General features: G+C 73.6%; 46 protein-coding genes and 1 pseudogene (1 of these 47 running past the window's edge). 19 read left to right on the top strand and 28 right to left on the bottom strand.

Annotated features, from left to right (window positions below):
- On the bottom strand, positions 1-608 hold the 5' portion of the coding sequence (locus tag HT134_RS28465) for a M50 family metallopeptidase (RefSeq protein WP_175603549.1). Its footprint begins 91 nt before the window's first position; the window shows 608 of its 699 coding nt (coding positions 1-608); it begins with the start codon at positions 606-608; the stop codon falls past the left edge of the window.
- A gap of 258 nt (positions 609-866) precedes the next feature.
- On the opposite strand from HT134_RS28465, the gene HT134_RS28460 reads away from it, so the two are divergent.
- Positions 867-1,976: a magnesium and cobalt transport protein CorA gene (locus HT134_RS28460; RefSeq protein WP_175603548.1), complete on the top strand. Its 1,110-nt coding sequence runs from the start codon at positions 867-869 to the stop codon at positions 1,974-1,976.
- Between the two features lie 9 nt (positions 1,977-1,985).
- Here the strand turns inward: HT134_RS28460 and HT134_RS28455 are convergent, their stop codons facing one another.
- The 3 genes from HT134_RS28455 to HT134_RS28445 form a co-directional block, all read right to left on the bottom strand.
- On the bottom strand, positions 1,986-2,897 hold the full coding sequence (locus HT134_RS28455) for a CU044_5270 family protein (RefSeq protein ID WP_175603547.1): 912 nt from the start codon (positions 2,895-2,897) through the stop codon (positions 1,986-1,988).
- Positions 2,890-3,498: an RNA polymerase sigma factor gene (locus HT134_RS28450; RefSeq protein ID WP_175603800.1), complete on the bottom strand. Its 609-nt coding sequence runs from the start codon at positions 3,496-3,498 to the stop codon at positions 2,890-2,892. Before HT134_RS28450 ends, HT134_RS28455 begins: the two co-directional genes overlap by 8 nt.
- 183 nt (positions 3,499-3,681) lie before the next feature.
- Entirely contained in the window at positions 3,682-5,688 is a 2,007-nt protein-coding gene (locus HT134_RS28445) for a glycoside hydrolase family 6 protein (RefSeq protein WP_281387699.1), read from the bottom strand.
- A gap of 290 nt (positions 5,689-5,978) precedes the next feature.
- Here HT134_RS28445 and HT134_RS28440 point away from each other — a divergent pair, with 290 nt between their 5' ends.
- The 3 genes and pseudogenes from HT134_RS28440 (at position 5,979) to HT134_RS44875 (ending at position 10,088) form a co-directional block, all read left to right on the top strand.
- Positions 5,979-8,660 carry a glycoside hydrolase family 48 protein gene (locus HT134_RS28440; protein ID WP_175603546.1) on the top strand — a complete coding sequence of 894 codons (2,682 nt, stop codon included), beginning with the start codon at positions 5,979-5,981 and terminating at the stop codon, positions 8,658-8,660.
- Between the two features lie 7 nt (positions 8,661-8,667).
- Positions 8,668-9,756: pseudogene (locus HT134_RS48165) on the top strand (glycoside hydrolase family 5 protein).
- Complete coding sequence (locus HT134_RS44875; RefSeq protein ID WP_217708501.1) at positions 9,741-10,088, top strand: cellulose binding domain-containing protein; 348 nt, start codon at positions 9,741-9,743, stop codon at positions 10,086-10,088. The pseudogene HT134_RS48165 and the gene HT134_RS44875 overlap by 16 nt, the downstream one beginning before the upstream one ends.
- A gap of 12 nt (positions 10,089-10,100) precedes the next feature.
- On the opposite strand, the gene HT134_RS28430 is transcribed toward HT134_RS44875, so the two are convergent.
- From HT134_RS28430 to HT134_RS28420, 3 genes are all read right to left on the bottom strand, one after another.
- The gene (locus HT134_RS28430; RefSeq protein WP_175603545.1) at positions 10,101-11,381 is read right to left on the bottom strand and encodes a serine/threonine-protein kinase; all 1,281 of its coding nucleotides are present in this window, start codon (positions 11,379-11,381) and stop codon (positions 10,101-10,103) included.
- Positions 11,368-12,351 (bottom strand): LacI family DNA-binding transcriptional regulator, encoded by a 984-nt coding sequence (locus HT134_RS28425; RefSeq protein WP_175603544.1) that lies wholly within the window; start codon positions 12,349-12,351, stop codon positions 11,368-11,370. Before HT134_RS28425 ends, HT134_RS28430 begins: the two co-directional genes overlap by 14 nt.
- Before the next feature lie 218 nt (positions 12,352-12,569).
- The gene (locus tag HT134_RS28420; RefSeq protein WP_175603543.1) at positions 12,570-14,789 is read right to left on the bottom strand and encodes a thiamine pyrophosphate-dependent enzyme; all 2,220 of its coding nucleotides are present in this window, start codon (positions 14,787-14,789) and stop codon (positions 12,570-12,572) included.
- Between the two features lie 196 nt (positions 14,790-14,985).
- Here HT134_RS28420 and HT134_RS28415 point away from each other — a divergent pair, with 196 nt between their 5' ends.
- Positions 14,986-16,338, top strand: a complete 1,353-nt coding sequence (locus HT134_RS28415) for a hypothetical protein (protein ID WP_175603542.1) — start codon at positions 14,986-14,988, stop codon at positions 16,336-16,338.
- A gap of 55 nt (positions 16,339-16,393) precedes the next feature.
- Here HT134_RS28415 and HT134_RS28410 read toward each other — a convergent pair whose 3' ends face one another.
- The 5 genes from HT134_RS28410 to HT134_RS28390 form a co-directional block, all read right to left on the bottom strand.
- Positions 16,394-16,873, bottom strand: a complete 480-nt coding sequence (locus HT134_RS28410; protein WP_175603541.1) for a hypothetical protein — start codon at positions 16,871-16,873, stop codon at positions 16,394-16,396.
- A 93-nt stretch (positions 16,874-16,966) separates the two neighbouring features.
- Positions 16,967-17,827, bottom strand: a complete 861-nt coding sequence (locus HT134_RS28405; protein ID WP_175603540.1) for an ABC transporter permease — start codon at positions 17,825-17,827, stop codon at positions 16,967-16,969.
- A 30-nt stretch (positions 17,828-17,857) separates the two neighbouring features.
- Positions 17,858-18,835 (bottom strand): ATP-binding cassette domain-containing protein, encoded by a 978-nt coding sequence (locus HT134_RS28400; protein ID WP_175603539.1) that lies wholly within the window; start codon positions 18,833-18,835, stop codon positions 17,858-17,860.
- A complete protein-coding gene (locus HT134_RS47160; RefSeq protein ID WP_175603538.1) occupies positions 18,836-19,474 on the bottom strand; it encodes a PadR family transcriptional regulator in 639 nt (212 codons plus the stop codon).
- Positions 19,475-19,569: 95 nt separating this feature from the next.
- Positions 19,570-20,178, bottom strand: a complete 609-nt coding sequence (locus HT134_RS28390; RefSeq protein ID WP_175603537.1) for a TetR/AcrR family transcriptional regulator — start codon at positions 20,176-20,178, stop codon at positions 19,570-19,572.
- Between the two features lie 64 nt (positions 20,179-20,242).
- Here HT134_RS28390 and HT134_RS28385 point away from each other — a divergent pair, with 64 nt between their 5' ends.
- Genes HT134_RS28385 through HT134_RS28370 form a run of 4 tightly spaced genes read left to right on the top strand, consistent with a single transcriptional unit; the run spans position 20,243 to position 25,889 of the window.
- Positions 20,243-21,811, top strand: coding sequence for a carboxyl transferase domain-containing protein (locus HT134_RS28385; RefSeq protein ID WP_175603536.1), 1,569 nt, complete (start codon positions 20,243-20,245; stop codon positions 21,809-21,811).
- Between the two features lie 8 nt (positions 21,812-21,819).
- Positions 21,820-23,835 carry an acetyl/propionyl/methylcrotonyl-CoA carboxylase subunit alpha gene (locus HT134_RS28380; RefSeq protein ID WP_175603535.1) on the top strand — a complete coding sequence of 672 codons (2,016 nt, stop codon included), beginning with the start codon at positions 21,820-21,822 and terminating at the stop codon, positions 23,833-23,835.
- Positions 23,835-24,746, top strand: a complete 912-nt coding sequence (locus HT134_RS28375) for a hydroxymethylglutaryl-CoA lyase (RefSeq protein ID WP_175603534.1) — start codon at positions 23,835-23,837, stop codon at positions 24,744-24,746. Before HT134_RS28380 ends, HT134_RS28375 begins: the two co-directional genes overlap by 1 nt.
- Before the next feature lie 6 nt (positions 24,747-24,752).
- A complete protein-coding gene (locus HT134_RS28370) occupies positions 24,753-25,889 on the top strand; it encodes an acyl-CoA dehydrogenase family protein (protein ID WP_175603533.1) in 1,137 nt (378 codons plus the stop codon).
- Positions 25,890-25,915: 26 nt separating this feature from the next.
- Here HT134_RS28370 and HT134_RS28365 read toward each other — a convergent pair whose 3' ends face one another.
- Positions 25,916-26,431 carry a DUF402 domain-containing protein gene (locus tag HT134_RS28365; protein WP_312888503.1) on the bottom strand — a complete coding sequence of 172 codons (516 nt, stop codon included), beginning with the start codon at positions 26,429-26,431 and terminating at the stop codon, positions 25,916-25,918.
- Between the two features lie 63 nt (positions 26,432-26,494).
- Between HT134_RS28365 and HT134_RS28360 the strand changes: the two genes are divergently transcribed.
- Both HT134_RS28360 and HT134_RS28355 read left to right on the top strand, forming a co-directional pair.
- Positions 26,495-26,950: a GNAT family N-acetyltransferase gene (locus HT134_RS28360; RefSeq protein ID WP_175603532.1), complete on the top strand. Its 456-nt coding sequence runs from the start codon at positions 26,495-26,497 to the stop codon at positions 26,948-26,950.
- 52 nt (positions 26,951-27,002) lie between these two features.
- Positions 27,003-30,134, top strand: coding sequence for a helix-turn-helix transcriptional regulator (locus HT134_RS28355; RefSeq protein ID WP_312888502.1), 3,132 nt, complete (start codon positions 27,003-27,005; stop codon positions 30,132-30,134).
- Between the two features lie 90 nt (positions 30,135-30,224).
- Here the strand turns inward: HT134_RS28355 and HT134_RS28345 are convergent, their stop codons facing one another.
- The 4 genes from HT134_RS28345 to HT134_RS28330 form a co-directional block, all read right to left on the bottom strand.
- Positions 30,225-31,169: a hypothetical protein gene (locus tag HT134_RS28345; protein ID WP_175603531.1), complete on the bottom strand. Its 945-nt coding sequence runs from the start codon at positions 31,167-31,169 to the stop codon at positions 30,225-30,227.
- Positions 31,170-31,316: 147 nt separating this feature from the next.
- A complete protein-coding gene (locus HT134_RS28340; protein WP_175603530.1) occupies positions 31,317-33,803 on the bottom strand; it encodes a hypothetical protein in 2,487 nt (828 codons plus the stop codon).
- An 83-nt stretch (positions 33,804-33,886) separates the two neighbouring features.
- Positions 33,887-35,050, bottom strand: coding sequence for a carbohydrate kinase family protein (locus HT134_RS28335; protein WP_281387698.1), 1,164 nt, complete (start codon positions 35,048-35,050; stop codon positions 33,887-33,889).
- A gap of 248 nt (positions 35,051-35,298) precedes the next feature.
- A complete protein-coding gene (locus HT134_RS28330; protein WP_175603529.1) occupies positions 35,299-36,225 on the bottom strand; it encodes a pseudouridine-5'-phosphate glycosidase in 927 nt (308 codons plus the stop codon).
- Positions 36,226-36,437: 212 nt separating this feature from the next.
- Here HT134_RS28330 and HT134_RS28325 point away from each other — a divergent pair, with 212 nt between their 5' ends.
- From HT134_RS28325 to HT134_RS28295, 7 genes are all read left to right on the top strand, one after another.
- Positions 36,438-37,964, top strand: coding sequence for a phytoene desaturase family protein (locus HT134_RS28325; RefSeq protein ID WP_175603528.1), 1,527 nt, complete (start codon positions 36,438-36,440; stop codon positions 37,962-37,964).
- An 80-nt stretch (positions 37,965-38,044) separates the two neighbouring features.
- The gene (locus HT134_RS28320; RefSeq protein WP_175603527.1) at positions 38,045-38,740 is read left to right on the top strand and encodes a response regulator transcription factor; all 696 of its coding nucleotides are present in this window, start codon (positions 38,045-38,047) and stop codon (positions 38,738-38,740) included.
- On the top strand, positions 38,737-40,074 hold the full coding sequence (locus HT134_RS28315; RefSeq protein WP_175603526.1) for a HAMP domain-containing sensor histidine kinase: 1,338 nt from the start codon (positions 38,737-38,739) through the stop codon (positions 40,072-40,074). Before HT134_RS28320 ends, HT134_RS28315 begins: the two co-directional genes overlap by 4 nt.
- Before the next feature lie 40 nt (positions 40,075-40,114).
- Positions 40,115-41,284, top strand: coding sequence for a bifunctional glycosyltransferase family 2/GtrA family protein (locus tag HT134_RS28310; protein ID WP_246365684.1), 1,170 nt, complete (start codon positions 40,115-40,117; stop codon positions 41,282-41,284).
- Positions 41,281-43,422 carry a glycosyltransferase family 39 protein gene (locus HT134_RS28305; protein WP_175603524.1) on the top strand — a complete coding sequence of 714 codons (2,142 nt, stop codon included), beginning with the start codon at positions 41,281-41,283 and terminating at the stop codon, positions 43,420-43,422. Before HT134_RS28310 ends, HT134_RS28305 begins: the two co-directional genes overlap by 4 nt.
- Positions 43,423-43,438: 16 nt before the next feature.
- Positions 43,439-44,056 carry a TetR/AcrR family transcriptional regulator gene (locus HT134_RS28300; RefSeq protein ID WP_175603523.1) on the top strand — a complete coding sequence of 206 codons (618 nt, stop codon included), beginning with the start codon at positions 43,439-43,441 and terminating at the stop codon, positions 44,054-44,056.
- Positions 44,053-44,475, top strand: coding sequence for a helix-turn-helix domain-containing protein (locus HT134_RS28295; protein WP_312888501.1), 423 nt, complete (start codon positions 44,053-44,055; stop codon positions 44,473-44,475). The genes HT134_RS28300 and HT134_RS28295 overlap by 4 nt, the downstream gene beginning before the upstream one ends.
- A 22-nt stretch (positions 44,476-44,497) precedes the next feature.
- Here HT134_RS28295 and HT134_RS28290 read toward each other — a convergent pair whose 3' ends face one another.
- The 5 genes from HT134_RS28290 to HT134_RS28270 form a co-directional block, all read right to left on the bottom strand.
- On the bottom strand, positions 44,498-44,764 hold the full coding sequence (locus HT134_RS28290) for a hypothetical protein (protein ID WP_175603522.1): 267 nt from the start codon (positions 44,762-44,764) through the stop codon (positions 44,498-44,500).
- Between the two features lie 71 nt (positions 44,765-44,835).
- The gene (locus HT134_RS28285) at positions 44,836-45,687 is read right to left on the bottom strand and encodes a helix-turn-helix domain-containing protein (protein WP_175603521.1); all 852 of its coding nucleotides are present in this window, start codon (positions 45,685-45,687) and stop codon (positions 44,836-44,838) included.
- A 106-nt stretch (positions 45,688-45,793) separates the two neighbouring features.
- On the bottom strand, positions 45,794-46,015 hold the full coding sequence (locus HT134_RS28280; RefSeq protein WP_175593566.1) for a hypothetical protein: 222 nt from the start codon (positions 46,013-46,015) through the stop codon (positions 45,794-45,796).
- Positions 46,016-46,373: 358 nt separating this feature from the next.
- Positions 46,374-47,180, bottom strand: coding sequence for a GNAT family N-acetyltransferase (locus HT134_RS28275; RefSeq protein WP_175603794.1), 807 nt, complete (start codon positions 47,178-47,180; stop codon positions 46,374-46,376).
- Positions 47,181-47,371: 191 nt separating this feature from the next.
- Positions 47,372-48,211, bottom strand: a complete 840-nt coding sequence (locus tag HT134_RS28270) for a helix-turn-helix transcriptional regulator (RefSeq protein WP_175603520.1) — start codon at positions 48,209-48,211, stop codon at positions 47,372-47,374.
- A gap of 136 nt (positions 48,212-48,347) precedes the next feature.
- Here HT134_RS28270 and HT134_RS28265 point away from each other — a divergent pair, with 136 nt between their 5' ends.
- Positions 48,348-49,205 carry an NAD(P)-dependent oxidoreductase gene (locus HT134_RS28265; RefSeq protein ID WP_175603519.1) on the top strand — a complete coding sequence of 286 codons (858 nt, stop codon included), beginning with the start codon at positions 48,348-48,350 and terminating at the stop codon, positions 49,203-49,205.
- 109 nt (positions 49,206-49,314) lie between these two features.
- On the opposite strand, the gene HT134_RS28260 is transcribed toward HT134_RS28265, so the two are convergent.
- The 6 genes from HT134_RS28260 to HT134_RS44870 form a co-directional block, all read right to left on the bottom strand.
- Positions 49,315-51,240: an acyclic terpene utilization AtuA family protein gene (locus HT134_RS28260; protein ID WP_175603518.1), complete on the bottom strand. Its 1,926-nt coding sequence runs from the start codon at positions 51,238-51,240 to the stop codon at positions 49,315-49,317.
- A gap of 28 nt (positions 51,241-51,268) precedes the next feature.
- Positions 51,269-52,114, bottom strand: coding sequence for an enoyl-CoA hydratase-related protein (locus HT134_RS28255; protein WP_175603517.1), 846 nt, complete (start codon positions 52,112-52,114; stop codon positions 51,269-51,271).
- Positions 52,111-54,015, bottom strand: coding sequence for an ATP-binding protein (locus HT134_RS28250; protein ID WP_175603516.1), 1,905 nt, complete (start codon positions 54,013-54,015; stop codon positions 52,111-52,113). The genes HT134_RS28255 and HT134_RS28250 overlap by 4 nt, the downstream gene beginning before the upstream one ends.
- On the bottom strand, positions 54,012-55,547 hold the full coding sequence (locus HT134_RS28245) for an acyl-CoA carboxylase subunit beta (RefSeq protein ID WP_175603793.1): 1,536 nt from the start codon (positions 55,545-55,547) through the stop codon (positions 54,012-54,014). Before HT134_RS28245 ends, HT134_RS28250 begins: the two co-directional genes overlap by 4 nt.
- Before the next feature lie 53 nt (positions 55,548-55,600).
- Complete coding sequence (locus tag HT134_RS28240) at positions 55,601-56,233, bottom strand: TetR/AcrR family transcriptional regulator (protein ID WP_175603515.1); 633 nt, start codon at positions 56,231-56,233, stop codon at positions 55,601-55,603.
- Between the two features lie 146 nt (positions 56,234-56,379).
- The coding region (locus tag HT134_RS44870) for a GNAT family N-acetyltransferase (protein WP_512698718.1) at positions 56,380-57,671 on the bottom strand (1,292 nt) is incomplete at its 5' end.

Genomic DNA, 57,671 nt, shown 5'->3' with positions numbered 1-57,671 from the left:
GTCAGCCGGGCGAGCTGGTCGGCGTCGGAGTCGCGGGCCTGCCGCAGCCGCCGCTTGCGCTGTAACTCGATGATCGGCCGCACCCCGCCGAACAGCAGGAACCACACCGCCACCATGGCCACCGCCTGCTGCACCTGGCTGGGCGCGTACATCGACAGGGCGAACACCGCGCCGCCGGTCGCCAGCAGGATCAGCGCGCCGTACAGGTTGCGGATCAGCAGCAGCATGCACACGAGGAAGAGCAGCACGCTCCACATGAGCAGCGTGATGCGCCCCTGCTCGGTCAGCCACGCGGCGGCCAGCCCGAGCAGCGACGGCGCGAGGTAGCCGGCGAGCGCGGTCAGCACCATGCCGGGCCCGTTGGGCCGGCCCCGGGTCAGCGTCACGCCCGAGGTGTCGGAGTGCAGCCGGATGCCTTCGAGCTTGCGCCGGGTGAGCAGCGCCATCAGCGCGTGGCCCCCTTCGTGCGCGATCGTGACCAGGCCCCGGCTGAGCTGCCAGGACGTCCTGAACGACACGATCGCGAGCGCCGCCAGAGCGGTGGCCGGCACGACCCAGGGGGCGGGATCGGGTTGTGCCTTGATGAGGTGGGCCCAGAGCTCGTCCATCAAGACGAGACCCTATCCGGGCCGCGGCCCTCGTGCGGAGGCCGCTTGACGGCGGGCTCGCTGGGCAGGTGGGGGACGCCGGCGTTTTCGCGTGCGGGCGCGTTCTCGCGCTGGTCACAGGCTGTTCGCCGGGACGACGGGACGAACGTGATCTGATACAAAAGTGAAGGATCGGCTGGATACATGGCACGACACCACCCGGGACCGGGACAGACGGTCACCCGATCAGCCGGCGGGAAGAGGAACGGCGTGGCACGCATGAGGAGTTTCAGGCGCGGCGAGGCGACCCGCCAGGAGGCGCCCGAGCACGAGATGGACCCGCGTGCCGTCGAGGAGGCGCCGTACCGGCCGACCGTCATCGACAACGCCGTCTACCAGGACGGCCACCGGGTCGACAACCCCGGCTCGCTCGCCGACGCGTTCGAACGGCTCAAGAAGACCCCCGAGAGCCTCGCCTGGATCGGCCTGTACCGGCCGAAGGAGTGGGAGCTGGTCAAGCTCGCCGAGGAGTTCGAGCTGCACGAGCTGGCGCTGGAGGACGCCATCGTCGGCTCCCAGCGCCCGAAGGCCGACCGCTACGGCGACACGCTGTTCGTGGTGCTGCGCGCCGCGCGCTACCTCGACGACGTCGAGGAGGTCGCGTTCGGCGAGGTGCACGTGTTCGTCGGCCCCAACTTCGTCATCACCGTACGCCACGCCGAGGCGCCCGACCTGCACGCCGTGCGCAAACGCATGGAGTCCGACCCCGACCTCCTCCGGCAGGGACCCCAGGCGGTGCTGTACGCGATCCTCGACGCCGTGGTCGACGGCTACGCCCCGGTCGTCGCCGGGCTGCAGAAGGACCTGGAGGAGATCGAGGCCCAGGTGTTCAGCGGCGACCCGTCGGTGTCGCGGCGCGTGTACGAGCTGTCCGGCGAGGTCATCGAGTTCCAGCGGGCCACCGCGCCGCTGGTGCGGCTGATCGACGGCTTCATCGCCGGGGCCGCCAAGTACGGGGTCAACGAGGAGCTGCAGAGCTACCTGCGTGACGTGGCCGACCACGCCATCACGGTCAACGAGCGGGTCGCCGCCTTCCGCCAGATGCTCCAGGACATCCTGGTGATCAACTCCACGCTGGTCACCCAGGCGCAGAACGCCGAGATGGCCAAGATGACCGAGGCGAGCATCCAGCAGGGCGAGGAGGTCAAGAAGATCTCCGCGTGGGCGGCCATCCTGTTCGCGCCGACGCTGGTCGGCACCATCTACGGCATGAACTTCGACCACATGCCCGAGACCCACTGGCTGTTCGGCTACCCGTTCGCGATCGTGCTCATGGGCGTGGTCTGCGTGACCCTCTACCTGGTCTTCAAACGGCGCGACTGGCTGTGACGCGGCGGCTCACCCCGAGGAGGGGCCCTCGTCGGTCCAGCCGGCCGCCAGCACGATCCGCGTCTCCCGGCCGTCGCCCGTGCCGGGGCTGTCGCTGCTGGAGAGCACCTGCGAGCTGGCCGGGTCGAGGACCAGCGTCCGCCGCACGCCCGTGGCGGGGTCCAGCGTGAACGCGAACGCCTCGCCCGGCCGGCCCTTCGGGTCGGCCGAGCGGCCCAGGTAGCGCACGTTCGGCAGGTCCGCGAGCAGCCGGTACGCGGCGGCGCGCACGGCGGGCGGCGACGGCTTGCTCCACAGCAGCCCGCTCACCGCGTCGGCCAGCACCCCGTCGCCGGAGCCGGGGGGCAGCAGCGCCACCACCCGCCGCCGGAGCGCGCCCGCGTCGGCCGGCAGCCCCTCGATCTCCGCGACCGACAGGGGGCGGCCCGCCATGGTGAACGGCCTGGCGACCGGCCGCACGCCGCTCCCCGCCCCGGGCCCCGAGATCCAGGCGCGGCCGTCGCGGGCCGCCCACAGGGTGGTCACCTCGGCGCCGGTCTGCCGCGTGACGCGCCAGTACGCGCCCCGCGCCGGCGGCTCGGAGGCCGCCGTGGTCGCCGCCGCCAGCAGCACGGCCCGGCCCGTGGCCGCCGCGTCGATCCGCACGGGCGCGGGAGGGCCGCCCAGGGCGCCCGAGGCGCCGAAGGCGACGACCACGGCCGCCAGCGCCGCCGCCGCGCCCGCCAGCGCCCCTCCCCACGAGAGCCGCCGCCGCTGGGAAGACGGCCGGGAAGGCCGCCGCTCCTGCCGCGCCGCCCACGGCAACACCCGCCACCGCCGGGTACGCCGCCGCTCCAGGCGGGCCCGCACCCGGGCCCGCGCCGCCGGGTCCGGCCGCGGCGGCTCGCCGTACAGGTCGCGGACCAGCTCCAGCTCATCCACGGCCGGCCTCCTCCATCTCCACCATGGGATTGCTGCCGCCGAGCGCCGCGCGCAGCTTGCGCCGGGCCCGGCTCAGCCGCGACCCGACCGTGCCGTACGGGATGTCCAGGGCCGTGGCGATCTCCTCGTGGCTCAGCCCGGCCAGCGCCACGAGCAGCACCACGTCCCTGTCGCGGCGGTGCAGCGCCGCCAGGGCGGCGGCCAGCTCCGGCCGCAGGCTCTGCGCGCTCACCTGCGCGCTGACCCGGTCCTCGTGCCCGGGGGCGCTGTCCGCCTCGGCCCCGTGGCGGCCCAGCGCGCGCAGCGCCCGCGCCTCCTGGCGGCGGTGCCGGCCCACGAGCTTGGTGGCGATGCCGAACAGCCACGCCCGCGCCGTCGCCCGCGACGGGTCGTACTGGCCGCGCTTGCGGAAGGCGATGAGGAACGTGTCCGAGGCGACGTCCTCGGCGTGGTCCGGGCCGAGCCGCTGCGCGACGTAGGCGTGGATCTCGCCGAAGCAGGCGTCGAAGACGGCCGCGAACGCGTCGGCGTCCGTCAGGGGCGCCCCCTCCAGCCGTTCACGCGCGTGCGCGTCGCCCGCCCGCGCGCCGAGCCACGGCATCGCCGTCACGATGCTCTCCCCGTCATGTGCCACCCTCCGGACGCGATCAGCCGACATGGTTGTTCTCCCGATCCGCCCGATCGCTTTCACGCCCGGTTCCACGCGGGCACCCGCGCAAGGGTACGGCCCCGGGCCCGCCGACGGGAGCGGGACCGGGGCCGTACCGGATCTTGCGGAGTGGCCCTACTGGACGGGCGGGTTCGCGTTCTGCAGGAGCTGGCGGAACTGGGCGGAGAACCAGTGGCCGGACAGCGGCGCGTTGGGCAGCGCCCCGGTCAGGTTGTTGCCGTTGCGGTCGTTGCCGGTGTACGTCGGGTCGCACATCCGGTCGAAGCCCTTGCCCTCGTCGTTGTCGATCGCGGTGCTGGAGCCGTCGGACTCACCCGGCGGCTTGATCCACACGTACGCGTCGAGACCGGGCGCCGGGTTGGGCCGCGGCCGCTCGCCGAGGCCGGCGCCGCTCTGGTTGCACCAGTTGCCGGCGTGGATGCGCCGGTCGACGCGCGACTGGTTGACGAACTCGTCCACGTTGGTGGAGGTGCTGGGGCCGGTGGGCCGGGCCGAGCCGCCCCAGCCGTTGCGCGAGGTGTCGATGAGCATGCCGATCGTCGACGGGAAGCCCTTGGACACCAGCGCGTTGCGGAACGCCTGCGCGAAGGTCAGCTCGTCCACGTAGTCGTTCCAGTCCAGCCACTTCGACTGGCGCACGGACGTGCCGTTCACGGTGGTGCTCACCGTGAAGTACGGCTCGGTCAGGGCGGAGTAGTTGGCGGTGTTGGTGATGAAGCCGTCCACGCTGGCGTAGCCGGCCGTGGTGCCGCGGGCGGTGGAGGCCATGAGGTCGGCGGTCGGGCCGAAGTTGCTGGACCAGCCGATCCAGCCGTGGTGGGCGGCGTCGAGGTAGGTGTAGACGTTCGGGATGGCGTGCAGCTTGTTCAGCGCGTACTGGATGCCCTGCACGTACGCGCCGGACGACTGCGCCTCGGCGCACTTGGCCAGGTTGGTGTTGGTGACCAGGTTGGGCAGCGAGTCGATTTCGACGACGGTGACGATCCGCAGGGCCGCGTACTTCGGGTCGGCCATGATCTCGGCGATCGGGTCGATGTACTCGGTCTTGTAGCGGGCCAGGCCGTTCTGGGAGATGAGCAGCTCGCCGTTGGAGGCCAGCGCGGAGCAGTCGCGGTTGGGCAGGTTGTAGATGACGAACTGGATGGTCAGCGGCGCGCTGCCGTTGGCCGCGTCCTGGGTGAGGGCGGCGTCGAGGTGGGCGCGGACGCCCTTGGCGCCGCCGGTGCCGGCGATGGCGGCGATGCGGTCGATCCACACGCCGGTGGAGGTGTTGGCGACCGCCGAGCCGCCGGGCTCGGCCGCGGCCTTGGCCGACCAGTCGCTGTTGACGTAGCCGGTGGCCCCGGCGTACGGGTTGTCGACGTGGCCGGGCCCGCCGCCGCCGGTGTCGTTGTCGGCCTCGGTCGCGGTGACGGTCACGCTGGTCAGGCCGCTGGAGGCGACGGTGATCGGGCGGGTGCCGTTGGTGGTGTCGCTGTCCTCGGCGGCCGAGACGGTGACGTTCTGCGCGGTGTTCCAGTTGGCCGAGGTGAACGTGAGGCTGGCTCCGCCGGTGACGGTGAGGTTGCTGTCGCCGGTGCCCGCGGTCGAGGTGACGGTCACGTTCGAGGTGGGCTGGACGGCCAGGCGCACCGCGTACGTGGCGCTGCCACCCTCGGGCACGCTCAGGGAGGTCGGCGTCACCTGGAGGGCCTGCTGGCCGGGGTTGCCGGGGCCGCCTCCGCCGCCGCAGGTCACGCCGTTGAGGGCGAAGCCGGTGGGGTTGGTGTTGGTGCCGCTGTAGGAGCCGTTGAAGCCGATCGTCCACTGCGCGCCACTGGCCTGGGTGCCGTTGTAGCCGAGGCTGGCCGCGGTGACGTTCTGGCCGGACTGGCTCCAGTCGGCCGACCACCCGTTGGTCACCTGCTGGTTGCCCGGCCAGGTGTAGGTGAGCCGCCAGGACGTGAGGGCGTCGCCCGTGTTGGTGATGGTGACGTTGGCCCCGAAGCCGCCGCCGCTGTCCCAGGTCTTGCTGTACGCGACCGAGCAGGCGACGGCGGCCTGCGCCGAGGGCGCCGACATCAGCGCCGTGGCGAGCCCTGCGAGCAGGGCGCACACCGCGACGAGAAGGCGGTTTCTCATGTGGGGGGTCCTCTCAGAAGTGGGAGCGCTCCCATCCATAGCCCGGAATCACACCGGTGTACAGACTCCGGTGAGCCGGAGTCCCGAAGCCGCACCAGAGCCGTGAAACTTTCATCCAGCGCCGTGATCCCGCACGCCGCGCGGTGAAACTTTCACCTCGCCGCCCGTCCCGACCTGGAAACCGCCGTCCCGGCGCCGCCGTCCCCTGGGCGCGGCACCGGCACGCGCTTAACATCCGCGTAACCCCAGCGTGTTGGGAGCGCTCCCATTCGGAAGTCGAGAGGACCTTCATGAGACACCGCCTCCTCGCCGCGCTCGCCGTCCTCGTCCTGTCCGTCTCCACGGCGCTGGCCGGCGCGGGCACCGCCATGGCCGCGGTGGCCTGCTCGGTCACGTACGTGAAGTCCTGGGACAGCGGCGGCGGCTTCGGCGCCAACATCACCATCACCAACACCGGCGACCCGCTGACCAGCTGGCGGCTGACCTACGGCTGGCCCGGCAACCAGCAGGTCACCAACGGCTGGTCGGCCGCCTGGAGCCAGTCCGGCCAGAACGTCACCGCCACCAACCTCAGCTACAACGGCACCCAGGCCAAGGGCGCCCAGTGGACCATCGGCTTCAACGGCTCCTACAGCGGCACCAACACCAACCCCACCGGCTTCGCCCTCAACGGCGTGACCTGCGGCGGCAACGGACCCGGCCCCGACCCCGGCGAGCAGGCCATCCAGGTCAGCCCCACGGCGGTGACCGTGCCCGAGGGCGGCACCGCCACCTACGGCGTCCGCCTGGCCACGCAGCCCACCTCGAACGTGACCGTCACCTCCACCGCCGGCAGCGGCGACGCCGACCTGACCGTCACCGGCGGCGCCAGCCTCACCTTCACCTCCGCCAACTGGAACACGGTCCAGAACGTCACCGTCTCGGCCGCCCAGGACAGCGACACCACCAACGGCAGCCGGTCCCTCACCGTCGCCTCCAGCGGCCTGGCCGGCGTGACCGTCACCGCCACCGAGGCCGACGACGACGCGCCGCCGGCCAACAACTACGTGGCCGAGTTCACCACCCAGTACAACAAGCTCAAGGACCCGGCCAACGGCTACTTCTCGCCCGAGGGCATCCCGTACCACTCGATCGAGACCCTCATCGTCGAGGCCCCCGACCACGGCCACGAGACGACCTCCGAGGCGTTCAGCTTCTGGCTGTGGCTGGAGGCGCAGTACGGCAGGGTCACCGGCAACTGGGCGCCGTTCAACAACGCCTGGAACGTGATGGAGCAGTACATCATCCCGTCGGCCGCCGCCCAGCCGGGCGGCTCCTCCACCTACAACCCCAACGACCCCGCCGACTACGCGCCCGAGAAGCCGCAGCCCAGCGGCTACCCGGTGGCGCTCGACTCGAGCGTCGTCGCCGGCCAGGACCCGCTCGCCAACGAGCTGCAGAGCACGTACGGCAACCGCAACGTCTACGGCATGCACTGGCTGCTCGACGTGGACGACGTCTACGGCTACGGCACCGGCCGCGGCGCCAACCTCAGCGAGTGCGGCGACAACACCAAGCGCGTCACCTACATCAACACCTTCCAGCGCGGCCCGCAGGAGTCCACCTGGGAGACCGTCGCCCACCCGTCGTGCGAGACCGGCCGCTTCGGCAAGTCCGGCGCCGGCTACCCGCCGCTGTTCATCCAGGGCGGCGGCGCCAACCAGTGGCGCTACACCGACGCCCCCGACGCCGACGCGCGCGCCGTCCAGGCCGCGTACTGGGCGCTGACCTGGGCCACCGCGCAGGGCAAGCAGTCGCAGATCTCCACCACCCTGACCAAGGCCGCCAAGATGGGCGACTTCCTGCGCTACGCCTTCTACGACAAGTACTTCAAGAACCCCGGCTGCACCTCCAAGTCCTGCACCCCGGGCAGCGGCAAGAGCAGCTCGTCGTACATGATGACCTGGTACTACGCCTGGGGTGGCGACACCGGCGGCGCCTGGGCGTGGCGCGTCGGCTCCAGCTCCTGGCACCAGGGCTACCAGAACCCGCTGGCCGCCTGGGTACTGTCGTCCGCCGGCCCGGCCTCGCTGCGCCCGCAGTCGCCGACCGCCGCCTCCGACTGGCAGACCAGCCTGAACCGGCAGCTCGACTCGTACCTGTGGCTGCAGTCCGCCGAGGGCGGCATCGCCGGCGGCGCCACCAACAGCTGGAACGGCGACTACCAGGCGCCGCCCGCCGGCACGCCCACCTTCTACGGCTGGGCCTACGACTGGCAGCCCGTCTACCACGACCCGCCGAGCAACCGGTGGTTCGGCTTCCAGGCGTGGTCGCTGGAGCGCGTGGCTGAGTACTACTACGTCACCGGTGACGCCAAGGCCAAGGCCATCCTCGACAAGTGGGTGCCGTGGGCGCTGGCCAACACCACGTTCGGCGCCGGCGGCGACTACCGCATCCCCAACGACATGACCTGGACCGGCGCGCCCGCGGCCAGCTACAGCGGCGGCGGCACCCCGGGCCCCAACCCCGGCCTGCACGTCACCGTGGTCAACACCACCAACGACGTCGGCGTGGCCGCCGCCTACGCCCGCACGCTCACCTGGTACGCGGCCAAGTCCGGCAACGCGGCGGCCAAGACCGGCGCCAAGAACCTCATCGACGGCATCCTCGCCCACAAGGACGCCAAGGGCGCCGTGGTGAGCGAGACCCGCGAGGACTACAACCGCTTCGACGACCCGAACGACGACTCCACGAACACCGGCCTGTACATCCCGCCGGGCTACACCGGGACCATGCCCAACGGCGACCAGATCGCCCCCGGCAAGACGTTCCTCGACATCCGCTCCTTCTACAAGAGCGACCCCGACTGGCCCAAGGTCCAGAGCTACCTGAACGGCGGCTCCGCGCCGACGTTCACCTACCACCGCTTCTGGGCGCAGGCCGACATCGCCATGGCCGCGGCCGACTACGGCACCCTCTTCCCGAACGGATGACCGCTCGATGACGCGACCGATCATCACGAGCCTCCTCGCGCTGCTCGCGCTGGTCGGCGCGATCCTGCTGACCCCCAGGCCCGCCGCCGCGGCGACCGGCCTGCGGGTCAGCGGGACCCGCGTCGTCGAGGCGAACGGCAACGCGTTCGTCATGCGCGGCACCAGCCACGCGCACACCTGGTACCCGGACCGGACGGGCTCGTTCGCCGGCATCAAGTCGCTCGGCGCCAACACCGTCCGGGTGGTGCTGAGCGGCGGCCGGTGGAGCGCGAACTCGGCCTCCGACGTGGCGAACGTCATCTCCCTGTGCAAGCAGAACCGGCTGATCTGCGTGCTGGAGAACCACGACACCACCGGCTACGGCGAGCAGAGCGGCGCGTACCCGCTCGACCAGGCCGTCACCTACTGAATCGGCCTGCGGAGCGTGCTGGCCGGCCAGGAGAGCTACGTCGTCGTCAACCTCGGCAACGAGCCGGTCGGCAACAACGCCGTCACCCCCGCCTGGACGCAGGCCACCTCCGCGGCGATCACCCGGATGCGCGCCGCCGGGTTCCAGCACCTGCTCATGGTCGACGCCCCCAACTGGGGCCAGGACTGGAAGGGGGAGATGCGCGACAACGCGGCCACCGTGTTCGACGCCGACCCGCAGAAGAACACGGTGTTCTCCCTCCACATGTACGGGGTCTACGACACGGCCGCCGAGATCAACGCCTACCTGGACGCCTTCCGGACCGCCGGCCTGCCGCTGGTGATCGGGGAGTTCGGGAACATGCACTCCGACGGCGACCCCGACGAGGACACCATCATGGCCCAGGCTGTGGCCCGGGGCATCGGCTACCTCGGCTGGTCGTGGAGCGGCAACGGCGGCGGCGTGGAGTACCTCGACCAGGTCACGGCGTTCGACGCCACCCGTCTCACCCCGTGGGGCGAGCGGCTGCTCAACGGCGCCGACGGCATCCGGGCCACCGCCCGCGAGGCCACGGTCTACGGCGGCTCCACCGACACGAGCCCGCCGACGGCGCCGGCGAACCTCGCGGCGTCCGGCGTGACGTCCGGCCAGGCCGCCCTGTCGTGGTCGCGGTGTCCGGCACGGTGACGGTCACCACCACCGGCGGCCCGGGCGGCGGCGGCTGCACGGCCACCTACAGCCAGGTCGGCAGCTGGCCGGGCGGCTTCCAGGGCCAGGTCAGCGTCGCCAACGGCACCACGCCGACCACCGGCTGGAGCGTCACCCTGACCTTCGCGGGCGGCCAGCGGATCACCCAGATCTGGAACGCCCGCACCACCCAGACGGCCGGTCCGTACACGATCGTGAACGAGTCGCACAACGGCGCGATCCCGGTCGGCGGGACGGCCACCTTCGGATTCCTGGGCAGCTGGAGCGGCACCAACGCCGCGCCCACGCTGACCTGCGCCCGCACCCCCTGACCTCGGGGGCGCTCACCCCAGGGCCGCGGCGATCTCGGCGAGCAGGGCGTCGAGGTCGCCGCGCAGGCCCGGCTCGACCGCGCCCTCGCGCAGCCGGTCGCCGAGCTTGCGCCGCACCTCCGCCACCCCGCCGCGCGAGGTGACGTGCGCCATCGTCTGGCGCAGGTCCAGCGCCGCGTCGGCCCGGATCCGGCCGGCCGCGGCGCCGGCGCTGAGCTCGTCGTGGAAGCGGTCCAGGGCGTGGGGGAGGGGGCGCGCCGCGAACGAGTATCGCGGCGATGAGGAGACCAGGGGCGCCGCCGCCGGGAGGCCGGCGGCCGTCTCCTGGGGCTGCGGCTCGGCCACCGCCGACGACGGGCCGACCGGCACGTGGGGCGCCTGCTCGGCGGCTCCCGGATCGAGGGGCGGCTGCTCGGCGGCCCGCGGGCCGAGCCACAGCGCCGTCCCCGCGACCGGCGCCAGCGCCAGCACCGCCAGCCCGTAGCGCAGCCTGCGGCGGACCGCCGCGCGGCGCAGCGCCGCGGCGAGCCGCAGCGCCACGTCACCGGCGGTGGGCCGCCGCGCGGGCGACGGGTCGAGGCAGCGCTGACAGAGCGCCGCCAGCTCGCCCGGCACACCCGCCGCGCGCGGGCACGGCCGCGTCCTGCGCGCCCCCTCCAGCTCCTCCCAGGTGGTCTCCGGGTACGGCGGGGCGCCGGTGACCATCTCGAACAGCAGCACCCCGAGCGCGTACACGTCCACGGCCGGATGGACCGGCGCGCCCGCCAGCCGCTCCGGCGAGACGTACGGCGGCGTGCCCCGCTGGTCGTCCGGGTCGCCGATCGGCGCGGCGATGCCGAAGTCCAGCAGCTTCGGCCCGGACCCGGTCAGCAGCACGTTCTCGGCCGACACGTCGCGGTGGACGATGCCCTGCCGGTGCGCCGCCTCCAGCACCCGGGCGATCCGCGCTGCCGTGGCCGCCGCCTCCCGCCACGGCAGCGGCCCCGCCGACAGCCGTTCGGCCAGGGGCACGCCGTCGAGCAGCCGCATCACCACGTACGCCGCGACCCGGCCGCGCGCCGTGACCGTCTCGCCGTAGTCGTAGACCTCGATGGCGTCCGGGTGCTCCAGCCGGGCGGTGGTCCTGGCCTCCCTGCGGGCCAGCTCCCGCTCCTCCTGCAGCACCTTCACCGCGACGAGCCGCTCCAGCGCGGTGTCACGCGCCCGCCACAGCACCGACGTGCCGCCGGAGGCGATGCGCTCCAGCAGCACGTACCGGCGGGCCAGGACGTCCCCCGGCTCATGCTGATGCACGGACGACCAGCTCCGCGGGCAGGATCGGGTTGACCGAGACGGTTCCGGACAGCAGCAGCCGGGTGGCCAGGATGGCCAGCTCCTCCACCGGCTGGCGCACCGTCGTCAGCGCCGGGACCGCCCGCCGCGCCAGCGGTGAGTCGTCGAACCCGATCACCGCGACGTCGTCCGGGACCCTGCGGCCGGCCCGGGCCAGCGCGTTGAGCGCCCCGGCGGCCATGAGGTCGGAGGCGGCGAACACCGCGTCCAGGCCGGGGCAGCGGCGCAGCAGCCACTGCATGGCGTGCGTGCCCGACGGCAGCCCGAAGTCGCCGTACGCGACCGGGACGTCGTCCATCCCGGCCTGGCGCAGCGTCGTGACGAAGCCCTCCAGCCGGTCCTGCGCGGCCGGCAGGGTCGGCGGGCCGGCGATCACGCCGATGGACCGGCGTCCGCCGAGCAGCAGGTGCTCGGCCGCCTGCCGGGCCCCGTCGCGGTTGTCCACGTCGGCGTACGGCACCTTCACGTCGTCGGGCGGCCGGCCGATCCCGCGCACCGGGATGCCGGAGGTGGACAGCGTGATCGCCAGCGGGTGCTGCTTGCGGGCCGCGATCAGCAGCACCCCGTCGGCTCCGGCCGCGAGCGCGGGCAGCGTGCCCGGATCGGCGGGCGGCACGGTCATCACCATCATCGGCAGGCCGAGCTCGGCCAGGACGTCGCCGCTCGCCGACAGGAACCGCGCGTAGTACGGGTCCGAGAACAACCGGTGGAGGTGGTCGCAGACCACCACCGCCACCCCACCGGCCGCCCGCCGCGCGGGAGCGCCGCGCGGCGCCCGATGGCGCACGTACCCCAGACGCGACATCGCGTCGTAGACCTGACGGCGGGTCGACGTGCTGACCCTGACCGTGCCAGTCAATACGCGAGAAGCCGTCGCCTGGGAGACCCCGGCTTCGGCCGCTACCTGTGCGAGCGTGGGCAAATCGGTCACGGCGCACCTCGCCCAAGATCTATTGGGAGCGCTCCCTAAACTACCAGTGTTTCGGGGCTGTTAACAGATGCAGTCACGCTCGCGGTCAGGAAGTGCACGTCAGGGCACACGGGAGAAATCGCGCGCGGTGGCCTCCCCGTGCGCGCCGCTTTTCCGCGCGGGCCGCCTGCTTTTCCGCGAAGGCCGCCCGGCTCTGGCGAGGGCCGTCCGTCCGATCCTCAGCCGAGCAGCTTGCGGGCCGCCTGCTCGATCTCCTCTTCCGACAGCAGCACGTGATCGGCGGCGGCGCCGAGCGGCACGAAGCTGTCGGAGGACGTGACCCGGGCGATCTGCCCCGAGAACCCCGCGTCGACCAGCTCGGCCACGATGCCCTCCGACACCGCGCCGGTGTGGCGGGTCTCGTCGGCGATGAGCACCTTGCCGGTCAGCTCGGCCGAGCGCAGCAGGTCGTCGATGGGCAGCGGCGCGAGCCAGCGCAGGTCCAGCACCCGGCAGCTGTAGCCCTCCTGGGTCAGCCGCACGGCGGCGCGCAGACTCATCCGCACGCCGTTGCCGAAGGTCGCGATCGTCAGGTCGCGCCCGTCGCCGTAGGAGCGCGCCCGGCCGATCGGCACGTGCGTCTCGCTCCAGCGCGAGGGCGGCGTGTACGGCGCCAGCCAGCCGCCGTCGCCGTCCTCGAACAGGTCCTTGGTGTGGTAGAGCGCGATCGGCTCCAGGAACACGCACACCGATCCCTCGGTGCGGGCCGCCGCGAGGCAGGTGCGCAGCATCGCCGAGGCGTCGTCGGGCCGCGACGGCGAGGCGATCACCAGGCCCGGGATGTCGCGCAGCGCGGCCACCGCGTTGTCGTTGTGGAAGTGGCCGCCGAACCCCTTCTGGTAGGCGTAGCCCGCCACCCGCACCACGAGCGGGTTGCGGTAGGCGCCCTTGGAGAAGAACGACAGGGTGGCCGCCTCGCCGCGGATCTGGTCCAGCGCGTTGTGCAGATAGGCGAGGTACTGGATCTCCGGTACGGGCAGCAGCCGCGACACGCCCGACCCGAGCGCCAGGCCGAGGATGGCCTGCTCGTCGAGGTGGGTGTCGAAGACCCGGCCCGCGCCGAACCGCTTCTGCAGGCCGCGGGTCACGCCGTACACGCCGCCCTTCTTGGCGACGTCCTCGCCGAAGACCATCATCTCGGGGTGGACGGCCAGCGCGTCGGCCAGCGTGCGGTTGATCGACTGGGCGAGCGTCATCGGCTTCTCGGCCTCGGGCGGCGTGCCGGCGAAGGCGCGTTCCCGGGCGGACGGGTCGGCGGCGAGCGGGGCGATCTTGGCGATGAGGTCGGGCCGGCGTGGCGCGATCGGCGCCATGATCTCCGCGGCCGAGCCCAGCCGGGGCGCGCGGGTGGTCTCCAGCGCGATGCGCAGCACGTGCTCGCGCGTGGACTCGTACTTCCTGAGCAGCTCCTCGGGGGTGACCAGGCCCGCCTCGACGAGCAGGCGGGCGCCCGCGACCAGCGGGTCGCGCTCCAGGTCGGCGCGCAACTCGCGCTGGGTGCGGTAGGCGACCTCGACGTCGGAGCCGGCGTGGCCCATCAGCCGCACGGTCCTCAGGTGCAGGAACGCGGGGGAGCGGTGGGTGCGCACGTGCTCGGCGGCGCGCACGGCGGCGTCGTGGGCCTCGACCAGGTCGCAGCCGTCGGCGGGGAAGTAGGCGATGCCGGGGCGCCGCGCCGCGGCCTCCACCCAGCCCTTCGGGGTGCGGACGCTGATGCCGATGCCGTTGTCCTCGCAGACGAACAGGATCGGCATCGCCTGACCCTGGTGGGTGGCGTAGGCGGCGGTGTTGAGGCCGGTCAGCGCGGAGGCGTGGTTGACGGAGGCGTCGCCGAAGCTGCACACCACGATCGCGTCGTCGGGCCAGGCCGTCGGGACGCCGAGCGCCCGGCCGCGCTCGACGGCGAAGGCGACGCCGACCGCGCGCGGCAGGTGGCTGGCGATCGTCGAGGTCTGCGGGATGATCGCGAGGTCCGGATGGCCGAACACCTTGTGCCGGCCGCCCGCCACGGGCTCCTCGGCGGCGGCGCACAGCCCCAGCAGGACGTCGCGCAGGCCCTGGTCGGGCAGTCGTCCGGCCTGCTCGGAACGGGTGAGGTAGAAGGCGCCGGAGCGGTAGTGCAGCAGGGCCGGGTCGGTGGGCCGCAGGGCGGCGGCGACGGCCGCGTTGCCCTCGTGACCGGCCGAGCCGATCGTGTAGAAGCCCTCGTCGCGCTCGCGCAGCCAGCGCGCGGCGATGTCGAGGAGGCGGCTGTCGACCTGGCGGTGGAACAGCGTGCGGGCTTGCTCGCCGGTCAGCGGGCTCCCCTCTCGGACGGGACGGCCCGGATCTCTCGCCGGGGCCGCCGTCAGCGCCGCTACCGCTTCGATGAAGTGAGTCTCAACTGTGTCCCGCGCCACAAGCCCGATTATGTCTCCCCGCCGCCGCCCGCGTCTGCCTTCGGCGGTGACATGTTCTGGACCGGTCCGATTGACGGTGATCTATGCGAGTTTGTCAGGTTTATGAACACTGAGGGCTTCCTGTGCGTCTACTGGGGTGAAACGTGGCACCCTCAAACGCCGCGTTGAACCACTGGGGTCTCTGAAAGGAACCCGAATGTTACAACGCATCCGTGCGGCCGCCGTCGTGCTCGCGATGGGAGCCGGGGGCCTGGTCCTGGCCCCGGCCGCCTCGGCCGCCGCGGCACCCGCCATCACCAAGGTGGACGTGGACCCCGGGCCGCCGATCGTGGTCTCCGACAAGGCCGTGACGGCGACCTTCTCGTTCGCCACCAAGGACGCCGGCTCGGCCGAGCTCCAGCTCAAGGCGCCCGGCGTGAGCGCCGGCAGCCCGATCACGCTCACCTCGAAGCCGTTCGGCCAGTGGACCAGGTGGACCGGCACCCGCTCCTTCGAGGCCAAGGACGCCGGCACGTGGAACGTCCTGGCCGTGGCGCACGGCTCGGGCGGCTCGGGAGAGAAGTCCGTCACCGGGACGTTCGAGGTCAGCAAGCAGCTCGACACCAAGATCGTCGACTTCGACGCCGACCCCGACCGCGTCTCCCGCGGTGACACGATCAAGGTCTCCGGCACGCTGCTCGCCGGCGGCAAGGGCTACGCCGGGCAGAGCGTGACCGTCACGTTCCGCGAGCAGGGCACCGACGCCTACCGGCACGTCGCCAAGGCCGCCACCGGCCCCGGCGGCGCCTTCGCCGTCCGCGTCAGGGCCGACGCCACCGGCTGGTGGCGGGCCGAGTTCGGCGGCAACGCCGAGGCCGCGTCCTCCGTCAGCGACACCGACCGGGTGGACGTCCGGGCCGGTGACCGCGACACCGACATCGCCGGCTTCGACGCGTCGCCCGAGCCGGTCGACAAGGGCGACACGCTCCGCTTCACCGGCGCCCTGCGCTCCGACGGCCACGGCGTGCCGGGCCAGCGGGTCGCCATCCTGTTCAAGGCCCAGGGGTCGGACCGCTGGGAGTACGTCACCAGCGACGTGACCGGCCGCCACGGCCGCTTCCTCGCCTCGGCCACGGCCGCCGGGTCGGGCTGGTGGCGCGCCGTCTTCCGCGGCGCCCGCGGCTTCGACGGCTCGGCGAGCGACGCCGACTGGGTGCGGGTGGACCAGCCCACGCCGCCGCCGGCGGAGAAGGCCGGCACGCGCGTCGTCGCGTTCAACGCCTACCCGGAGCCGGTCAAGCGCGGCAAGTACCTGAAGGTCCGGGGCCTGCTGCAGATCGACGACGAGGGCACCTGGGAGGGGTACGCGGGCAAGGTCGCGCTGTACTTCAAGCCCGCGCACGCGCGCTCCTGGCAGTACGTCAAGACCACCCGGTCCGGTGACAGCGGCAAGCTGTGGACCAAGGTCAAGGCGTGGAAGTCGGGCTCGTGGAAGTTCGTCTACGCCGGGGACGGCGACACGTACGGCGACACCAGCCGTGCGGACTATGTGCGCGTCGTGAGGCGGTAGCTCTCACCGGCGCACGACGTGAGGCCCGGGGCGAGAGCCCCGGGCCTCACGCGTGTCAGTTCTGTTCGGGCGCCTTCGCCCCGAGGCTGAGAAGCATGGCCTTGATGTCGGTCATGTCGCTCTCGACTCGCCCGAGGCGCTGGTCCATGGTGTCGAACCGCTGGTCCATGGTGTCGAACCGCTGGTCCATGGTGTCGAACCGCTGGTCCATGGTCTCGAACCGCTGGTCGATCGCCTCGAACTTGCGGTCCATCGCGTCGAACCGCAGGTCGATCGACTCGAAGCGATCACCCATCAACCGGAGCCGGTCCTCGACCGGTCCGAGGCGGAGGTCGATGAGGTCCAGCCGTCGGTTGACGTTCTGGAACCCGGTGCCCATCTTGGTCAGGATGTTGTCTCCGACCATGTCGACGCGGTCGTGCAGGGATCCGAATCGCTCCGCGACAGTCATGTCACCCATGCCGTTCATCGTATGAGCTTCGAGAGCCTTGACCCGGAGCTTCAGGTCTTCGACTTCCATCTGCAGATCGACCATTGGGGGTTCCTTTCGGAAGCGGACTGGGGGGTGAGCGCCCACGCGGAGAAGACTACATTCGGTCACCAGTTCGTCGCACATCGAATCCGAGAACTACTCAGCGCGCCGGAACTGCGCGATGGCGGCCGTCATCAGGGCCAGTCCCAGGGCCGCCACCAGGCCCAGCTCCAGCCCCACCGGCACCTGGAAGTCGAACCAGCGCACCCCCGGGTTGAGGACCGCGTCGACCTGGGCCGGGACGTCCAGGTGGCTGAAGACGGCGTGCCGCATCGGGTCCACCGCGTACGTCATCGGGTTGACCACCGTCAGCACGTGCAGCCATGAGGGCAGGTTGGCCAGCGGGAACATCGCCCCCGACAGGAACATCATCGGCATGATCGCCATCTGCATGAGCCCGAAGAACGTCTGCATGTTCTTCATGCGCGCCGCCAGCGTCACCCCGAACGCGGTGATCGTGAACGCCGCGAGGAACATCTCCGCCAGCAGCGTCAGCATGAGCGACGGCGAGTAGGGCACCCCCACGAGCCCCGCCATGGCCAGGATGACGACGCCCTGGCCGGTGGCGACGAGCGCGCCGCCCAGGCACTTGCCCACCACGATCGCGCTGCGCGAGACCGGCGCGACGAGCATCTCGCGCAGGAAGCCGAACTCGCGGTCCCAGACGATCGAGCCGGCCGAGAACATGCCGGTCATGATGACCGTCATCGAGATCATGCCCGGGTACATGAACGTGCGGAAGTCGACGCCCGGGATGGAGCCGCGCACCAGCGAGCCGAGCCCCGTGCCCATGACGAACAGCCACAGCACGGGCTGCAGCAGCATGGACGCCATGCGGGTGCGGTCGTTGACGAAGCGCAGCAGCTCCCGGTGCAGCACCACCTTGACCGCCCGGAGGTCGTGGCCCGCGCCGCGGGCCGGGATCCGGACGCTGATCGCCTCGGTCGCCATCGTCATCGCCTCGCCATCGTCATCGCCTCGCCATCGTCATCGCCTGGCCATCGTGCGCATCCACGACATCGCGTCGGCGCCCGACTCGGCGTCGCGGATGGTGGAGCCGGTGTAGGACATGAACACGTCGTCCAGCGACGGCCGCGACACGCTGACCGACGTGATGGGCATGCCGAGCTCGGCGAACAGCCGCGGCACGAACTCCTCGCCCGAGGCCACGGCGAACGTCACCGCCCCCTCGCGCACGGCCGCCTCCACCCCGAACCGCTCGCGCAGCGCCGCGATCGCCGCGGCGTCGTCGCCGGTGTGGATCTGCACGCGGTCCTTGCCGACGCTGGCCTTGAGCGCCTCCGGGGAGTCGATGACCACCACCTCGCCGTGGTCGATGATCGCGATGCGGTCGCAGTACTCGGCCTCGTCCATGTAGTGCGTGGTCATGAAGATGGTGATGTCCTCCAGCCGGCGCAGCTCGTTGATGTAGCCCCAGATGGCCGAGCGGGTCTGCGGGTCGAGCCCGACGGTCGGCTCGTCGAGGAACAGCACCCGGGGGGAGTGGAGCAGGCCACGGGCGATCTCCAGGCGCCGCTTCATGCCGCCGGAGAACGTCATGACCTTGGCGTCCTTGCGGTCCCAGAGCGCCACCATCTCCACGACCTGCCGGATCCGGTCGCCGACGACGTTCTTCGGCACGCCGTACAGCTCGGCGTGGAAGCGCAGGTTCTGCTCGGCGCTGAGGTAGCCGTCGAGGGTGGGGTCCTGGAAGACGAGCCCGATGTTGCGGCGGACCTCGTCGCGCTCGCGGACCACGTCGTGCCCGGCGACGAGCGCGCTGCCGCCGGTGGGGTCCACCAGTGTGCACAGCATGCTGATCGTGGTGGTCTTGCCGGCGCCGTTCGGCCCGAGGAAGCCGAACACCTCGCCGGGCGCCACCTCGAAGTCGACGCCCTTGACGGCCTCGACCTTGCCGTAGTTCTTGCGTAAGCCGTGGACGGCCACGGCCGGTCCGGTGCTCATTCAGCCCTCCGCGAGGATCTGGAACATGGACTTGCGTGTCTGCTGGAGCAGCTTCTTGGCCTGCGCGACCTGCCGGTCGTTGGCCGTGTGCGTCAGGTGGGTGAACGCCTCGCCGAGCTGGCCCCACAGCAGCCGCAGCTCGTGGCGGTCCTCAGGGATCGTGCGGGCGACCTCGTCCCAGGGGGCCGAGTCGCGCAGGTGGCGCTCGGCCTGCTCGCGGCCCCGCTCGGTGAGCCGGTACGCGCGGCGGCCCCCGCCCTCCTCGCCGACGATCAGGCCCTCGTCCTCCAGTTGCTGGAGCGCGGGGTAGACCGAGCCGGGGCTCGGCCGCCAGATCCCGCGGCTGCGGGACTCGATGTCCTGGATCATCTGGTAGCCGTTCTTCGGCTCCTCGGCGAGCAGGCTGAGCAGCGCCGCGCGCACGTCGCCGCGCCGCACGCGGGGCGCCTCGCCCTCCCAGCCCGGCGGGATGCCGGGAAGGTGCAGATGCGGCGGTGGCGGCGGTGGCGGCCCCGCAGGGCCGGGCGGGCCTGGCGGGCCCGGGTGGCCATGGTGGCCGTGGTGGCCGGGGTGCCGGCCCGGGGGCATGGGCGGGAACGGCGGATGGTCGCGCCAGTCATGGGGGTCGAACGTCATCATGATCCTCTCCAACTATCGAGATACTGTGACGATATATCTAGATAGTTGGCAGGACAATGCCCTATGTGTCGCAAGCCCGACAAAAGGCGGCGGTGTTAGCGGACGTTAACAGCGGCGTCGACGGCCGCCCGGGCCATCGCGCGCAGCAGCGGGCGCATGTCGCGCGCCGGCAGCTCACCCGCGCTGTGCGGGGTCGAGTTCAGCAGCCCGAAGACCGCGTGGGTGGCGGCGCGCAGCCGGGCCGCCGGGCAGCCCGGGTGCAGCTCGGCCAGCACGGTCACCCACTCCTCGACGTACAGGCGCTGCAGCCGGCGGATCCGGCGCCGGTGCGGCTCGGGCACGTTGCCCAGCTCCCGGTCGTGCACGGTGATCAGCGCCGGCTGCTCCAGGGCGAAGGTGATCTGCACGTCGAGCAGCGCGTCCAGCGTCTCGGCCGAGGAGGCGGCCGGTGTCGCGACGGAGGTGACGACGGCCGCGGCCGACTCGCGCAGCCGCGAGCTGACGTCGAGGAGCATCTCGGCCAGCAGCGCCTCCTTGCCCGCGAAGTGCCGGTAGAGGGCGGGGCCGGAGACGCCGACCGCCGCGCCGATGTCCTCGATCGACACCCCGTGGAAGCCTCGGGCGGCGAACAGCCGGGCCGCGGCGTCCAGGATCTCGGCGCGCCGGTTGCCGCGATTGCGGGTAGGGGTACGGGCGATCGTCACGTCTCACATGCTAGACGGTTACGTTAACGGTGACTAACATCTCGACCAGGACGAGAGGGGAGTCATGAGCGACTGGCCCGTGCTGAAGTCGTCCGCCGACCCCGGTGGCGAGGACTTCAAGCACAATGCCGAGCACAACGAGCGGCTCGCCGCCGAGCTGCTCGACCGGCTCGCGACCGCGGCGCAGGGCGGCCCGGAGCGGGCGCGCCGCCGCCACGTCGAGCGCGGCAAGCTGCTGCCGCGCGACCGGGTCGACGGCCTGCTCGACCCCGGCTCGCGCTTCCTGGAGCTGTCGCCGCTGGCCGCGAACGGCCTCTACGACGACCAGGCGCCGGCCGCCGGCATCATCACCGGTGTCGGGCGGGTCTCCGGGCGCGAGTGCGTGGTCGTGGCCAACGACGCGACGGTCAAGGGCGGCACGTACTACCCCGTCACCGTCAAGAAGCACCTGCGCGCGCAGGAGGTGGCGCTGCACAACCGCCTGCCCTGCGTCTACCTCGTCGACTCCGGCGGCGCCTTCCTGCCCAAGCAGGACGAGGTCTTCCCCGACCGCGAGCACTTCGGCCGCATCTTCTACAACCAGGCCACGATGTCCGCGCAGGGCATCCCGCAGATCGCCGCGGTCCTCGGCTCCTGCACGGCGGGCGGCGCGTACGTGCCCGCCATGAGCGACGAGGCCGTCATCGTCCGCGACCAGGGCACCATCTTCCTCGGCGGCCCGCCGCTGGTGAAGGCCGCCACCGGTGAGGAGGTCAGCGCCGAGGAGCTGGGCGGCGGCGACCTGCACGCCCGGGTCAGCGGCGTCACCGACCACCTGGCCGCCGACGACGCCCACGCGCTGGCCATCGTCCGCGACATCGTCTCCACGCTCGCGCCCCGCGCGCCCCGGCCGTGGCCGGTGAGCGCGCCCGAGGAGCCCCGCCACCACCCGCGCGAGCTGTACGGCATCGTGCCCGGCGACACCCGCCGGCCCTACGACGTGCGCGAGGTCATCGCGCGCGTCGTGGACGGGTCGCGGTTCCTGGAGTTCAAGGCCGAGTACGGCCCGACGCTCGTCACCGGTTTCGCGCACGTCCACGGCCACCCCGTCGGCGTCGTCGCCAACAACGGCATCCTGTTCAGCGAGTCGGCGCTGAAGGGCGCCCACTTCATCGAGCTGTGCGACCAGCGCGGCATCCCGCTGGTGTTCCTGCAGAACATCAGCGGCTTCATGGTGGGCAAGGCGTACGAGGCGGGCGGCATCGCCAAGCACGGCGCCAAGATGGTCACGGCCGTCTCCTGCGCCCGGGTGCCGAAGTTCACGGTCGTCATCGGCGGCTCGTTCGGCGCGGGCAACTACGCGATGGCCGGGCGGGCGTACTCGCCGCGGTTCCTGTGGATGTGGCCGAACGCCCGCATCTCGGTCATGGGCGGCGAGCAGGCGGCCAACGTGCTGACCACGGTCGGCTCCGCCGACGCCGACGCCGTCCGCGCCCAGTACGAGCACCAGGGCAACCCGTACTACTCGACGGCCCGGCTCTGGGACGACGGCGTGATCGATCCGGTCGACACCCGCACCGTCCTCGGCCTGGCCCTGTCCGCGGCGGCCAACGCCCCGCTCGAACCCGTCCGCTACGGCGTCTTCCGGATGTGACCGCGCGCATGAGTCCTTCGCTGTTCGACACCGTCCTCGTCGCCAACCGGGGCGAGATCGCCGTCCGGGTGATCCGGACGCTGCGCCGGCTGGGCATCGCGTCCGTGGCCGTGCACACCGCGTCGGACGCGGGAGCGCGGCACGTGCTGGACGCCGACCAAGCCCTCCAGATCCCGAAATATCTGGATATGGAGGCGATTGTCGCGGCGGCCCAGGCGTCCGGCGCCCAGGCCGTCCACCCCGGCTACGGCTTCCTCGCCGAGAACGCCGCCTTCGCCCGCCGCTGCGCCGAGGCCGGGCTGGTCTTCGTCGGCCCGCCGCCCGAGGCCATCGACGCCATGGGCGACAAGATCCGGGCCAAGGCCACCGTGTCGGCCGCCGGCGTGCCCGTCGTCCCTGGCGCCGCCGAGCCCGCCGAGTCGCTGGCCGGCTGGGCCGACTTCCCGGCCCTGATCAAGCCGTCCGCGGGCGGCGGCGGCAAGGGCATGGTGCTGGTCCGCTCGGCCGCCGAGCTGCCCGAGGCCATCGCCTCGGCCCGCCGCACGGCCCGCGCCGCGTTCGGCGACGACACGCTGCTCATCGAGCGCTACGTGGCCAACCCCCGCCACATCGAGATCCAGGTGCTGGCCGACGCCCACGGCGGCGTCGTGCACCTCGGCGAGCGCGAGTGCAGCCTCCAGCGCCGCCACCAGAAGATCGTCGAGGAGGCACCGTCGCCGTTCGTGGACGAGAGCCTGCGCGCCCGCATGGGCGCGGCGGCCGTCGAGGCGGCCCGCGCGGTCGGCTACACGGGGGCCGGCACGGTCGAGTTCATCGTGGACGGCACGACCGGCGAGCACCACTTCATGGAGATGAACACCCGTCTGCAGGTGGAGCACCCCGTCACCGAGCTGGTCACCGGCCTCGACCTGGTGGAGCTCCAGCTCCGGGTGGCGGCGGGCGAGCCCCTGCCCTTCGGCCAGCAGGACGTCCGGCTGCGCGGCCACGCCGTGGAGGCCCGCGTCTACGCCGAGGACCCCGCGCGCGGCTTCCTGCCGACCGGCGGGCGCGTCCTCGCCCTGCGCGAGCCCGAGGGCGAGGGCGTCCGGGTCGACTCCGGCCTGTCCGAGGGCATGGTCGTCGGCAGCGAGTTCGACCCCATGCTGGCCAAGGTGATCGCGTGGGCCCCGTCCAGGGACGCGGCGCTGCTGCGCCTGGACCAGGCGCTGGCCCGCACCGCCGTGCTCGGCCTCACCACGAACGTGCCGTTCCTGCGCGCCCTCGTCACCCACCCGGCGGTCCGCTCCGGCGCGCTCGACACCGGCCTCGTCGAACGGGTCCTGCCCGACCTGCCGCTCGCCGGCGAGCCGCCCGCCGAGGCGCTGGCGGCCGCCGCGCTGGCCTTCCACGCGCTGCCCCAGGGCGCGGACCCGTGGGAGGTCACCGACGGGTGGCGGATCGGCGAGCGGGCCTGGACGACGTGGCGGCTGGAGTCGCGCGGCGGGGTGCACGCCGTCCAGGCGCGCGGCCTGCCGTACGAGGCGGCCGAGGTGCGCGTGCCCGGCGGCCACCCTGACGACCACCCCGGCGACCGCCCTGAGGACCACCCCGGTGACCTGTCCGACGGCGCGGCCATGCCCGCGCGGATCCGGCGCGACGGCTCCCGCCTGTCCGTCACGCTCGGCGGGCGCACCGGCCACTACGCCTGCGCCCGCGACGGCGACACGCTCTGGCTCGGCCGCGACGGCTCCGCCTGGGCGTTCACCCGCCACCTCATCGGCGACCCCGGCGACCGCCCCGGAGCGGCGGGCACGGGCGACGGCGTGGTCCGCAGCCCCATGCCCGGCACCGTGCTCGTGGTCAAGGTCCAGGCGGGCGACCTGGTCGCCGAGGGGGAGCCGCTGCTCATCGTGGAGGCCATGAAGATGGAGCACACCGTCACCGCCCCGCTCGCGGGCCGCGTCACCGAGCTGCCGGCCCAGGCCGGCCGTCCCGTCGACATGGACGCCGTCCTCGCCGTCGTCACGCCCGGGGAGGAGTCGTGATGCGCCGGCCGTACGGGCTGGAGGGCCTGCCCCACCAGGTCACCGTCTACGAGGTCGGCCCGCGCGACGGGCTGCAGAACGAGGCCGCGGTCGTCCCCGTCGAGGCGAAGGCGGAGTTCGTCGCGCGCCTGGCCGGCGCCGGGCACAAGGTGATCGAGACGACCAGCTTCGTCCACCCGAAGTGGGTGCCGCAGCTCGCCGACGCCGAGGAGCTGCTGGCCCGGGTCGAGCGCCGGCCCGGCGTCCGCTACCCGGTGCTGGTGCCGAACGAGCGCGGCCTGGACCGGGCGCTGGCCATGGAGGTGGACGAGATCGCCGTCTTCGCCAGCGCCACCGAGACGTTCGCCGCCAAGAACCTCAACCGCAGCCTGGAGAGCCAGTTCGACATGTTCGAGCCGGTCGTCGCCCGCGCCGTGGCGGCGGGGGTGCGGGTCCGCGCGTACGTCTCCATGTGCTTCGCCGACCCGTGGGAGGGGCCGACGCCGATCCCGCAGGTCGTCGAGGTGGGCGAGCGGCTGCTCGGGCTCGGCTGCTACGAGCTGTCGCTCGGCGACACGATCGGCGTGGCCACGCCCGGTCACGTCACCGCGCTCATCGAGGCGTTCGGCTCGCCCGACCGGCTCGCCGTCCACTTCCACGACACGTACGGCCAGGCGCTCGGCAACACGCTGACCGCGCTCCGGGCCGGCGTGACCACCGTCGACGCGTCCACGGGCGGCATCGGCGGCTGCCCGTACGCCGAGTCGGCCACCGGCAACCTCGCGACCGAGGACCTCGTCTGGATGCTCGACGGCCTCGGCGTCGAGACCGGCCTCGACCTCGGCAAGCTCGTGGAGACCAGCACCTGGCTGGCCGGGCTGCTCGGCCGCCCCAGCCCGTCCCGCGTCGTCCAAGCCCTCTCGAAAGGCTGACCACCCATGCTGACCGGCGAGTACGAAGAGCTGCGCAAGACCGTCGAGGCGTTCGCCCGCGACGTCGTCGCCTCGGTGATAGGCGACCACTACGAGCGGGAGGAGTTCCCGTACGGCATCGTGCGGCAGATGGGCGCGATGGGCCTGTTCGGGCTGCCGCTGCCCGAGGAGTACGGCGGCATGGGCGGCGACTACTTCGCCCTCTGCCTGACCCTGGAGGAGCTGGCCCGCGTCGACTCCAGCGTGGCCATCACGCTGGAGGCGGCGGTGTCGCTGGGCGCCATGCCGATCTACCGGTTCGGCACGCCCGAGCAGCGCGAGGAGTGGCTGCCCAGGCTGGCCACGGGCGAGCTGCTGGGCGCGTTCGGGCTGACCGAGCCGGGCGGCGGCTCCGACGTGCCGGGCGGCATGCGCACCACGGCCGTGCTCGACGGCGCCGAATGGGTGATCAACGGGACGAAGGCGTTCATCACGAACTCCGGCACCGACATCACCGGCGTGGTCGCCGTCGCCGCGCTCACCGGCGAGCGGGAGATCTCCACGATCCTCGTGCCGAGCGGCACGCCCGGCTTCACCGTGTCCAAGAAGTACTCCAAGGTCGGCTGGAACGCCTCCGACACCCGGGAACTGGCCTTCAGTGACTGCCGGGTGCCCGCCGCCAACCTGCTCGGCGAGCGCGGGCGCGGCTACGCCCAGTTCCTGCGCACCCTCGACGAGGGGCGCGTCGCCATCGCCGCCATCGGCGTCGGCCTCGCGCAGGGCTGCGTGGACGAGTGCCTGCGCTACGTCCGCGACCGCCGGGCCTTCGGCCACCCGATCGGCCACTACCAGGCCATCCAGTTCAAGATCGCCGACATGGAGGCCCGGGCCCACACCGCACGCCTGGCCTACTACCACGCCGCCGAGCGGATGCTGGCCGGGCAGGCGTTCAAGAAGGAGGCGGCCATCGCCAAGCTGGTCTCCTCGAACGCCGCCATGGACAACGCCCGCGACGCCACGCAGATCTTCGGCGGGTACGGGTTCATGAACGAGTTCCCCGTGGGCCGCTTCTACCGCGACGCCAAGATCCTGGAGATCGGCGAGGGCACGAGCGAGGTGCAGCGCATGCTCATCGCCCGCCAGCTCGGCCTCGGCGACCTCTGACCCGCGCGGCCCGCGGCCCGCGGCCGTCAGCCGGGGCGGCCGGCGCGGGCGAACCACGGCTGGTGGGCGCCGCCGAACGGGTCCTGACGGGAGCCCACGGCCGTCATCAGCATGGCGGCCGTCTCCTCCGCCCTGGCGATCACCTCCGCCGGGTAGCCCAGCAGCACCTGGTGCTCGGCGAACTCGTCCTCGTCGTCCAGGAACAGCCGCCCGTCGCGCATCCGGATGACGTCGAGGTCGAGGTCCACCATGGTCACCTCGGTGACCTCGCCCTCGCGCCACTCGGGCACCGTCGTGACGTCCACGTACACGTCGGTCCGGTGCGGCGGGACGTGGAAGCTCGCCGTCCACCACGCGTCACGCGGGAACAGCATGACGATCCCGGTCTCCCACCTGACCGGCGGGTCCGTGCCCTTGCGGGCCAGGGTGCCGTCGGGGACCCCGACCCACACGCCGTGCTCGTCCTCGCCGAGCAGCGTCCCCCGGTGGTGCCAGTGCAGCGCGCCCCCGTACTTGCGGTAGACCACCATGATCTCGCTCACGCCCGGAACGCTAACCCAAGGCCCGCGCCCCGCCCAGGGCAGGGGGTGACGTACGGTCGGATCATGACGCCGATCGACACCGTGGGGACGGCAGGGGAGCTGGTCGTCAGACGGGCCACGGAATCCGACGCCGACGAGCTGTTCGGGCTGGCCCGGGAGTTCGCGCTGACGTTCCGGCCCGAGCGGGCCGCGTTCGACGCGGCTCTGCCGCGGCTGCTGCGCGACGAGGACGCGCTGCTGATCACCGCCGTGATGTGCGGGCGGGTCGACGGCTACCTGCTGGGGTTCGCGCACCTGACCCTGTTCGCCAACGGGCCGGTGGCCTGGGTGGAGGAGGCCATGGTGCGCCGCGGGTCGAGGCGGCAGGGCATCGGGCGGGCGCTGCTGGAGGAGTGCGAGCGGTGGGCCCGCGCCCGCGGCGCCCGGTACGTGTCGATGGCCACCCGGCGGGCGCCGGAGTTCTACCACGCGCTCGGCTACGAGGAGTCGGCCGCGTTCTTCCGCAAGATGCTCAGGTAGGAGCGTACGGGGCGGGCTCGTCCTGTCGGAGGCGGATGGCATCCTGTAGGGCGTGACGATCCACACGGTGAGCCCCCTCTTCGTCGGCCGGGCGGGTGAGCTGGCCGCGCTCGGCGACGCCCTCTCCCGCGCCCGCGCGAGATCGTCGTCCACCGTGCTCGTCGGCGGCGAGGCGGGCGTGGGCAAGACCCGGCTGGTCAGGGAGTTCACCGCCCGGGCCGGAGACGCGCTGGTGCTGGTCGGCGGCTGCCTGGAGCTCGGCACCGACGGCCTGCCGTTCGCCCCCTTCAGCGCCGTGCTGCGCGGCCTGGTGCGCCAGCGCGGCCGCGACGGGATCGCCGCGCTCGTGCCCGGCGGCACCACGCGCGGGCTGGCCCGGCTGCTGCCCGAGTTCGGCGAGCCCGACGGCGACGGCGCCGAGGCCCGGGCCAGGCTGTTCGAGCAGGTGCTCGGGCTGCTCGAACGGCTGGCCGAGGACCAGCCGGTGGTGCTCGTCGTCGAGGACGCCCACTGGGCCGACCGCTCCACCCGCGACCTGCTGTCGTTCCTCGTCCGCTACCAGCGTTCCGACGCGGGCCTGCTCATCGTCGTCACCTACCGCACCGACGAGCTGCGCCGCACCCACCCGCTGCGCCCGCTGCTGGCCGAGCTGGGCCGGGTGGGCTGGGTCGACCGGATCGAGCTGCGCAGGCTCACCCGGCGCGAGGTCGTGAAGCAGGCGGCGAGCATCCTGGAGCGCGAGCCCAGGCCCGCCGACATCGAGCTGATCTACGCGCGCAGCGAGGGCAACCCGCTGTTCGTCGAGGCGCTGCTCAGCGAGGCCGGCGGCGGCCTGTCGCTGCCCGAGTCGCTGCGCGACCTGCTGCTGGCCGGCGTCGAGCGGCTGCCCGAGGAGACCCAGGAGCTGCTGCGCGTGGCCAGCGCCGGAGGGCAGCACATCGAGCACGCGCTGCTGTCGGCCGTCTCCGGCCTCGACGACGCCGAGCTGTCACGCGCGCTGCGCCCGGCCGTCGCGGGCAACGTCCTCGTCGTCGACGGCGAGGGCTACTCCTTCCGCCACGCGCTGATCCGCGAGGCCCTCCACGACGACCTGCTGCCCGGCGAGCACACCCGCCTGCACACCCGTTTCGCGCAGGCGCTGGAGCGCGATCCGTCCATCCTGCCCGCCCCGCGCGGCGCGATCGAGCTGGCCCACCACTGGCACTCCGCCCACGACGCCACCTGGGCGCTGGTCAGCGCCTGGGCGGCGGCGGCCGCCGCGCGCAAGTCCACCGCCTACGACGAGCAGCTCCGCATGCTGTCGCGGGTGCTGGAGCTGTGGGGCCAGGTGCCCGACGCCGCCGAGCGCATCGGCGCCGACCACGTCGAGGTGCTGTCCCAGACCGTGACGGTCGCCCATCTGGCGGGCGAGTACGAGCGCGGCATCGCCCTGGCCGGGGCGGCCATGGCCGAGCTCGACCGCGACGCCGAGCCGATCCGGTCCGCCGTCCTGCTGCGCAAGCGCGGCATCCTCCGCTACGACGCGGGCCGCTTCGGCCACATCGACGACCTGCGCCAGGCGGCGGCCCTGACGGCCGACGGGCCCTCCCGGCTGCGCGCCCGCGTCCTGGAGAACCTCGCTCGCATGCTGCACACCAACGACGTGTGGGACGAGAAGATCGCCACCGCCGAGCAGGCCATCGCGCTGGCCCGCGAGGTGGGCGACGCCGCCTGCGAGGCCCACGCCCTGATCGCCCTCACCTGGGCCCGCGCCCGCGACTACGCCCGGTCCGAGGACCACCTCGGCGGCTTCGCCGAGGCCCGGCGGCTGGCCCTGGGGGCCGACGCCTTCAACGCGCTGCTCGGCTGCGCCATCTCCGAGTCCGACACGCTGGAGGGCGCGGGCCTGCACGAGCGGGCGGCCCGGGTGGCCCGCGACGGCGTCGCCGAGGCCGAGCGGTACGGCGTGGCCCGCACCTCGGGCGCGTTCCTGTCGATCAACCTGGCCGAGCCGCTGCTGTCGCTCGGCCGCTGGGACGAGGCCCTCGACGTCATCGAGCACGCCCTCGACCTGCTGCCCCCGCCGCCGCACCAGGCCAGCCTGCAGGGCTTCAGCACCGACATCGCGCTGGCCCGCGGGCAGCTCGACCGGGCGGAGGAGTCGTTCGAGCGGGCCCGCTTCGTCCTGTCGCGCGGCGTCTTCCGCGACCAGAACGTGCTGCCGCACGCCGGCCGGGAGGTCGCCCTGCTGCTGGCGCGCGGCCGGCCGGACGACGCGCGGGAGGCGGCCGTGCGGGCCCTGCGGGAGCACGCCGAGGGCGCCGGGCCGCGTTACCTGTGGCCGCTGCTGGTGACGGTCGCCCGCATGGGCGGGCCGCTGCCGCCGGAGGCCGTGGAGGTGGTGGCGCGGATGGAGGTCCAGGGCGCCCTCCAGCGGGCCCACTGGCTGACGTTCACGGCCCTGACGGGACCGCGGCACGCGGACGGCCCGGCGGCCGTCGGCGTCGGCGGTGCGCGGGACGGTGGTGCGGGTGGCGGTGCGGGCGTCGGCGGTGTCCGTGACGGTGGTGCGGGTGGCGGTGCGGGCGTCGGCGGCGTCCGTGACGGTGGTGCGGGTGGCGGCGAGGGCGTCGGCGGCGTCCGGGACGGAGGTGCGGGCGTCGGTGGCGGTGCCGACGCCGCGGGTGCGCGGGCTCTCGGAGGCGGCGGCGAGGGGGACCTCGCGTGGCGGCTCAAGGCGTGGGACGAGGCCGTGGCGGCCTGGGCGGCGCTGCGCCAGCCGTACTCGGAGGCGCTGGCCCTGGCCGACGCGGCTCGCGCGGCGCTGGCGTGCGGCGAGCGCCAGGAGGCGGCGGCCCGCGTGGCGCGGGCCCGCGAGCTGGCCGAACCCCTGAAGGCCGCGCCCCTGCTCGACCGGCTCGACGCCATGCTGGGCCGCCCCCAGGCCGCCCCGGGCCGGTCACGGGCCGGCGGCGCCGACGGCGCCCCGGTCGGAGCGCCGCTGGGGCTGACGGCCCGCGAGCTGGAGGTGCTCCGGCTCGTCACGGCTGGGCGCAGCAACCGCGAGATCGCCGGCGAGCTGGTCATCGCGGTCAAGACGGTGAGCGTCCACGTGTCCAACATCCTGGCCAAGCTGGGGGTCGCGTCCCGGGGAGAGGCCGCCGCCACGGCCCACCGCCTCCGCCTCTTCGACGGCCCGCGGTAGCCCTCAGGGCACGGCGCAGCGCTCGGGAGAAGGGCTCAACGCTCGGGAGAACGGCCTCCCGACGTCCCTCCCTCGGACAGGGTGCGTGGGTCAGGCCGAGGGCGGGTCCTGCCACCAGTCGAGCACGCGGAGCGCGCGGAGGGTGTTCCAGCGGCTCGGCCTGCCCACGCCGTCCTCGACGGCGAAGTGGACGCGACCCGGATGGACGCGGTCGAGCGGCCAGCGGCCGTCGGGCCGCCGCTTCGAGCGGACGATCTCCACGGCCTCCGCCAGACGGGGATCCGGCCCGGCGTCCGACCGCCTGAAGTAGTCCAGCGCGCGCAGCACGTCGTGGTGCCAGTAGTACGGGAAGGCGAAGTCGAGATACGCCGCGTCGGCGACCTCGCCGGTGCTCCTGCGGCGGAACAGGCCCCGTTCGAGCAGGTACTCCTCCCCGCCGCGCCGCGCCTCGCGCACCTCGGCGGAGCCGCCGGTCGCGCGCTCGAACGCGAGCAGCCCGTCCAGGACGTTGACCGTCGTGTGGAACGACGAGCGCACGGACCCGTTCTCGGCCTCGCAGTTCCACCCGCCGTCGGGGAGCCGCTCGCCGACGATCCGCTCCACGATCGCCGAGACGTCCACCCCGAAGTAGGCGCCGGTCTCGATCGTCCGGCCGTTGATGCACGGCTCGACCTCGCCGTCGAAGTAGCGCTGCCCGGCGTGCTCCCACCGTCCGTGCTCGGCGACGCGCGAGATCGCGCGGCGCGCCGCCTCCGACGCCGGGTCGAGCCCGAGGATCTGCAGGGTCTGCAAGGTGTGCATCGTCGCCGTCCACGGCTGCCCCGGCTCGTCGCCCGGGTAGGAGGCGGGGAAGCAGGCGCCGCCGTCCCACAGGCCGTCGGCGCCCTGCAGCGTCAGGAGACGAGCCCCCCAGCCCTCGTGCTCCACGCGCGCCCGCTCCGCGGCGACCTCGCCGGGCGAGGCGGGCGTGAGATCGCGCAGCACCTGCCAGCGGATGGCCGGGTCGGACGCGAGCAGCCAGTCGATCACCCTCATCGCCGCACCCTAAGCCATCCGTGACGAGGGATTCAACGCGCCACGGGAGGAGCTCCCCGGACGCGGCTCACCCGCCTCCGGGGGCTCCGCACGGTGACGCCGCCGGCCGGCCGAGGCCTCTGGACCGTGGTGCCCCGCTCTTCAGGGTCAGCCGGTGAGCTGCGCTTCGAGGCGGTAACCGTCCACCGTGACGTACACCTGGTCGCCCGGCCGGGCGTTCAGGCGCATCAGCACCGGCTGGAGCGAGTCGAAGACCGGCTGGTGGCCCTGCCACACCAGGACGATGGCGTTGTCCCCCGGCCCCGTCACCGACAGGAGCGTGCCGGGGCGCATCCCGAGCTGCGCCGCGTACCCCTCCGGGACCGGCACAGGGCCGCCGCGCAGGTGCTCGGGCGTCACCTCGATGCGCTGCCAGCGGCGCGGTTCGGACGACGGGCCCGGGATGGGCGGCGGCGGGGTGGACGGCGCGCCCGCGAGGCTGGGCAGCATGGGGGAGCGCCCGCCCGACAGGGCCGAGAGCGTGGCCAGCGCCGCCGACGGGTCGATGGAGCCGGCGCCGGCCGCGGGGATCGGCTGGCCGCCGCGGTGGTGGTGTCCGTTGGCCCCGGGCGTGCGCCGGGGGAGCGGCTGCGCGGGCGAGGGGGCGGCCGCCGCGTCGTGCGCCGAGGTCTCCGGGGGCAGCGCTTCGAGCCACGCCTTGGCCGAGTGCGCCCGGATGCCGAGCTCGCCGAGGAGCTCCACCACGTCGGCGTCGGCCGGCTGCGAGGCGAGCAACTGCCGGGTACGCGCCTGGAGCCGCTGGATGTCGCCCACGACCAGCCACCCGTCCTGGAGACGGCGGTCGGGCATGAGCGTGACGAGCACCCGCCACAGCGGCGTGCGCAGCGACGGCACGATCACCGGGTGCGCCGGGTCGGCGCCGATGAGCTGCTCCTGCGTGGCGGCGGCGCCGAGCCACTCGGTCAACCGGAACATGTGGCCCGTCACGGGCGCCGACTCCGAGGAGCGCAGCCAGTGCAGGACGCGCTCCTCCGCGGTGCGCTGCGCGTGGGAGAGCGCCTCCCGGTCGACGAGCATCTTGTGGGCGAGCGTACGGAGGCTGACGGGGTCCTCGGCGAACAGCCGGTGGACCGCCACGGCGAGCTCCAGCTTGTCCAGCCCGCGGAACAGGCTGTCCACCACCCGGACCATCGCGTGGTCCATGTCGGACGGCACGGGCGACGGCGCCGGGGAGGCCGGGGCTCCGGTGTAGTCGCCCATGAGGGGCGAGGAGACGGGGACCGCCGGGCGCTGGCCGTTGGTCTGCGGGCCCGGCTGTCCCGGCTGTCCGGGCTGTCCCGGCTGGGCGGAGCCTGGGGCCTGGCCGTCCTGGGCGGGGACGCCCGGACGGGGGAGGGGACCGGTGGGGGTCGCGCCGGGCCGGACGGGCAAGGCGCCCGTGTCCTGCCGGCCGGCGGTGCCGGGCCGGGCGAAGGCGCCGGTGTCGTTGGCGGCACCCGGCCGGCCGGGGAACGCGCCCGTGTCCGGCGAACCGGCGGTGCCCGGGCGGGGGAACGACCCGGTGTCGGAGCCCGGCTGCCCGGGGAAGGCGCCCGTGTCGCGCTGCGAGGTGCCCCCGCCCTGGCGCGGCTCGGAGCCGGCGGCGGGGAAGCCGCCGGTCTGGTGGGTTTCGGGGCCGGCGGCGGGGAAGCCGCCGGTCTGGTGGGTTTCGGGGCCGGCGGAGGGGAAGCTGCCCGTCTGGTGGGCTTCGTGGCCCGCGGCGGGGAACGAGCCGGTCTGGTGCGGCCGGGGGCCCTGGCCGGCGGCCGGGAAGGGGCCCGACTGCTGCGGCGCGACGCCCGGCTGGGGGGCCGCGTCCTGGCCCGCGGCGGGGAAGCCGCCCGTCTGGTGCGGCGCCCCCTCGCCCTGCGCGGGGAAGCCGCCGCTCTGCTGGGCGGCGGCCTGCGCCTGGGCCGGGAACCCGCCGCTCTGCTGGGCGGCCTGCGGCTGCGCCGGGAAGCCGCCGCTCTGCGACTCGGGCTGCGCGGGGAAGGCCCCGCTCTGCGGCTGCACCGGGAACGAGCCCGTCTGGTGGGCGGCGGGCTGGGCGGGGAACGGACCGGAAGACACGGCCGCGCCCTCACCGGAAGCGCCGGCGGGGCGCGGGACGAACGGGCGGGTGACCTCGGGATGACCGGCCCGTACGGCGGCGGTCGCGCCGGTCTGCGTCAGCTCGTGTTGGATGCGGCCGAGCACCTCGCGCAGCACGGAGTCGATGACCACCTCCGGCGTCGCGGAGGGCGTGGCCAGGTCGGCGGGGGAGAGCCGGCGCAGCCGCTGCCAGCCGCCGAGGCCGGCCACGGCCGTACGGGTGGCGTCGGACCAGCCGGGCAGCGCCGGGTCCACCCGGTGCACCGAGAGCGCCGGAAGGAGGTCGGACAGCGGAAGGTGATCCCAGCGGGCCGCGGCCAGGCGGGCGACCCGTTCACAGATCCAGTCGAGTCCGGCTGTCGCGAGCGCCCGCGACAGCGACACGGAGGACCACCACGCGGCCGGCAGACGCGGGTCGCCCAGCGCCTCCGCGACCTGCTGGGGCCTGCTCCAGCGCAGGGCGGGGACCAGGTCGCTCAGGCAGATCGATGACTCGACTTCCATCGGCGGACCTTAACCTCCCCAGAGTGAACAGCGTTGCCAGGCGATACGCATGTGGCTCATGGTGCAGCCTACGCGGCAAGCTATCAATCGGCGTGAATAGGGTAAAGACGGTGCACTTCCAAACCGTACCGTGGCCGACCGCCCACCAGGGCCACACATTCCGCACCCGCCTGGCATCCCGCCCGCAGAGCTGCCGCTTCGCCCTCGCCGTTGAGACGGGCTGTGAGATATCCGGCAGCGAAGGCGTCGCCCGCGCCGGTCGTGTCGAGGGCGTGGACGCGCACGCCCTCCGCCGCCGCCACGATACGGCCCCCGCTCGCTGAGAGCGCCCCCTGGGATCCCAGCTTGACCACCGCCGTGCCGTACCGCTCGCTGAGGAGTTCGGCGGCGCGTTCCGGATCGCCGACGCCGGTCAGCACGAGGGCCTCGTCGCGGTTGGGGATGATCAGGCCGGCGGGCGCCGACTCGTCCAGGAACCGCTCGACCCCGAACTCGCGCAAGGGCCCGGTAGACGCGGGATCGACGCTGATCGCGATGCCCGCGGCGGTGGCCCGTTCCATCGCCAGCCGGGCCAGGGCCAGGCCCGGCCCGGTGAAGAACGTGTAGCCCGACAGGTGCAGCAGCGCGACGCCGTCGAGGAAGGCGTCGTCCCAGTCGGCGGGGGAGATTTGGCCGCCGGCGCCCCGGTTGGTGAGCATGGACCGTTCGCCGGTGGCGTCCACCATGGCGATCACCACGGCCGTCGGGTGGGTGGGGTCCACCTGGGCGTGCGGGCGCACCCCCGCCCTGACCAGCTCGGCGGTGTGCCACTCGCTGCTGTCGTAGCCGAGCCGGGTCAGCAGGCGGGTGTCGGCGCCGAGATGGGCGGCCCAGCTCGCGGTGTTCGCGCCGGACCCGCCGGGCCGCAGCGCGATGTCGGCGGCGGTGTCGGTGCCTGGTGCGACCGGGGCGCTGTGCAGGGCCACGACGTCCGTCACCACGTCGCCGACCACCAGCAACCCGCCGCCACCCACCACGCCGGCCGCCGAAGCCGCCCGCTCCGGCACCTCACCGTGCGCGCCGGCCGCGTCCGGGGATGCCTCCTCGGGTGCCTCACCCTGCGCGCCCCCCGGGTTGGGGGGTGTCTCCTCGGGCGTCTCATGCTGCGCGCCCGCCGGGTCGGGGGACGCCTTCTCGGGTGCCTCATCCTGCGCGCCCGCCGCGGTCGGGGATGCCCCCTGGGGGGACCCACCCTGCGCGTCCCCCATGTCGGGGGATGTCTCCTCGGGCGTCTCGTCCTGCGCGCCCGACGCGTTCGGGGACGCCCCCTCGGGCGACCCACCCCGTGCGTGCGCCGCGTCAGGTGTGTCCGGGCCCGCGACGGAGGGGAGCGGCGCGCTGGGGGAGGGTTCCGGTGTGTCCGGGCCCGCGACGGAGGAGAGCGGCGCGCCGGGGGTGGCCGGTTCCGGGGTGGCGGGGGGCGCCGGGGGTGGGGCGGGCGGCTGGGCCGCGTCGGTCACGGCCGGGACCAGGCGAGCGCGATGCGGGCCGCGAGCGCGGTGTTGCCGCGGACGGCGGCCAGGTTGGCCTCCAGGGAGGCGCCGCCCGTGCCGCGCACCAGGTAGCCGAGCAGGAACGGCGTGATCGCCTGACCGGTGACGCCGTCGCGGTCCGCGGCCTCCAGGGCCTCGGCGAGCACCTGGTCGTGCAGCGCGGGGTCGAGCTGCTGGTCCACCGGCACCGGGTTGGCGACGATGAGCGCGCTCTCCGGGCCGCCGAAGGCGTCCTGGGCGCGCATCACGTCGGCGACCTCCTCGGGCGTCTCCACCCGCCACTCGACGGGCAGGCCGGAGGAGTGCAGGTAGAAGCCCGGGAACAGGTCGGTCCGGTAGCCGGCCACGCTGACGCCGCGGGTCTCCAGGCGCTGGAGCGTCGCGGGCACGTCGAGGATGGACTTGACGCCGGCGCACACCACCGTGATGCGGGTGCCGGCGAGGGTGCCGAGGTCGGCCGACTCGTCCTGGTCCTCGGTCCAGCCGCGGTGGACCCCGCCGAGACCGCCGGTGGCGAACACCCGGATGCCCGCCCGCGCCGCCAGGAACGAGGTCGCCGAGACGGTCGTCGCCCCGCTGGCCTTCAGCGCCGCGGCCATCGGCAGGTCGCGCTGGCCCAGCTTGCGCAGCCCCGGCTCGGACGCGACGCGCTCCAGCTCGGCGTCGGTCAGCCCGGCGCGGGCGACGCCGTCGAGCACGGCGATGGTGGCCGGCACGGCGCCCGCCTCGCGGACGATCCCCTCCAGTTCCCGGGCGACCTCGAGGTTGCGCGGCTGCGGCAGGCCGTGGGAGATGATCGTGGACTCCAGGGCCACGACGGGCGCACCGGTGGACAGGGCCTCGGCGACCTCGTCGGACGGCTGGAGAAGGGGGTCGGCGGCGGTGCGCATGTGGCTGTGGTGCTCCTTCGGACGGTCCGCCCACGGGCAGGGCGAAACGTGGACTTTAGTGCATTTGAGGGGTTTGCGGCTAATTGGGGCGCGCGTCCCCTGGGGGCCGCCCCGCCCCAGCTTACGGCTCCGCGACGGCGCCTCACGGGGCTGCCACGGGGAGGGGCGCGGGGGGAGGGGCGCGGCCGGGGGCGAGGTCGTAAGGTGCCCGTATGGCGAAATATGACGTTGTAGTGGCTGGCGGTGGGCACAACGGCCTGGTGGCCGCGGCCTACCTCGCCCGCGCCGGGCGGCGGGTGCTCGTCCTCGAACGCCTCGGCCACGCCGGCGGGCTCGCCATCTCCGCCCGCGCCTTCCCCGGCGTGGACGTACGGCTGTCGCGCTACTCCTACCTCGTCAGCCTGCTCCCCACGAAGATCGTCCAGGACCTGGGCCTCGACCTGGAGCTGCGCCGCCGCCGCTACGCCTCGTACACCCCCAAGGACGGCACCGGGCTGCTCGTCGACAACGAGGACGAGGCCCGCACGGCGGAGTCGTTCCGGAACGTCACCGGCGGCGACGCCGACCACAAGGCGTGGCGCGACTTCTACGCCATGGTCGCCCGCACGGCGCGCGCCCTGGCCCCCACCCTCCTCCGGCCCCTGCCCACCCGCGCCGACGTGGAGCGGCTGGTCGGGCCGGAGGCGTGGCGCGACCTGTTCGCCCGGCCCGTCGGCCAGGCGGTGGACGAGCGCTTCGGCGACGACACCGTACGCGGCGTCGTGCTGACCGACGCCCTGATCGGCACCTTCGCCGACCCGGCGGCGGACCTGGCGGCCAACCGCTGCTTCCTGTACCACGTCATCGGCGACGGCACCGGCGAGTGGAACGTCCCGGTCGGCGGCATGGGCGCCGTCTCGGGCGCGATCGAGGCGGTGGCCAGGCGGGCCGGCGCCGAGATCAGGACCGGCGCCGAGATCGTCGGCATCGCGCCGTCCGGGGAGGTCACCTTCCGCGACGTCGACGGCGACGGCGACGGCGACGGCGAGCACACGGTGACCGGCGGCCACGTGCTGGTCAACCTGCCGCCCGCCGTCCTGGACCGGGTGCTCGGCCGTCCGGCCGACGTGCCCGAGGGGGCGCAGCTCAAGGTCAACATGGTGCTGTCGCGGCTGCCCCGGCTCCGCGACGCCTCCGTCGACCCCCGGGCCGCGTTCAGCGGGACGTTCCACATCAACGAGGGCCGCGACCAGCTCGCGGCGGCCCACGCGCAGGCGTCGCGCGGCGAGATCCCGCACGTGCCGCCCGCCGAGGTGTACTGCCACTCGCTCACCGACCCCTCCATTCTCGGGCCGGAGCTGCGGGGACGGGCCGAGACGATGACGCTGTTCGGCCTGCACATGCCGGCGCGGCTGTTCCGCGCCGACCCGGAGGGGGCGCGGGAGGCGGCGCTGCGGGCCACGTTCGCCTCGCTCGACGGCGTGCTGGCCGAGCCGATCGAGGACTGCCTGCTGCGCGCCCCGGACGGCACGCCCTGCGTCGAGGTCAGGACGCCGGTGGACCTGGAGAACGAGGCCGGGCTCCCGGGCGGCCACATCTTCCACCGCGACCTGAGCTGGCCCTACACCGAGGAAGGGGGCGGTTGGGGGGTGGAGACCGAGCACGAGCGGATCCTGCTGTGCGGCGCGGGCGCCCGCAGAGGCGGCGGCGTGAGCGGCATCCCCGGCCACAACGCCGCGATGGCCCTGCTCACCCCCTGATGCTCACGGGCTGATCGTTCTCATCCAACCCGGCCGGTGCCGTTCATAGGGTTCTCATGATGTGCCCTTAGTTTGTGAGCATGAGTGAGCCCGCACGGTTGCTGGTGGTGGACGACGAGCCCGCGTTGCGCGAGGCGCTGCAGTCGAGCCTGGAGTTCGAGGGCTACAAGGTGGGCACCGCCAACGACGGCCAGGCCGCGCTGGACGCGCTGGTCCGCGAGCCGTACGACGCCGTGCTGCTCGACGTGATGATGCCGCGCCTCGACGGGCTGACCGCGTGCCGCCGGCTGCGCGCGGCCGGCAACCACGTGCCCGTGCTCATGCTGACGGCGCGCGACGCCGTGGGCGACCGGGTGTCCGGCCTCGACGCGGGCGCCGACGACTACCTGGTCAAGCCGTTCGAGCTGGACGAGCTGCTGGCCCGCGTCCGCGCGCTGCTGCGGCGCGGCGCCCTGCACGCGAGCACGCCGGAGAACACTCTCGCCTACGGCGACCTGCGCATGGACCCGGCGACCAGGGAGGTCACCCGCGGCGACCGGCCCCTCGACCTGACCCGGACCGAGTACCTGCTCATGGAGCTGTTCCTCACCCATCCCCGCCAGGTGCTGACCCGCGAGCAGATCCTCGGCGAGGTGTGGGGCTTCGACTTCGAGCCGACCTCCAACTCCCTCGACGTGTACATCATGTACCTGCGGCGCAAGACCGAGGCCGGCGGCGAGCCGCGCGTGATCCACACCGTGCGCGGGGTGGGCTATGTCCTGCGGGCGGCGACATGAGACGGTCCGGCAGCCTGCGCTCGCGGCTGACGCTGCTGGTCACGGTCGCGGTGGCGCTGGCCATCGCGCTGGCCTCGGCGCTGTCGTGGGTCGTGGCCAAGCAGCAGATGCTCGGCACGCTGGACCAGGCGATCCTGGAGCCCGAGAAGCCCGGGGACCAGAAATGGCTGCAGGAGCACTGCCGCCCCGAGGGCACCGAAGGACACTTCGCCGAGACCGTGACGCTCCTGCTCGCCGACCACACCACCTGCTCCGTGGGCTCGCCCGTCAAGGCCACCGAGGAGGACCTGGCCCGGGTCGCCCGCCCCGGCGAGCCGGTCTTCCGGAACGGCCAGACCATGGACGGGCACAGCGTGCGCGTGGTGACCACGAACTTCGCGCCCGGCGTCGCCGTCCTGGAGTCGCGGCCGCTGGACCACCTGAACAGCTCCCTGCGGCGGATGGCGCTCGGCCTGGCCGGCCTCACGGCGCTCGGCGCGCTGGCGGCCGCCTGGACCGGCCTGGCGATCTCCAGGACCGCCCTGGCCCCCGTGGGCCGCCTCACCAAGGCCGTCGAGCACATCGCGCAGACCGAGGACCTCAGCACCCGCATCCCCGTCCAGGGCACCGACGAGATCGCCCGGCTGGGCACGTCGTTCAACGCCATGACCGCGGCCCTGGCCGGGTCGCGGGAGCGGCAGCGCCAGCTCGTCGCCGACGCCGGCCACGAGCTGCGCACGCCGCTGACCACCCTGCGTACCAACATCGACCTGCTGCTGCGCAGCGAGGAGACCGGCCGCAGCATCGAGCCCGGCGCGAAGAAACGGCTGCTCGTCAACGTCAAGGCGCAGTTCGCCGAGCTGTCCACGCTGGTCGGCGACCTGCTCCAGCTCGCCCGCGGCGACACCGACCACGAGCCGCACACCGAGCTGGGGCTGCACGACGTCGTGCGGGCCGCCGTCGAGCGGGCGCGGCTGCGCGGCGCCGAGGTCACCACCGACCTCGGCGAGTGGTACGTCGTCGGCGGCGCCGCCTCCTTGGAACGTGCCGTGCTGAACCTCATCGACAACGCCGCCAAGTTCGGCCCCGGCCAGGTGGACGTGGTGCTGCGCGACGGCACGCTGACCGTGCGCGACCACGGGCCGGGCATCGCGGAGGAGGAGCTGCCGCACGTCTTCGACCGGTTCTGGCGCTCGCCGTCGGCCCGCGCCATGCCCGGCTCCGGGCTGGGGCTCGCGATCGTGGCGCAGGCCGTCGCCGAGGCGGGCGGACGGGTGCGCCTTGACAACGCCCCGGGCGGGGGAGTCATCGCCACTGTCGAGATTCCTGGGAAATCTCACTCATCGCTCAGATAGCCACAAGTCTGTTCAAAGAAGGATGTTCTGCACTAGTAGCATGCAGACATCAGTCAAGACGCGCCTCGTCGAGGTGGTCGTCCCCGTCCACAACGAGCAGCGGGCGCTGCGCGAGAGCATCGTCCGGCTGCACGGCTACCTGACCCGCACCTTCCCCTACGGCTTCCGCATCACGATCGCCGACAACGCCAGCACCGACGGGACCTGGCACGAGGCCCGGCTGCTGGCCGCCGAGCTGTCCCACGTGCGGGCCGTCCACCTCGACGCCAAGGGCCGCGGCCGGGCGCTGCGGCAGGTGTGGTCGGCCAGTGAGGCCGACGTCGTCAGCTACATGGACGTCGACCTGTCCACCGACCTCGACGCGTTCCTGCCCCTGGTGGCGCCGCTGCTGTCGGGTCACAGCGACCTCGCGATCGGCACCCGGCTCTCGCGCGGCGCGAACGTGGTGCGCGGTCCCAAGCGCGAGTTCATCTCCCGCGCGTACAACCTGCTGCTGCGCTCGGTGATGGGGGCGCGCTTCTCCGACGCCCAGTGCGGCTTCAAGGCCGTGCGCACCGAGGTGGCGCAGGCGCTGCTGCCCGCCGTCGAGGACGAGCAGTGGTTCTTCGACACCGAGCTGCTGCTGCTGGCCGAGCGGCACGGGCTGCGCATCCACGAGGTGCCCGTCGACTGGGTGGACGACCCCGACAGCCGCGTCGACGTCCTGCGGACCGCCCTCGACGACCTGCGCGGCATGGCCCGGGTCGCCCGCAGGACGCTGTCCGGCGCCGCCCGCATCCCCGTCCCCGCCCGCGTGCGCCAGGCCGAGCTGCCCCGCGGCATGGCCCGCCAGCTTCCCCGCTTCGCCGTCGTGGGCGTGTTCAGCACGCTCGCCTACCTGCTGCTGTTCTCCGGCCTGCGCCAGGCCGTCCCCGCCCTCACCGCCAACGCCGTCGCCCTGCTCGTCACCGCCGTGGCCAACACCGCCGCCAACCGCCGCTTCACCTTCGGCGTCACCGGGTCGTCCGGGGCGCTGCGCCAGCAGTTCGAGGGGCTCATCGCGTTCCTCGTCGGGCTCGCCCTGACCACCGGGGGCCTCGCCCTGCTGCCCGACGGCGTCTCGCACGGCGTCGAGCTGGTCGCCGTCGTGGTGGCCAACGCGCTGGCCACGCTCGTGCGGTTCCTGCTGCTGCGCGTGTGGGTCTTCAACCCCCGGAGGAACGCCCGATGACGACCGCCGTGAGCCTGGCCGCCCGCCGCCGCGCGTCCCGGCGCGCCGCCGCCCCCGCACCGCGCTGGTCGCGGCCCGCCCTGTGGGCCGTGCTCGCCGCCGCGTTCGTCCTGTACGCCTGGGCGCTCAGCGGCTACGCCAACGAGTACTACGCCGCCGCCGTCCTGTCCGGCACCAAGAGCTGGAAGGCGTTCTTCTTCGGCGCCATCGACGCGGGCTCGTACATCACCGTGGACAAGCCGCCGTTCGCGCTCTGGGTGATGGGGCTGTCGGCCCGGGTGTTCGGGTTCGGGACGTGGAGCATGCTGCTGCCGCAGGCCGTCGCGGGTGTGGCCGCCGTCGCCCTGGTGCACAGCGGTGTGCTGCGCGCCTACGGCGACGCCCGGCAGGGGCACGTGGCGGCGCTGCTCGCGGCCGTCGTCATGACCCTCACGCCCATCACCGTGGCCATCAACCGGGACAACAACCCCGACACCGTCCTCGTGCTGCTGCTCGTGCTGGCCGCGTGGTTCTGCCTGGAGTCGCTGCGGACCGGGCGGCTGCGGTCGCTGCTGCTGTGCGCGCTGTTCGTGGGGCTGGCCTTCAACACCAAGATGCTCCAGGCGTACCTGGTGGTGCCGGCGTTCGCGCTCGCGTACCTGGTGTGCGCCCGAGGGGCCGTGGCGCGGCGGATCGGGCACCTGCTGGCGGCCGGCGCCGTGATGGCGGTCTCCAGCGCCTGGTGGATGGTGATCGTGGACCTGTGGCCGGCCGCGTCCCGCCCGTACGTCGGCGGCTCGACCGACAACTCCGTCTGGGACCTCGTCATCGGCTACAACGGCCTGGGCCGGATCTTCGGCCAGGGCGGCCCCGGCGGCGGCGGATTCGGGGGCGGAGGCGGCGCGTCGTTCGGCGGCGAGTCGGGCGCGGGAAGGCTGTTCAACGCCATCATGGCGGGGCAGATCTCCTGGCTGCTGCCGTTCTGCGCCCTCGCCCTGGCGTTCGCGGCCCTGACCCGCTGGATCGACCGGCGCGCCGGCGCGGAGGGGGCGGCCGGCGCCCAGGACGACACGACGGTGACGCGCCTCGCGGCCCGCGACCAGGGCGAGACGCCCGCGGCCCCGCCCGCGGCCGGTGCCCGGGAGGGTGCGAGCGGCGCCGCGTGGCTGGTCTGGGGTGGCTGGCTGGCCGTCCACTACGTCGTGTTCAGCTTCTCCAGCGGCACCTTCCACCCGTACTACACCACCGCCATGGCCCCGGCCGTGGCCGCGATCACCGGCATGGGCGGCGTGCTCATGTGGCGCGCCTTCCGCCGGACGCGCGCCTGGGCGTGGGTGCTGCCCGTGGCGGTCGCGGTCACGGGCGGCTGGTCGTTCGCCGTGCTGCGCCGCACCCCCGACTTCGTGCCGTGGCTGGCCTGGGCCGTGCTCGCCGCCACCGTCCTCGCCGTCGCCGGGCTGGCGCTGGCCCGGCTGGTCCTCGCCGGCCGCGGTCGCCTGGCCGCCCGGGTCGCCGTGGGCGCGCTGGCCGCCACGCTGGTCGCCGGGCTGGCCGGGCCCGCAGCGTACGCGCTGTCGCCCCTCGGCTCGCAGGTGAACGGCACCAACCCGACCGCCGGCCCGTCGGCGGGCGGCATGGGCTTCGGCCCCATGGGCGGGACGCGCCCCGGCGGCCTGCCGCCCGGCCAGTACGGCGCCTTCCGCGGCGGCCGGCCGCCCGAGGGCATGCAGCCCCCGCAGGACGGCCTCCCGCAGGACGGCCAGAACGGTCAGGAGGCGCTGGACGACGGCCGCGGCGGCCGGATGACGGGCGGCCCGGGAGGCGGCGTCAGCGCCTCCATGGTCACGTACCTGCTGGCCCACCAGGGCCGGGCCGAGTGGCTGGTCGCCGTCGACAGCGCCCAGCAGGCGTCCTCGATCATCCTGTCCACCGGCGAGCCGGTGATCGCCATGGGCGGCTTCACCGGCAGCGACCCGGCCATGACCGTCGACCGCCTCAAGGAGCTGGTCTCCTCAGGCCGGCTGCGGTACGTGCTCAGCGGCGGCGACCGCGGCGGCCCCGGCCGGGGCGACAGCGAGGTCTCCACCTGGGTGCGGCAGAACTGTGCCGCGGTGGACGGCCAGGACGGCCTCTACGACTGCTCCGCCGCGCTCTCCTGACGGATAGGCTGGCCCGGTGCGGAGTACGTCCCGGGCCGATCAGGCTGACCAGCGCAGGGCCGAGCTGCTCGAGGCCACGCGCAAGGTGGTGCTGGAGCGGGGTCTGGCCCACACCAGGATCGCCGACATCGCCAAGTCGATCAACGTCAGCGGCGGCCTCATCCACTACCACTTCGCGACCAAGGACGAGCTGATCACCGCCATGCTCCGGGCCACGCTCGACATCGAGAGCGCCAAGCTGGACGAGCTGGTCGCGGGCCCGGGCTCGGCGGTGGAGCGGCTGGACCGGGTGCTGCGCTACTACATCCCGGAGTCGCCCTCCGACCAGAGCTGGCTGCTCTGGATCGACGCCTGGAACACCGCGCTCAGGGAGCCGGCCGTCAACGAGATAATGCTGGAGCTGGAGACGGCCTGGCTCGACGCGCTGGCCCGGGTGCTGTCCGACGGCACGGAGTCGGGGGAGTTCGCCTGCGAGGACCCCGCGGGCGCGGCCGAGCGGATCGACGCCATGCTCGACGGGCTCATCATCCGCTACACCCTGCATCCCGACGTGCTCGACCGGGGGCGGCTGCTGGCCCACGCCCGCACCGCCGCCGCCGGCGAGGCCGGCATCCCGGTGACGGCCTTCTCGTGACGGCCTCCGGCATGCGCATCGGCGAGCTGGCCGAGCGGTTCGGGCTGGCCGCCCACGTCCTGCGCCACTGGGAGGCGATGGGGCTGCTCACCCCCGCGGCCCGGGTCAACGGCCGCCGCGTCTACACCGAGGACCACCTGGTGCGGGTGGCCACGATCGTGCGCGCCAAGGCGGGCGGGATGAGCCTGGAGCGCATCGGGCGGATGCTCCAGGCGTCCGGCCCGGACGAGCGGCGCGAGCTCCTGCGGCGCCAGCACGCCGAGCTGGAGCGGCGCCTGGCCGAGATCGCCGCCTCCAAGCGGCTGATCGAGCACGTCCTGGAGTGCGACGCCGAGGACTTCACCCGGTGCCCTGACTACCGGCGGGTCATCGAGAGCGGCATCGGCGCGGAACCGGACACCTGCGTGGGCCCCGCCTGACGGCCCGCGCGTCTCCTCGCTCTCAGGCGGGCAGAGCGGCCAGCAGGAACGCCAGGCGGGCGGCGGCCGACTCGACGTCGTCGGCCGTGCCGAGCCGGTAGCCCCACGAGGTGACGAAGCTGCCGTCCTCGGCGCACGTCACGGTCTCGGCGAGCGTGGTGGAGAAGCGGTTGCGCACCGACACGTACGCCGGGTCGCTGGCCAGCGAGAGGCTCTGGACCGTCAGGTCGGCGTGACGACCCGCGTACCACGCGAACCGCTCGAGGCTGAGCGCGGTATCAAGCATCATGCGTCACCTCCGCAACGTCTTCCGCGACAGAATTGCACGATCTTGTGGAGGCGGGCAAGCAATTGCGAGGATCAATGCGCGGATTGTTTCCGGTATTCGCCAAGAACGCGGATGATGACGTCCCTGCCGTCCTCGTCGAAGGCGGCCACCTTGGCGAAGTCCTCGAACGCCCGGACGTAGAAGGCGATGTCGTCGGGGTCCCGGAGCACCAGGTCCTTGGTCAGGGTCGCGACGCCGACCATGGCGTCGTTGTAGATCCAGAACCCGTTGATCGGCGCGGACGGCATCTCGGCGGTGTAAGGGATGACCCCGAACTCGACGTTCGGCAAGGTGCTGACGGCGAGCAGCCGGTCGAGCTGGCCGCGCATGACGTCGAGCGGGGCGAGCCGGGTGTGCAGCGCCGACTCGGGCAGCACGAAGCGGAACGTCCGCGCCCGGTCGTACAGGATCTCCTGGCGCTGCATCCGCACCCGGACCGCGGCGTCGATTTGCTCGGGCGCGCTGTAGAGGCGCTTGACCTTGCTGAACACGTGCCGGGAGTACTCGGCGGTCTGGAGCAGGCCGACGACGATGTTCGGCTCGAACACCCGGAACAGCCGGGTGCGGGCCTCCAGGTCGCGGATGTCCTCCTGGATCGCGGCCAGGCCGCTGCGGTGCCGCTGCTTCCAGTCGTCGTGCCGTTCCAGCAGCGCGATCGCCTGCCGGATCAGGTCGTCCGCGGTCTCCGGGCCGGCCCCCACGGCCTGCGCCCACACCACGACGTCGTCCTCGGTGGCCGTCTGCCTGGCGTTCTCCAGGCGCGAGACCTTGGACGGCTGCCAGCGCAGCCGCTCGGCCAGGTCCTTGCCCGACAGGTGCGCGGCCTCGCGAAGCTGCCGCAGCTGGCTGCCGAGGTCGATCCGCGCCTGCTGAAAGGACGTCACGCCGCAAGAGGCTAGACGGGAGCGGGTGGATCATGCCAGAGGCAGTGGCGCAATCGTGACCAAGCAACAGCGGAATGTGGCGAACCGGATGTCGGACCGGCCTCGGCTAGGGCTTCGGGGGCTCCGGCAGGACACGGCGGGCGATCTCGGTGATGAGTTCCCGGGGCACCTCCACCGCGTCCTCCCCGTCGAGGACGTCGCGCAGGTCGGCGAGGGCTTCGGGATCGGTGAGCCGCAGGCCCTGCACCACGATGGTGCCGCGGTCGGTCTCGTACAGGGTGGGGCAGGCGCCCGCCTCCGACGTGGAGCCGAGGAACCGCATGCGCATGGTTGGGTCCTTCCCCCATGGACAAAGATCTGCAATTGCGCGCAATTGTACGGCCCGACAGGACACATCTGATCGTTTTTGGAAAAATCACCATATTGGGAGATCGAAGGGATTCTCCGGTCAGAAAGGTCGACAAGGAGAGTCAGCCCACGAGCGAGGCCTGCCAGGATGGGTCGTCATGAGGACCCACTCCGCGGCCGCGCCTCGCCGGGCTCGACGGCGGGCGGCTGGTGGAGGGTGAGAGCGAGCGTGCCGACGAGGAGCCGGGCCGCGAGCCGGCGCCCGGCACGGAACGGGCGGTAGCCGTACCCGCTGCGGGGTCGGTCCCGCCGGCACCCCCCGCGACGGAACGCGCGGATCAGCCCAGGGCCTGCATGAACGGGAGGAACTGCCGGGTGCGGTCACCGGGCAGGCTGCCGTTCCTGACCATGAGCGACACCGCCCACGGCCGGCCCATCCCGTGCGCCACGGCCCAGGCGACCAGCTCCTCCTGGGCGAGGTCGAGGTCCATGCGCACCTCGCCCCCGGCGTCGAGGGCCAGGTCGCCGATCAGAGCCTGGGCGGTGGCGAGATCCCGCGCCACGACGGGGCCGATGACGACGTCCGTATCGTTGCGCCAGCAGTGACCGAAACCCTGGTCCGCCACCCGGACGGAGACCCCGAACCCGAACATCCGACGCAGCACGTGCGAGCGGTCGGTGCCGAAGGTCTCCGCGTCGAGGGCCAGGATGGCGCCGAGGTCGTCGCCGGTCGCCGGGCGGGTCGCGCCGGACGGCTCGCCGGCGAACACGCCGGTGTGCTTGGCGACCCGGCCCACGGTGCGGAAGCCGAGCCGCTCGTACAGCGGGCGGCCCTGCTCGGTGGCGTGCAGGGAGACGGTACGGTCGCCGGCCTGCTCCAGCGCGTGCTCCATGAGCGCGCGGGCGAGCCCCTGGCGGGCGTGGCGCTCGGCGGTGAGGACCATGCTGATCACGGCGTGGTCGTGGCCGTAGCGGGTGAGGATGTTCGTCGCCGCCAGTCCGTCGCCGTCGGGCGCGTCGATGCCGTAGCCCTGGCCGACGTCGAGCAGCAGCGCCCACTTGTGGCGCTCGGGCCCCCACTGGCGGGAGATGGCCAGGCGGGTGCAGGCGTCCAGGTCGGCCGGGCCGAGGTGGCGGATCCTCATCACGCCCGGCATCCTTCCGTATCCGGATGTGGGCTCACAAACCTTTTTGTACGGCTGAATCCCCTTCTGGTGGGGTATAAGTGAAGGGAGTGTGTCGTGGCGGTTGATGTGGGTGGGACTACCCGGCAGGGCGGCCTCATCAGCCGCGACGGCGCGCTCCGCTCCCGGAACCCGCGCCCGAGCCCCGTGGGTCAGCCGCTCACCCGCGCCATCCCGAGCAGCAGCATCGCGTCGTGGTCGGGGGTGCCCGGCTCCGCCTGGTAGACGACCAGCCGGTGCCCGTCGCTGCGCGCGACCGTCAGCACCTCGTACGTCAACGTCATGGCGCCCACGGCCGGATGCCGGAAGCACTTGCGGCCGTTGGCCCGCTTGCCGACGTCGTAGCGGTCCCACAGGGCGGCGAACTCCCGGCTCTTGACCGCCAGCTCACCCACCACGGCAACCACGTCGGGCGCGTCGGGATACGTGCCCGCGGCGGCCCGCAGATGAGCCACCGTGGCCGCGGCCACCTCGTCCCAGTTCTCGTAGAGGCTCCTGCCCCGCGGGTCCAGGAAGGTGTAGCGCGCGGTGTTGCGCGAGGCGGCCGGCCACTCCTCGATCCCCGGCAGCAGCCGCATCCCCGCCTCGTTGGCGGCCAGCAGGTCGTTGGCCCGGCTCAGCACCTGCGCGGGGTGCGGGGCGACGATGTCCAGCAACCGGCGCACCCCGGCCCTGATCTGCCGGGGAGGAGGGGCGGCGGCGGATCGGGCCACGGGAGCGTTGGCCAGCTCGAACAGGTGCCTCCGCTCGTCCTCGCCCAGCCGCAGCACCCCGGCGATCGCCTCCAGCACCGCCGGGCTGGGGTTGCCCTGTTTGCCCTGCTCCAGGCGGGTGTAGTACTCGATGCTCACGCCGGCGAGCATCGCCACCTCCTCGCGGCGCAGCCCGGGCGTCCGGCGGCGTCCGGTGGTGGCGGGCAGCCCCGCCTCCTTGGGCGCGATCCTGGACCGCCGCGCCCGCAGGAACTCGCCAAGATCGGTCTTCGCTGGCATTCCCCCAGTATGTCGCTCCGCCGGCGGCCCGAGGGTGGCCCTGCGAGGGCACCCCTCGGGCGGGCCTGCCTCACCGCCTTCCACGGCGGGCACGATGACACCGCACGTCGATCAGGCACTGACCAAGGAGAGAACGATGGCAGTCGTGGCAATCGTCGGAGTGGGCATCATGGGCCGGGGCATGGCCGCCAACCTGGCCGGCGCCGGGCACGAGGTGGTCCTGTGGAACCGCAGCCCGCTGCGCCCCGAGGTGCTGTCGTCGATCTCGGAGGCCGCGCGGGTGGCGGGCACCCCGGCGGAGGCGGCCCGCCATGCCGACGTGGTCTTCGAGGTGACCGCCGACGACGGATCCTCGCGCGCGGTCTGGACCGGCCCCGACGGCATCCTGGCCGGCGCCCGTCCCGGCACGACCTTGATCTCCTCCGCCACCCTGTCGGTCGACTGGGTCGCCGAGCTCGCGGCCGCCTGCGCCGAGCGGGGGCTCACGTTCTTCGACATGCCGGTGACGGGCGGGGCGGAGGGCGCCCGGACCGGCAACCTCACGATGCTGGCCGGTGGCGACGCGGCCCGGCTCGCCGAACTCGACCCGGTGCTGACCGCCGTCGCCCGGGACGTCCGGCACTTCGGCCCGGTCGGCGCCGGCACGCGCTTCAAGCTGGTGCTCAACACGCTGCAGGCCGTTCACATGGTCGCGTTCGGCGAGGCGATGAGGCTCGCCGGGGAGGCGGGTCTGGACCTCGGGCAGGTGGGGGCCGCGCTGGTGGAGCGGCCCGGAGGGGTCGTCACCAGGCTGGCGCACGACAACCTCGTCACGCCGCCCGATCCGATCAACTTCTCCGCGGAGTGGGCGCGCAAGGACCTCGACTACGCGTCGCGGCTGGCGGGGTCCGGCGGGTACCCCTTCCTCGACGCCGTGCTCACGGCCTTCACCCGGGTCGTGGCCGAGGGCCGGGGCGGGGAGGACTGGAGCGTCGTCAACCGCACCGCGTCCTGAGCCCGGTCCGTGGCCTGTGCCTGGCCCGTGTCCTGTGCCCGGTCCCCTGTGCCCGGTCCGTGTCCTGGGCCCGGTCCGCGTCCTGGACGGTGCCCGTGTGCCGGGCCGGTCAGGCGGGCGGCTCGGCGGGGCCCGGCAGAAGGTCCTCGGGGACGTCGATCGGACAGGCGCGCAGCTCCTCACCCAGGGCCTTGGCCTGGGGGTCCATGCGGGGGCTGGCGGCCACGCCGCGGCCCAGCAGGCCGTGCACGACGAAGTTCAGGGCGTGCAGGTTGGGGAGGTCGTGGCGGTCGATCCGGTACGGGGCCAGCTCGGGCAGCAGCTCCTTCAGCCGGTCCACGGTGAGGGTGGCGGACAGCCAGGCGTGCCGTTCCGGCGTGCCCACCCAGACGCCCAGGTTGGCGTTGCCGCCCTTGTCCCCCGAACGGGCCCCCATGATGCGGCCCAGGGGGATGCGCCGGACGTGTGCGGTGGCGGGTCTGTCAACGGACGGGGGTCGGTCGACGGCTGGGGGTCGATCGACGGGGGGCGGGGCGCCGTTGCCGGGCGCCGCGCTCCGCCGTACCTCTTCCCGCCGACCCGGCGCCAGAGGGGCCGCGGCTGGTGCAGGACACGCCGAGTCCTTCGCCACGGAGGCCAGTGCAGGGCCTTGGGGGTCCTGCGGGTCCGTCCCCATGGCGGCCGGTGCGGGGGCCTGCGGGGTTCGGGGCCGGGAGGCCGGTGCGGTTTCCTTTCCGTCCTTCGCCACGGCGGCCGGAGGGGCGGGATCCGGAGGGAGGGGACAGCCGTCGAGGTGGACGGTCCATGGGACCTCGGCCGCCGGGACCAGGATCGGCCAGTAGATCCCGTACGGCGAGGCGTCGCCCGGCGGCGTCAGCGCGTGGAAGCCCGGGTAGCCGGCCAGGCCCGTCTCCACCACCGCGGAGGAGAAGACGCGGCCCGCCTTGCGCCGGTCACGGTCCATGACGGTGACCCGCAGCAGTCCCCGGTCGGTGAGCGTGACGTCCACCTGGTCGAACGACTCCCGCGGCACCCGCGCCCAGATCGCCTCCTCCGCGACCCGCGCCTTGTCCGCCACGTCCAGGCCCGTCAGCACGAGCGTCATCGTGTTGCGGTAGCCGGCCGGCACGGTCACCGCGACCTTGAGCGTGTCCGGCGGCGGCTCGCCGCGCACCCCCGAGATCCGCACCCGGTCCGGGCCGTCGTCCGACAGCGTGACGGTGTCGAAGCGCGCCACCACGTCCGGGCCGGGATAGCGCGGCCCCGCGATCTCGTACACGAGCTGCGCCGTGACCGTGCCCACCGAGACGAGGCCGCCCGTGCCGGGGTGCTTGGTGATGACCGACGAGCCGTCGGCGTGCAGCTCGGCGATCGGGAAGCCGCAGTGCGCGAGGTCCGGGACGTCCTGGAAGAACGCGTAGTTGCCGCCCGTGGCCTGACAGCCGCACTCGATGACGTGGCCGGCGACCACCGATCCGGCCAGGGCGTCCAGGTCGTCCGGGCCCCAGCCGTACCGCCACATGCCCGGGCCGGTCACCAGGGCGGCGTCGGTGACCCGGCCGGTCACCACGACGTCCGCTCCCGCGGCGAGCGCGCGGGCGATGGGCCGTCCGCCGAGGTAGGCGTTGGCGGTCAGCGGCTCGGCGTCGAGCCGTTCGCCGGTGTCGGCGTTGACCAGGTCGAGCGGCCGTCCCATGAGGTCGTCGCCGGTGACGTGCGCGACGGCGGGGGACAGGCCGAGCCGGGCGGCCAGCTCGTGGACGGCCTCGGCGCAGCCCGCCGGGTCGAGGCCGCCCGCGTTCGCGACGATCTTGATGCCGCGGTCGAGGCAGGGGCCGAGCACGTCCTCGAGCTGCCTGAGAAACGTCGGCGCGTAGCCGGGACGGCCCTTGAGGCGGTTGCCGGCCAGGATGAGCATGGTCAGCTCCGCCAGCCAGTCGCCGGTGAGCACGTCGACGGGGCCGCCCTCGACCATCTCGCGGGCGGCAGACAGCCGGTCGCCGTAGAAGCCGCTGCAGTTGGCGACGCGGAGCACCGTCACACCTCCGGCGAAGGCGCGGTCGTCATGACTGCTTCTCCTCGCCCGGCTTCTCCTCGCCCGGTTCCGCGTCCGGCTTCTCCTCGTCCGGCGCGGCCGGGACCCAGGAGGGCGGGCGCTTGGCCATGAACGCTGCGATCCCCTCCTGCCCCTCCTGGGACGTGAAGCGCTGCGCCGACAGCGCCGTCATCCGCCGCAGCCCCTCCTCGAACGGCATGGCCGGCACCTCGCGCACCAGCCGCTTGGTGATCGCCAGCGCCTCGGGCCCGCCCTTGACGAGCATGTCCGCGTAGTGCGCGACCGCCGCGTCCAGCTCCTCCGCCGGTACGGCGCGCGACAGCAGCCCGATCTCCACCGCCCTGGCGGCGTCGAACACCTCCCCGGTCATCAGGTACTCGGCCGCCGCCCTCGGGTTCAGCCTGCGCAGCACCGGTACGGAGATCATCGCGGGCACCACGCCGAGCCGTACCTCGCTGAACGCGAAGGACGCCGTCAGCGGCGCGACGGCGAAGTCGCAGGCCGCCACCAGGCCCAGGCCGCCGGCCCGGGCGGTGCCGTTGAGCCGGCAGATGACCGGCTTCGGGCTCTCCCACAGCAGCGCCATGATCTCCGGGAACGACGCCGTCACCGGGGCGTCGGCGGCGCCCGAGGCGGGCTCGATCCGCTGCTCCTTCAGGTCGGCGCCCGAGCAGAAGACCGGGCCGGTGCCGGTCAGCACGATCACCCGCGCCTCCGGTTCGGCCAGCGCCCAGGTCAGCCGTTCCTCCAGGTCACCGAGCAGCCGCACGGACAGCGCGTTGCGGTTCGGCGGAGAGTCGAGGGTGATCGTGGCCACTCCGCCGGCGAGCTCCCTGTGGACCAGGCGCGTCATGTGTTCTCCTCGTCGATGATCGCCAGCACCGCCCCGGCCTCGACCTGGTCGCCCTTCCCCACGCGCAGCGCGGACACGATCCCGGCGGCGGGCGCGGTGATCCGATGCTCCATCTTCATGGCTTCCAGCACCAGCACGGCCTGCCCCTTGCCCACGCGCTGCCCTTCCTTGACCTCCACCCGAAGGACGCCGCCGGGCATGGGCGCGAGCAGTGAGCCGGGCGCGGCCCGCTCGACCGGCTCCGGCAGGCGCGGGAGCGGCGTCAGCTCGGCGTGGACGCCGCCGGAGTCGACGTACACCTTGCCGCCGTGGCGGGCGACCTGGAACGCCCGCCGCACGCCGTCCGCCTCCAGCACGACCAGGTCCGGCTCGGCGGACACCACGGCGACGCCGTCGGGCAGCGGGTCGTAGACCGTCTCGGCCTCCTCGAAGCGGGCGGTGCGCGGCTGCGAGCGGACGTTGCGCCAGCCGCCGGGCAGGCTCGCGAGGACGCGCGCGTCGCGGCGGTTGGCGGCGGCCCCGGCCAGGGCGGCGGCGAGCACGGCGAGCGGCGGCGGCCCCGGCGGGTCCGGGGGCAGGAGCGTGTCGCGGTGCTCGTCCAGGAAGCCGATGTGCGTGTCGCCCGCGCGGAACGCGGGATGGTCCAGGACGGCGACCAGCAGGTCGCGGTTCGTGGTGACGCCGTGCAGCCGGGCCCGCCGCAGCGCCGCCGCCAGCTTCCGGACCGCCTCGCCGCGCGTGGCGCCGTGCGCGATCACCTTGGCGAGCATCGCGTCGTAGTACGGCGGCACCACGGAGCCCGGCTCCACCCCGGAGTCCACCCGTATGCCGTGCCCGTGCCCCGGGAGCTCGACGTGCGACAGGACGCCCGTCTGCGGCAGGTGGTCGCGGTCCTCGGCGTACAGGCGGGCCTCGACGGCGTGGCCGCGCGGCTCCGGCGGGTCCGCCGGCAGCGCGGAACCCTCGGCGATCTCGATCTGGAGCCGCACCAGGTCCACCCGGTACACCAGCTCGGTCACCGGGTGCTCCACCTGGAGCCGGGTGTTCATCTCCAGGAACGCCACCCGCTCGCCCGCGACCAGGAACTCCACGGTGCCCGCGCCCACGTAGCCGATCGCCCGGGCCGCGCGAACCGCCGCCGCGCGCAGCCTCTCGCGCACGGCGTCACCGATGCCCGGCGACGGGCACTCCTCGACGACCTTCTGGTGGCGGCGCTGGATGCTGCACTCGCGCTCGCCGAGCGCCCACACCGTGCCGTGCCCGTCGGCGAGGACCTGCACCTCGACGTGCCGGGCGCCCTCCAGCAGCGGCTCCACGAACACCGTGCCGTCGCCGAACGCCGCCTCGGCCTCCCGCCGCGCCGACTCCACCTGCGCGGCGAGGTCGGCGGGGGAGCGCACCACGCGCATCCCGCGCCCGCCGCCGCCCGCCGACGCCTTCACCAGCAACGGGTACGCGGGCTCCCCGGCGTCATCGCGCGAGCCGTCCGCGCCGGCCTCCCACGAGGGCAGGACCGGGACCCCCGCCTCCGCCATCAGCCGCTTGGCCGTCACCTTCGACCCCATCGCGGCGACCGCCTCCGGCGGCGGCCCCACCCACACGAGCCCCGCCGCCAGCACGGACCGCGCGAACTCCGCGCTCTCCGACAGGAACCCGTAGCCCGGGTGGACCGCGTCCGCCCCCGAGGCCCGGCACGCCGCCACGATCCGGTCGATCGCCAGGTACGTCTCCGCCGGCCGCGTGCCCGGCAGCCGTACCGCGACGTCGGCCTCGGCCACGTGCGGCGCGCGGGCGTCGGCGTCGGAGAACACCGCGACGGTCTCGACGCCGAGCTCACGGCAGGTACGGAAGACGCGGCGGGCGATCTCGCCCCGGTTGGCCACCAGCAGGCGGGTGATCATGGCCGGAACACCCCGTATCCCGCCGCCTCGGGCACCGGCGCGCTGTTGACCGCCGACAGGCACAGCCCGAGCACGGTCCGGGTGTCGCGCGGGTCGATCACCCCGTCGTCGTACAGCCGCCCGGACAGGAAGAACGGCAGCGACTCCGCCTCCACCTGCGCCTCCACCATGGCTCGCATCGCCGCGTCGGCCTCCTCGTCGTACACCTGCCCGCGCGCCTCGGCCGAGGCGCGGCCGACGATCGACAGCACTCCGGCGAGCTGCGCGGGTCCCATGACCGCGGACTTGGCGCTGGGCCAGGCGAACAGGAACCTCGGGTCGTAGGCCCGGCCGCACATGCCGTAGTTGCCCGCGCCGTACGAGGCGCCCATGACCACGGTCAGGTGCGGCACGGTCGAGTTGGACACCGCGTTGATCATCATGGCGCCGTGCTTGATGATGCCGCGCTGCTCGTACTCCTTGCCGACCATGTAGCCCGTGGTGTTCTGCAGGAACAGCAGCGGGGTGCGCGTCTGGTTCGCGAGCTGGATGAACTGGGCCGCCTTCTGCGACTCCTCGCTGAACAGCACGCCCCGGGCGTTGGCCAGGACGCCGAGGGGGTAGCCGTGCAGCCGCGCCCACCCGGTGACCAGCGACGCGCCGTACAGCGGCTTGAACTCGTCGAACTCGCTGCCGTCCACGATCCGGGCGATCACCTCGCGCGGGTCGAACGGGACGCGCAGGTCGTCCGGGACGAGCCCGAGCAGCTCCTCGGCCGGGCGGGCGGGCTCGCGCACCGGCGTCAGCGGCCGGGCGCCGAGCTTGCGCCAGCCGAGCGAGCGGACGATCCGCCGCCCGAGCCGCAGCGCGTCGTGCTCGTCGGCGGCGAGGTGGTCGGCCAGGCCGCTGACGCGCGCGTGCATCTCGGCGCCGCCGAGCGACTCGTCGTCGGACTCCTCGCCGGTCGCCATCTTCACCAGCGGCGGACCGCCGAGGAACACCTTCGCCCGGTCGCGGACCATCACCACGTGGTCGCTCATCCCCGGCACGTAGGCGCCGCCGGCGGTCGAGTTGCCGAAGACCAGGGCGATCGTCGGGATCCCGGCCGCCGACAGCCGCGTCAGGTCGCGGAAGACCTGACCGCCCGGGATGAAGATCTCCTTCTGCGTCGGCAGGTCCGCGCCGCCGCTCTCCACGAGGTTGACGTACGGCAGGCGGTTCTTCAGGGCGATGTCGGAGGCGCGCAGGGTCTTGCGGAGCGTCCACGGGTTGGAGGCGCCGCCCCGCACCGTGGGGTCGCTGGCGCACACCACGCACTCGACGCCCTCGATCACCCCGATCCCCGTCACGACGCTCGCGCCGACGTGGAAGTCGCTGCCCCAGGCGGCCAGCGGCGACAGCTCCAGGAACGGGGAGTCGGGGTCGAGCAGCAGCTCGATCCGCTCGCGGGCGAGCAGCTTGCCGCGGGCCCGGTGCCGCTCGCGGTACTTCTCGCCGCCGCCCGCCACCGCCTTGGCGTGCTCGGCGTCCAGCTCGGCCAGCTTGGCCAGCATCGCCTCGCGCCGCCGCGCGTACTCGGGGTCGCCGGTGTCGAGTCTGCTCCCGATCACGTGTCCTCCGCAGAAGTCGACGCGGGTGTCAACCCGATGGCCCGGGCCCACAGCCGGGTCAGCAGGTCCACGGCCGCGCGCTCGTCGGCCGGCTCGCCGAGGTCGAGCCAGACGCGGGCGAAGTGCTCGACCATGCCGCCCAGCATGATCGCGGTCAGCCGCGGGTCGAGCGCCGGGTCGGCCAGGCCCTGCTCCTGGAGGCGGCGCAGCCCGTCGGCGCCGCGCCGCACGAACACCTCGCGCAGCTCCAGCAGCAGCTCGCGCAGGCCCTCCTCGGCCGTGGCGGCCTGCTCCAGCATGCGCACCAGCCGCGAGTTGGCGGACCAGGCGCGCAGGTAGAGCCGGTTGGCGGCCTCGATCCGCGCGTACGGGTCGCCGGAGGCCGCGGGGCCCACCACGCTGGCGGCGAACATCTCGCCCACGACCGCCGCGGCCACCTCGCGGAACAGCGCCTCCTTGGAGGCGAAGTAGGTGTAGAAGGTGCCGTGCGAGACGCCGGCCCTGGCGCACACGTCGTCCACCCGCACGGCCTCGTACCCGTGCTCGTCGAACGCCTCCCGGCCGGCCCGCACCAGCGTCTCCCTGGTGCGCCTGCCCCGGGCCGTCAGCGCGTCCGACTTGACGATCACGTCAACAGCGTAACCCGGGGCCGTGCCGGGGGGAAGGCACGGTCACGGAGACCACGGGCCCGCACAGCGGAAGGCGCCCGGCCGGGAACCGGCAGGGCGCCTTCGGCGACGCTCAAGGGACGCTCAGGGGACACGCCCCCGGTGGGTCAGCCGCAGTGGCTCCAGCCCGACTTCCAGGTCAGCGTCTTCCAGGTGCCGCCCCAGACCACGCACTGCTTCTTCGCGCTCAGGCGCACCGGGCCCGCGTACGCGGTGAAGCTGCCCGGGTTCGAGCCGCTGGAGCCGCCCTTGACCTGGAGGATCGCGTTCATCGCGACCTTGCCCGGATACACGTACTTCGACATGGTCGCCACGCAGTTCTGGCCCGAGCCCGAGTTGTAGAGCAGGTAGATCGTGGCGTTGCCGCCGAGCGCGTGGCTGTCGATCACCTTGTAGCCCGCCCCGCACACCTGGGTCGGCGTGTACGGGTTCGGCTTGAGCGGGGCCGCGGTGGTGGGCTTGACCGTCGGCTTCGCGGTGGTCGGCTTGACCGTCGGCTTCACGGTGGGCCTGGCGGTCGTCGGCTTGGCCGACGGCTGCGGCACCTGGTCCTCGCCCGGCGTGTCCGTGGGCGCCGTCGCCGGGTCCACCATGTCGTCCGAGTGCGTCTTGGTCTTGCTGGGCTTGCTGGTGGGAGCCGGCGCGGAGGTCTTCTCCTCGTGCTTCGGCGGGGCCACCGTGGCGGGGATCTGCGCCTGGGTGGCGACCGGCTGGAGGGGGCTCGGCTGGCTCGGCTGCTTCTGCGCCGCCGCCGTCTTCGTCGGCTCCGGCTCCTCCAGGTCGGGAGTGGGGACCGCGCCGGTCGTCGGCAGGCCCGGCTCGGGGGTGGCCTCCACGCCCGGCGGCTCCAGGGGCTGCCCGCCGGCCGAGCCGTCGGTGGGGGTCGCCTGGCTCTGGTTGCCCACGGCGACGACCTCGGTGGGCTTGCCCTGGGACTGCACGATGACCGCGCCGGCCACGACGAGCAGGGCCGCGGCGGCGGCGCCGGACAGGGCGAACGTGAGGGTGCGGCGCTGCTTGGCGGCCTGCTCGGGCTGGCCCTGCTGACCGCCGGGGCCGCCGGGGCCGTCGGCGCCGTTGGCGCCGTGACCACGCTGGCCGCCCCGGCCGTTCGCGGGGCCGGCGTGCGGGGCCGGGCCGTTGGGGTGGCCGGAGTGCGGGGCCGGGCCTTGAGGGTGGCCGGCGTGCGCGGCAGGGCCGTGGGGGTGGCCGGGGGCGCGGCGGACGACGGGGAGGTTGAGGTCGTCGCCTTCGTCGGGGATGGCGGTGCGGCTGACCTGGGGGTCGAGGCCGGCGCGGGTGGCGTCGTGGTCGCGGGTTTCCCAGTAGAGGTAGCGCGTGACGTCGGGGCGCGATTCGAAGGCGTGGACGGCGTCGAGGTCGTCGGGGGTGAAGGGGC

Source organism: Nonomuraea rhodomycinica (genome assembly GCF_013363995.1).
Taxonomy (GTDB): Bacteria; Actinomycetota; Actinomycetes; order Streptosporangiales; family Streptosporangiaceae; genus Nonomuraea; species Nonomuraea rhodomycinica.
The sequence above is the reverse complement of the archived record's forward strand: the minus strand, read 5'-3'. Positions and strand labels throughout refer to the sequence as shown.

Coding starts and splice junctions, on each gene's coding strand:
- HT134_RS28460 (WP_175603548.1), top strand. CDS start 867: ATGAGGAGTTTCAGGCGCGGCGAGGCGACCCGCCAGGAGGCGCCCGAG.
- HT134_RS28450 (WP_175603800.1), bottom strand. CDS start 3,498: ATGCCGTGGCTCGGCGCGCGGGCGGGCGACGCGCACGCGCGTGAACGG.
- HT134_RS28445 (WP_281387699.1), bottom strand. CDS start 5,688: ATGAGAAACCGCCTTCTCGTCGCGGTGTGCGCCCTGCTCGCAGGGCTC.
- HT134_RS28440 (WP_175603546.1), top strand. CDS start 5,979: ATGAGACACCGCCTCCTCGCCGCGCTCGCCGTCCTCGTCCTGTCCGTC.
- HT134_RS28415 (WP_175603542.1), top strand. CDS start 14,986: ATGTTACAACGCATCCGTGCGGCCGCCGTCGTGCTCGCGATGGGAGCC.
- HT134_RS28410 (WP_175603541.1), bottom strand. CDS start 16,873: ATGGTCGATCTGCAGATGGAAGTCGAAGACCTGAAGCTCCGGGTCAAG.
- HT134_RS28405 (WP_175603540.1), bottom strand. CDS start 17,827: ATGACGATGGCGACCGAGGCGATCAGCGTCCGGATCCCGGCCCGCGGC.
- HT134_RS28400 (WP_175603539.1), bottom strand. CDS start 18,835: ATGAGCACCGGACCGGCCGTGGCCGTCCACGGCTTACGCAAGAACTAC.
- HT134_RS47160 (WP_175603538.1), bottom strand. CDS start 19,474: ATGATGACGTTCGACCCCCATGACTGGCGCGACCATCCGCCGTTCCCG.
- HT134_RS28385 (WP_175603536.1), top strand. CDS start 20,243: ATGAGCGACTGGCCCGTGCTGAAGTCGTCCGCCGACCCCGGTGGCGAG.
- HT134_RS28380 (WP_175603535.1), top strand. CDS start 21,820: ATGAGTCCTTCGCTGTTCGACACCGTCCTCGTCGCCAACCGGGGCGAG.
- HT134_RS28375 (WP_175603534.1), top strand. CDS start 23,835: ATGCGCCGGCCGTACGGGCTGGAGGGCCTGCCCCACCAGGTCACCGTC.
- HT134_RS28370 (WP_175603533.1), top strand. CDS start 24,753: ATGCTGACCGGCGAGTACGAAGAGCTGCGCAAGACCGTCGAGGCGTTC.
- HT134_RS28360 (WP_175603532.1), top strand. CDS start 26,495: ATGACGCCGATCGACACCGTGGGGACGGCAGGGGAGCTGGTCGTCAGA.
- HT134_RS28345 (WP_175603531.1), bottom strand. CDS start 31,169: ATGAGGGTGATCGACTGGCTGCTCGCGTCCGACCCGGCCATCCGCTGG.
- HT134_RS28340 (WP_175603530.1), bottom strand. CDS start 33,803: ATGGAAGTCGAGTCATCGATCTGCCTGAGCGACCTGGTCCCCGCCCTG.
- HT134_RS28335 (WP_281387698.1), bottom strand. CDS start 35,050: ATGGGGGACGCGCAGGGTGGGTCCCCCCAGGGGGCATCCCCGACCGCG.
- HT134_RS28330 (WP_175603529.1), bottom strand. CDS start 36,225: ATGCGCACCGCCGCCGACCCCCTTCTCCAGCCGTCCGACGAGGTCGCC.
- HT134_RS28325 (WP_175603528.1), top strand. CDS start 36,438: ATGGCGAAATATGACGTTGTAGTGGCTGGCGGTGGGCACAACGGCCTG.
- HT134_RS28320 (WP_175603527.1), top strand. CDS start 38,045: ATGAGTGAGCCCGCACGGTTGCTGGTGGTGGACGACGAGCCCGCGTTG.
- HT134_RS28315 (WP_175603526.1), top strand. CDS start 38,737: ATGAGACGGTCCGGCAGCCTGCGCTCGCGGCTGACGCTGCTGGTCACG.
- HT134_RS28310 (WP_246365684.1), top strand. CDS start 40,115: ATGCAGACATCAGTCAAGACGCGCCTCGTCGAGGTGGTCGTCCCCGTC.
- HT134_RS28305 (WP_175603524.1), top strand. CDS start 41,281: ATGACGACCGCCGTGAGCCTGGCCGCCCGCCGCCGCGCGTCCCGGCGC.
- HT134_RS28290 (WP_175603522.1), bottom strand. CDS start 44,764: ATGATGCTTGATACCGCGCTCAGCCTCGAGCGGTTCGCGTGGTACGCG.
- HT134_RS28280 (WP_175593566.1), bottom strand. CDS start 46,015: ATGCGCATGCGGTTCCTCGGCTCCACGTCGGAGGCGGGCGCCTGCCCC.
- HT134_RS28275 (WP_175603794.1), bottom strand. CDS start 47,180: ATGAGGATCCGCCACCTCGGCCCGGCCGACCTGGACGCCTGCACCCGC.
- HT134_RS28270 (WP_175603520.1), bottom strand. CDS start 48,211: ATGCCAGCGAAGACCGATCTTGGCGAGTTCCTGCGGGCGCGGCGGTCC.
- HT134_RS28265 (WP_175603519.1), top strand. CDS start 48,348: ATGGCAGTCGTGGCAATCGTCGGAGTGGGCATCATGGGCCGGGGCATG.
- HT134_RS28255 (WP_175603517.1), bottom strand. CDS start 52,114: ATGACGCGCCTGGTCCACAGGGAGCTCGCCGGCGGAGTGGCCACGATC.
- HT134_RS28250 (WP_175603516.1), bottom strand. CDS start 54,015: ATGATCACCCGCCTGCTGGTGGCCAACCGGGGCGAGATCGCCCGCCGC.
- HT134_RS28245 (WP_175603793.1), bottom strand. CDS start 55,547: ATGCTGGCCAAGCTGGCCGAGCTGGACGCCGAGCACGCCAAGGCGGTG.